The organism is Micromonospora sp. WMMD736, assembly GCF_049179015.1.
Taxonomy (GTDB): Bacteria; Actinomycetota; Actinomycetes; order Mycobacteriales; family Micromonosporaceae; genus Micromonospora.
Genome location: NZ_JBMHMI010000001.1, coordinates 5,863,240 through 5,920,910, shown reverse-complemented (window position 1 = coordinate 5,920,910; position 57,671 = coordinate 5,863,240). Strand labels below are relative to the sequence as shown.

45 protein-coding genes and 1 pseudogene (2 of these 46 only partly in view) are annotated in these 57,671 nt (G+C 71.5%); 16 read left to right on the top strand and 30 right to left on the bottom strand.

Annotation, left to right across the window (positions count from 1 at the left end):
• Positions 1-2,623: the 5' portion of an ATP-binding cassette domain-containing protein gene (locus ACN269_RS26720; RefSeq protein ID WP_421475004.1), read on the bottom strand. It extends 986 nt beyond the left edge of the window; only the first 2,623 of its 3,609 coding nucleotides appear in the window; the start codon lies at positions 2,621-2,623; the stop codon falls past the left edge of the window.
• An 818-nt stretch (positions 2,624-3,441) separates the two neighbouring features.
• Between ACN269_RS26720 and ACN269_RS26715 the strand changes: the two genes are divergently transcribed.
• Positions 3,442-4,005 (top strand): hypothetical protein, encoded by a 564-nt coding sequence (locus ACN269_RS26715; protein WP_421475003.1) that lies wholly within the window; start codon positions 3,442-3,444, stop codon positions 4,003-4,005.
• 61 nt (positions 4,006-4,066) lie between these two features.
• Here ACN269_RS26715 and ACN269_RS26710 read toward each other — a convergent pair whose 3' ends face one another.
• Positions 4,067-4,906 carry a GNAT family N-acetyltransferase gene (locus ACN269_RS26710; RefSeq protein ID WP_421475002.1) on the bottom strand — a complete coding sequence of 280 codons (840 nt, stop codon included), beginning with the start codon at positions 4,904-4,906 and terminating at the stop codon, positions 4,067-4,069.
• Between the two features lie 57 nt (positions 4,907-4,963).
• Positions 4,964-6,187, bottom strand: a complete 1,224-nt coding sequence (locus ACN269_RS26705; protein ID WP_421475001.1) for an MFS transporter — start codon at positions 6,185-6,187, stop codon at positions 4,964-4,966.
• A gap of 111 nt (positions 6,188-6,298) precedes the next feature.
• Between ACN269_RS26705 and ACN269_RS26700 the strand changes: the two genes are divergently transcribed.
• Complete coding sequence (locus tag ACN269_RS26700; protein WP_421475000.1) at positions 6,299-6,886, top strand: PadR family transcriptional regulator; 588 nt, start codon at positions 6,299-6,301, stop codon at positions 6,884-6,886.
• A 224-nt stretch (positions 6,887-7,110) separates the two neighbouring features.
• On the opposite strand, the gene ispG is transcribed toward ACN269_RS26700, so the two are convergent.
• From ispG to ACN269_RS26670, 6 genes and pseudogenes are all read right to left on the bottom strand, one after another.
• Positions 7,111-8,283 (bottom strand): flavodoxin-dependent (E)-4-hydroxy-3-methylbut-2-enyl-diphosphate synthase, encoded by a 1,173-nt coding sequence (ispG, locus tag ACN269_RS26695; RefSeq protein ID WP_357122317.1) that lies wholly within the window; start codon positions 8,281-8,283, stop codon positions 7,111-7,113.
• 9 nt (positions 8,284-8,292) lie between these two features.
• Positions 8,293-9,543, bottom strand: coding sequence for a M50 family metallopeptidase (locus ACN269_RS26690; protein ID WP_421474997.1), 1,251 nt, complete (start codon positions 9,541-9,543; stop codon positions 8,293-8,295).
• On the bottom strand, positions 9,543-10,754 hold the full coding sequence (dxr, locus tag ACN269_RS26685; protein ID WP_421474996.1) for a 1-deoxy-D-xylulose-5-phosphate reductoisomerase: 1,212 nt from the start codon (positions 10,752-10,754) through the stop codon (positions 9,543-9,545). The genes ACN269_RS26690 and dxr overlap by 1 nt, the downstream gene beginning before the upstream one ends.
• A 135-nt stretch (positions 10,755-10,889) precedes the next feature.
• Complete coding sequence (locus tag ACN269_RS26680) at positions 10,890-11,531, bottom strand: Uma2 family endonuclease (RefSeq protein WP_421474994.1); 642 nt, start codon at positions 11,529-11,531, stop codon at positions 10,890-10,892.
• Positions 11,532-11,712: 181 nt separating this feature from the next.
• Positions 11,713-11,883 (bottom strand): annotated as a pseudogene (locus ACN269_RS26675) (DUF397 domain-containing protein); the annotation flags it as partial.
• Positions 11,874-12,680 (bottom strand): helix-turn-helix domain-containing protein, encoded by an 807-nt coding sequence (locus tag ACN269_RS26670; RefSeq protein ID WP_421474992.1) that lies wholly within the window; start codon positions 12,678-12,680, stop codon positions 11,874-11,876. The pseudogene ACN269_RS26675 and the gene ACN269_RS26670, both read right to left, overlap by 10 nt.
• Before the next feature lie 302 nt (positions 12,681-12,982).
• On the opposite strand from ACN269_RS26670, the gene ACN269_RS26665 reads away from it, so the two are divergent.
• Complete coding sequence (locus ACN269_RS26665) at positions 12,983-13,240, top strand: hypothetical protein (RefSeq protein ID WP_421474991.1); 258 nt, start codon at positions 12,983-12,985, stop codon at positions 13,238-13,240.
• 112 nt (positions 13,241-13,352) lie between these two features.
• The gene (locus ACN269_RS26660; protein WP_421474989.1) at positions 13,353-13,796 is read left to right on the top strand and encodes a hypothetical protein; all 444 of its coding nucleotides are present in this window, start codon (positions 13,353-13,355) and stop codon (positions 13,794-13,796) included.
• A gap of 88 nt (positions 13,797-13,884) precedes the next feature.
• Here ACN269_RS26660 and ACN269_RS26655 read toward each other — a convergent pair whose 3' ends face one another.
• Positions 13,885-17,538, bottom strand: coding sequence for a CARDB domain-containing protein (locus tag ACN269_RS26655; RefSeq protein WP_421474988.1), 3,654 nt, complete (start codon positions 17,536-17,538; stop codon positions 13,885-13,887).
• A 411-nt stretch (positions 17,539-17,949) separates the two neighbouring features.
• The gene (locus ACN269_RS26650; RefSeq protein WP_421474987.1) at positions 17,950-18,501 is read right to left on the bottom strand and encodes a GNAT family N-acetyltransferase; all 552 of its coding nucleotides are present in this window, start codon (positions 18,499-18,501) and stop codon (positions 17,950-17,952) included.
• Between the two features lie 51 nt (positions 18,502-18,552).
• Between ACN269_RS26650 and ACN269_RS26645 the strand changes: the two genes are divergently transcribed.
• The gene (locus ACN269_RS26645) at positions 18,553-19,383 is read left to right on the top strand and encodes a YhjD/YihY/BrkB family envelope integrity protein (RefSeq protein ID WP_421474986.1); all 831 of its coding nucleotides are present in this window, start codon (positions 18,553-18,555) and stop codon (positions 19,381-19,383) included.
• On the opposite strand, the gene ACN269_RS26640 is transcribed toward ACN269_RS26645, so the two are convergent.
• The 4 genes from ACN269_RS26640 to ACN269_RS26625 all read right to left on the bottom strand — a co-directional run bounded on the left by ACN269_RS26640 (position 19,384) and on the right by ACN269_RS26625 (position 23,027).
• Positions 19,384-20,601 carry an ABC transporter permease gene (locus tag ACN269_RS26640; RefSeq protein WP_421474985.1) on the bottom strand — a complete coding sequence of 406 codons (1,218 nt, stop codon included), beginning with the start codon at positions 20,599-20,601 and terminating at the stop codon, positions 19,384-19,386.
• Complete coding sequence (locus ACN269_RS26635; protein WP_421476581.1) at positions 20,598-21,275, bottom strand: ABC transporter ATP-binding protein; 678 nt, start codon at positions 21,273-21,275, stop codon at positions 20,598-20,600. Before ACN269_RS26635 ends, ACN269_RS26640 begins: the two co-directional genes overlap by 4 nt.
• Positions 21,276-21,340: 65 nt before the next feature.
• Complete coding sequence (locus tag ACN269_RS26630; RefSeq protein WP_421474984.1) at positions 21,341-22,444, bottom strand: efflux RND transporter periplasmic adaptor subunit; 1,104 nt, start codon at positions 22,442-22,444, stop codon at positions 21,341-21,343.
• The gene (locus ACN269_RS26625) at positions 22,434-23,027 is read right to left on the bottom strand and encodes a hypothetical protein (protein WP_421474983.1); all 594 of its coding nucleotides are present in this window, start codon (positions 23,025-23,027) and stop codon (positions 22,434-22,436) included. Before ACN269_RS26625 ends, ACN269_RS26630 begins: the two co-directional genes overlap by 11 nt.
• A gap of 112 nt (positions 23,028-23,139) precedes the next feature.
• Here ACN269_RS26625 and ACN269_RS26620 point away from each other — a divergent pair, with 112 nt between their 5' ends.
• The 3 genes from ACN269_RS26620 to ACN269_RS26610 all read left to right on the top strand — a co-directional run bounded on the left by ACN269_RS26620 (position 23,140) and on the right by ACN269_RS26610 (position 27,353).
• The gene (locus ACN269_RS26620) at positions 23,140-23,841 is read left to right on the top strand and encodes a response regulator transcription factor (protein ID WP_421474981.1); all 702 of its coding nucleotides are present in this window, start codon (positions 23,140-23,142) and stop codon (positions 23,839-23,841) included.
• Positions 23,831-25,663, top strand: coding sequence for a HAMP domain-containing sensor histidine kinase (locus ACN269_RS26615; protein WP_421474980.1), 1,833 nt, complete (start codon positions 23,831-23,833; stop codon positions 25,661-25,663). Before ACN269_RS26620 ends, ACN269_RS26615 begins: the two co-directional genes overlap by 11 nt.
• Positions 25,664-25,757: 94 nt before the next feature.
• Positions 25,758-27,353 carry a phytoene desaturase family protein gene (locus tag ACN269_RS26610; RefSeq protein WP_421474979.1) on the top strand — a complete coding sequence of 532 codons (1,596 nt, stop codon included), beginning with the start codon at positions 25,758-25,760 and terminating at the stop codon, positions 27,351-27,353.
• A gap of 123 nt (positions 27,354-27,476) precedes the next feature.
• On the opposite strand, the gene ACN269_RS26605 is transcribed toward ACN269_RS26610, so the two are convergent.
• Entirely contained in the window at positions 27,477-29,066 is a 1,590-nt protein-coding gene (locus ACN269_RS26605; RefSeq protein WP_421474978.1) for a Rieske 2Fe-2S domain-containing protein, read from the bottom strand.
• Between the two features lie 197 nt (positions 29,067-29,263).
• On the opposite strand from ACN269_RS26605, the gene ACN269_RS26600 reads away from it, so the two are divergent.
• Positions 29,264-29,488, top strand: coding sequence for a DUF2631 domain-containing protein (locus ACN269_RS26600; RefSeq protein ID WP_234584241.1), 225 nt, complete (start codon positions 29,264-29,266; stop codon positions 29,486-29,488).
• An 88-nt stretch (positions 29,489-29,576) separates the two neighbouring features.
• Here the strand turns inward: ACN269_RS26600 and ACN269_RS26595 are convergent, their stop codons facing one another.
• The 3 genes from ACN269_RS26595 to ACN269_RS26585 all read right to left on the bottom strand — a co-directional run bounded on the left by ACN269_RS26595 (position 29,577) and on the right by ACN269_RS26585 (position 33,584).
• Positions 29,577-30,866: a DivIVA domain-containing protein gene (locus ACN269_RS26595; protein ID WP_421474977.1), complete on the bottom strand. Its 1,290-nt coding sequence runs from the start codon at positions 30,864-30,866 to the stop codon at positions 29,577-29,579.
• 31 nt (positions 30,867-30,897) lie between these two features.
• Entirely contained in the window at positions 30,898-32,055 is a 1,158-nt protein-coding gene (gene rlmN / locus ACN269_RS26590; RefSeq protein WP_421474975.1) for a 23S rRNA (adenine(2503)-C(2))-methyltransferase RlmN, read from the bottom strand.
• 104 nt (positions 32,056-32,159) lie between these two features.
• Positions 32,160-33,584 (bottom strand): phosphatidate cytidylyltransferase, encoded by a 1,425-nt coding sequence (locus tag ACN269_RS26585; protein WP_421474974.1) that lies wholly within the window; start codon positions 33,582-33,584, stop codon positions 32,160-32,162.
• Between the two features lie 416 nt (positions 33,585-34,000).
• Here ACN269_RS26585 and ACN269_RS26580 point away from each other — a divergent pair, with 416 nt between their 5' ends.
• Positions 34,001-34,444 carry a hypothetical protein gene (locus ACN269_RS26580; protein ID WP_421474973.1) on the top strand — a complete coding sequence of 148 codons (444 nt, stop codon included), beginning with the start codon at positions 34,001-34,003 and terminating at the stop codon, positions 34,442-34,444.
• 82 nt (positions 34,445-34,526) lie between these two features.
• On the opposite strand, the gene frr is transcribed toward ACN269_RS26580, so the two are convergent.
• The 5 genes from frr to ACN269_RS26555 form a co-directional block, all read right to left on the bottom strand.
• A complete protein-coding gene (frr, locus tag ACN269_RS26575; RefSeq protein ID WP_121655235.1) occupies positions 34,527-35,084 on the bottom strand; it encodes a ribosome recycling factor in 558 nt (185 codons plus the stop codon).
• Positions 35,085-35,139: 55 nt separating this feature from the next.
• A complete protein-coding gene (pyrH, locus tag ACN269_RS26570) occupies positions 35,140-35,907 on the bottom strand; it encodes a UMP kinase (protein ID WP_421474972.1) in 768 nt (255 codons plus the stop codon).
• 161 nt (positions 35,908-36,068) lie between these two features.
• On the bottom strand, positions 36,069-36,896 hold the full coding sequence (gene tsf / locus ACN269_RS26565) for a translation elongation factor Ts (RefSeq protein WP_421474971.1): 828 nt from the start codon (positions 36,894-36,896) through the stop codon (positions 36,069-36,071).
• 134 nt (positions 36,897-37,030) lie between these two features.
• Complete coding sequence (gene rpsB, locus ACN269_RS26560; RefSeq protein ID WP_421474969.1) at positions 37,031-37,888, bottom strand: 30S ribosomal protein S2; 858 nt, start codon at positions 37,886-37,888, stop codon at positions 37,031-37,033.
• Between the two features lie 330 nt (positions 37,889-38,218).
• The gene (locus ACN269_RS26555) at positions 38,219-39,454 is read right to left on the bottom strand and encodes a hypothetical protein (RefSeq protein WP_421474967.1); all 1,236 of its coding nucleotides are present in this window, start codon (positions 39,452-39,454) and stop codon (positions 38,219-38,221) included.
• A gap of 163 nt (positions 39,455-39,617) precedes the next feature.
• Here ACN269_RS26555 and ACN269_RS26550 point away from each other — a divergent pair, with 163 nt between their 5' ends.
• From ACN269_RS26550 to ACN269_RS26530, 5 genes are all read left to right on the top strand, one after another.
• Positions 39,618-39,977 (top strand): YraN family protein, encoded by a 360-nt coding sequence (locus tag ACN269_RS26550; RefSeq protein ID WP_421474966.1) that lies wholly within the window; start codon positions 39,618-39,620, stop codon positions 39,975-39,977.
• Positions 39,978-40,004: 27 nt separating this feature from the next.
• Positions 40,005-41,525, top strand: a complete 1,521-nt coding sequence (locus ACN269_RS26545; protein ID WP_421474965.1) for a YifB family Mg chelatase-like AAA ATPase — start codon at positions 40,005-40,007, stop codon at positions 41,523-41,525.
• Complete coding sequence (dprA, locus tag ACN269_RS26540) at positions 41,522-42,718, top strand: DNA-processing protein DprA (protein WP_421474964.1); 1,197 nt, start codon at positions 41,522-41,524, stop codon at positions 42,716-42,718. Before ACN269_RS26545 ends, dprA begins: the two co-directional genes overlap by 4 nt.
• Before the next feature lie 129 nt (positions 42,719-42,847).
• Positions 42,848-43,876: a tyrosine recombinase XerC gene (locus ACN269_RS26535; RefSeq protein ID WP_421474963.1), complete on the top strand. Its 1,029-nt coding sequence runs from the start codon at positions 42,848-42,850 to the stop codon at positions 43,874-43,876.
• 44 nt (positions 43,877-43,920) lie between these two features.
• On the top strand, positions 43,921-45,102 hold the full coding sequence (locus ACN269_RS26530; protein WP_421474962.1) for an aminotransferase class V-fold PLP-dependent enzyme: 1,182 nt from the start codon (positions 43,921-43,923) through the stop codon (positions 45,100-45,102).
• On the opposite strand, the gene ACN269_RS26525 is transcribed toward ACN269_RS26530, so the two are convergent.
• From ACN269_RS26525 to ACN269_RS26515, 3 genes are all read right to left on the bottom strand, one after another.
• A complete protein-coding gene (locus ACN269_RS26525) occupies positions 45,023-45,712 on the bottom strand; it encodes a M23 family metallopeptidase (protein WP_421474961.1) in 690 nt (229 codons plus the stop codon). The two genes, ACN269_RS26530 and ACN269_RS26525, sit on opposite strands and share 80 nt — an antisense overlap.
• Positions 45,713-45,915: 203 nt before the next feature.
• Positions 45,916-46,362, bottom strand: a complete 447-nt coding sequence (locus ACN269_RS26520) for a DUF4240 domain-containing protein (protein ID WP_421474960.1) — start codon at positions 46,360-46,362, stop codon at positions 45,916-45,918.
• A gap of 32 nt (positions 46,363-46,394) precedes the next feature.
• Entirely contained in the window at positions 46,395-54,461 is an 8,067-nt protein-coding gene (locus tag ACN269_RS26515) for a LamG-like jellyroll fold domain-containing protein (protein WP_421476579.1), read from the bottom strand.
• Between the two features lie 410 nt (positions 54,462-54,871).
• On the opposite strand from ACN269_RS26515, the gene ACN269_RS26510 reads away from it, so the two are divergent.
• Positions 54,872-56,032: a sulfite oxidase gene (locus ACN269_RS26510; RefSeq protein ID WP_421474959.1), complete on the top strand. Its 1,161-nt coding sequence runs from the start codon at positions 54,872-54,874 to the stop codon at positions 56,030-56,032.
• Positions 56,033-56,078: 46 nt separating this feature from the next.
• On the opposite strand, the gene ACN269_RS26505 is transcribed toward ACN269_RS26510, so the two are convergent.
• The 3 genes in view from ACN269_RS26505 to ACN269_RS26495 are tightly spaced (each overlapping or abutting the next) and all read right to left on the bottom strand, a layout consistent with a single transcriptional unit that may run on beyond the window.
• Positions 56,079-56,402: a DUF2469 domain-containing protein gene (locus tag ACN269_RS26505; protein WP_018218957.1), complete on the bottom strand. Its 324-nt coding sequence runs from the start codon at positions 56,400-56,402 to the stop codon at positions 56,079-56,081.
• Positions 56,399-57,211, bottom strand: coding sequence for a ribonuclease HII (locus tag ACN269_RS26500; RefSeq protein WP_421474958.1), 813 nt, complete (start codon positions 57,209-57,211; stop codon positions 56,399-56,401). The genes ACN269_RS26505 and ACN269_RS26500 overlap by 4 nt, the downstream gene beginning before the upstream one ends.
• On the bottom strand, positions 57,205-57,671 hold the 3' portion of the coding sequence (locus ACN269_RS26495; protein ID WP_421474957.1) for an NUDIX hydrolase. Its footprint extends 91 nt past the window's final position; only the last 467 of its 558 coding nucleotides appear in the window; the start codon falls outside the window, past its right edge; its stop codon occupies positions 57,205-57,207. The genes ACN269_RS26500 and ACN269_RS26495 overlap by 7 nt, the downstream gene beginning before the upstream one ends.

Here is a 57,671-nt window from a genome sequence, read left to right as displayed (position 1 = left end):
CGGCGATCTCCCGGCGCTGCCGGTCGCTGCGCAGCACGTCCAGGTCGGCCAGGTGCCGCAGCACCGCCGACGTGGCGCCGGCGAGCTTGACCGTCCGCGCCGCGGAGAGCGCGGAGACCAGCGCGGTGGCGAAGGCGGCGCGCGCCGCGACGGTCGCCCGCGCCGCCCGCTCCAGCTTCGGGCCGAACAGCGTCGCGGCCAGCCCGGAGACCACCATCGTGCCGAGGAAGAACAGCCCCGGTACGACGCTGCCGGTGACCGCCGTCATCGCCACCACCAGCACCACCGCCACGGTCTGGTCCAGCACGTTGTCGGCGAGCTGCACCACCCGCTCGGTGTCGCCACCCTGGGCCACCACCTCCGCCGGGCTGTGCGAGCTGACCCGGCGCGGGCCGGTCTGGCCGTGCACCAACCGCAGGCCGATCCGCAGCATCTGCCGCACCCACCAGTGCGGGAACCACACGTGCGTGTAGAACGGCAGCGGCAGGGTGACCAGCAGCCCGGCCACGATGCCCAACGCCGGCAGGTACGGACTGCCGGTCCCGTCGACCAGGTCGGCCCACAGCCACGGCAGCACCGGACCGTCCAGCCCGAGCAGGCTGAGCCCGAGGAACAGCACGATCGCGGCAACTCCGTACCGGGGATCGTTGGTGCAGAGTCGAATGATCTCCCGGAAGGTCCGCGCCGGCGGCGTCGGCGGCAACGGCGGCGGGTCGGTACGCGACGCCGGTACCGACCCGGCCTCGGCCGCCGCAACGACCGAACCGGCGGTGCCCCGACCGACGCTGTCGTGACCGGCGGTGTCGTGACCGGCGCTGTTCGGGCCGGCCAGCAGGTCGCTGCCGGCGGTGTTCGGGCCGGCCAGCAGGTCGCTGCCGGCGGTGTTCGGGCCGGTCAGCAGGTCGGTGCCGCCGCCCGTGCCGGACGCCGACGCCCCGCCGGCGTAGACGGCCGCGTGACTGGTCGCCAGCAACTCGGCGAACCGGGTCGACGTCTCCAATGGACCGGCCTCGACCACCGCGCCGTCGGCGAGTACCACCACCTCGTCGCAGCGGCGCACCGAGGAGAGTCGGTGCGCGATGACGATGCCGATCCGGTCGCGCAGCAGTCGCTCGGTGGCCCGCTGTACCCGCGCCTCGGTCACCGGGTCCAACCGGGCGGTGGCCTCGTCGAGGATCACCACGTGCGGGTCGCGGACCAGGATCCGGGCGAACGCCACCAGCTGCTCCTGGCCGGCGGAGAGCACGTGGCCGCCCTCCCCCAGCCGGGTCGCCAACCCGTCGGGCAGCTCGGCGATCCAGCCGGCCAGGCCCAGTTCGTCGAGCGCCCGGGCGGCGGCGTCCAGCAGCTCCGGGTCGTAGAGCGCGACGTTCTCGGCGAGCGTGCCGGCCACGATCTCGGTGCGCTGCGGCACCAGCGCCACCCAGCGGCGCAGCTCCTCCACGTCCAGGTCGCACAGGTCGGTGCCGCCGAGGAAGACGGTGCCCGGCGGCACGTCCACGGCCCGGGTGAGCACCTTCGCCAGGGTCGACTTGCCCGACCCGGTACGCCCGATCAGCGCGTACGAGCGCCCTCGCGCGAAGGTGAGGCTGAGCCCCCGCAGGGCCGGACCCCGCCCACTCTCCGGGCCGCTCACCTCGTACCCGAATGTCAGCTCCCGGATGCGCAGGTCACCCTCGACCGGGGTGGCCCCGCCGACCGGTTCCTGCCGAACCTTCTGGAGCAACTGCACACGGGCCCACGCGCCGAGGGCCTCCTGTAGTTCGGGCACCATCCGGCCGACGTGTTCCGCGGTGGCCCCGAAGGCCAGGGCGAGCAGCCAGATGGCGGTGAGCCGGGCGGCGTCGACCCGGCCGGTGGCCAGGGCCCAGGCCCCGCCGAGCACCACCACGCCGACGCCCACCCGGATCGTGGCGGTGGCGATCGTCGCCACCTTGGCGGAGAGCACCCAGACCCGGTGGCCGCGGGACAGCACGGCGGCGGCCCGCCGGGCATAGAGCCGCAGCACGTACGGCTGGGCCAGGCTGGTCCGCACGTCGTCCTGGCCGTGCACCGCCTCCTCCATCACGGCGGCCAGGTCGGACCAGGCCTCCTCCTCGATCATGCGGGCCGGCCCGATCCGTGCCGTCGGCCGGCGCAGCCCCACTCCCAGCACCACCGTCAGCAGCAGCATCGCGATGCCGGCCGGCCACCACACGACGAGCGCGACGACCATCGACAGCAGACCGACGCAGAGCCCTTGGGCGAGGCGCGAACCCTGGTTACGAACCGCCGACGCCACCTGGTAGACATCCCCGTCGATGCGGTCCAGCAGCTCGCCCACCGGGGTCGTCTCGAGACTGGGCAGATCCTGCCCGAGCGCGACCCGGCATAGCCGCCGACGGATGTCGGCGGACCAGTCGGCGGTCAGCCCGGCCATCACCAGGCTCACCACCAGGTCGCTGAGCACGACGGCGGCCAGCGCGGCGGCAAGGACCGTGAAGGAGACGGCCGACCGGTGTACGAGCACCGCGCCGGCCAGCGCGGACGCCCCCGCCTGACCGGCGGCGCCCAACACGATCAGGACGGCCACGAGCGTCAGACGGCGTGGCGAGGTGCCCCACAGATCACGGAGCAGGCGCATGGAAAGTTCCTCCGGACGTGGGTGGCGGAACACCCAGCGTGCCGGCAGCGACCCGGTCCCCTCAACCGATTTACCCGCCCTGACCAGGTCATCCCTCGGTGCCCGATGCGCCGACATCGGCGGCGTCGGGCCTGCCCACCCCGGATCGACGTGATCGACACGAGGTCGCCGATATGGGGGCATCGACCGGTCCCGGACCAGCATGATCGACTCGACTTCACCGATCTGGGGGTATCAATCGGCCCCGGATACCCCAAGTTCGACGATCTCGTGTGGATCACCCCACCGGCCCCACCTCGCCTGGGCGATACGTCCAGTCTCGGGGCGTCTGTGGTGACCGGCTACACCCGTGCACCGGAATTGTGCCGGGTCGGGGATCGTTGCGTGCCCGGACGATCGCAGGAGCACAGGTCACCCCCGGGCCGTCCGGCCCCGCCCCGTCACCTCGCAGAGCAAGGGCGGGTTGCCGGCCCCCTGCCCCCAGGAATGACCCCGAACTGGCGGTCGTCACACCCGGACCCGGCGCGACGATCACCCCGATCACGGGGCCGCCTCCCCCGGGAATGACCCCGGCCCCCGGGTCGTTACACCCGGTCCGGCCGCCGCGAGCCCCCCGGCTTGCAAGCCGCCACGCCCCCGGGAATGACCCCGGCCCGCCGGTCGTTACACACCGACCGGCCGCCACGAGCCCCCCGGCTGGCAGGCCGCCCCCTCAAGACTTCGCATGAGCGCCCGGACGAGGTGCTGACACCCCCGGCGTCACCGATCCCCCCGAACGGGTGGCGTGGGTGTTTCCTACCCCCGAAGGAGCAACCCTGATGAACACGATCTTCCGCAAGAGCATGCTGTCCATTGCGGGTCTCGCGTTCGCCGGTGGCGTCTTCGCCGGCCCGATCGCCGCCCACGCCAACCCGGCCGTGGACACCAAGCCCGTCGCCGTGGCGGTGCAGAGCGCCGCGCCGAAGCCGCAGGGCGACCAGTCGCACATCGACCTCAACGACGAGCAGACCGCCAACGCCAAGGCCATCATCGCGGCCACGAAGAAGGCGGGTCTGCCCGAGCGGGCCGCGGTCATCTCGATCGCGACCAGCCTGCAGGAGTCCAAGCTGGAGAACCTGGGTCACCTCGGCGACGCCAACGACCACGACTCCCTGGGCCTGTTCCAGCAGCGCCCGTCCTCCGGTTGGGGCACGCCGGAGCAGATCACCAACCCGGAGTACTCGACGACCGCGTTCCTCAAGGGCCTGCGCCAGGTCGACGGCTGGCAGGACATGCCCCTGACCGACGCCGCGCAGACCGTACAGGTCTCGGCCTACCCGGACGCGTACGCCCAGTGGGAGCAGCAGGCCACCGACCTCGTCGCCCACTACTGGAACAGCTGACAACACACCGATGGCCGGCACCCTGAACGGGGCGCCGGCCATCGCCGTACCTGCGGAAAGATCAGAAGAGGACGGTGGCGAGCGTGCCGACCGGTTGGAAGCCGCAGCGTTCGTAGACTCGGCGGGCCGGCAGGTTGAAGTCGTTGACGTACAGGCTGACCGTGGGAGCGACCCGGGCCAGCGCGTCGCGTACCACGGCGGCCATCGCGGCGGCGGCGATGCCACGGCCCCGCCACTCCGGCGCGACCCAGACGCCCTGGACCTGGGCGGTCCGCTTGGTCACGACGGCCAACTCGGCCTTGAACACGACCTTGCCGTCCACGAACCGGGCGTACGCGCGGCCGGCGCGGACCAGGTCGTTGACCCGGCGTCGGTAGCTGCGGCCAGCGTCCTCGGCGAGCGGGGAGACGCCCACCTCTTCGGTGTACATCGCGACCGCCGCCGGAAAGAGTCGATCGACCTCGCCGGAGCGCACGCGGCGTACCTCTGGGTCGGCCGGAACGAGCGGCGTCGTGTCGGTGGCCAGCAGCGGCTGGTTGGGGCGGACGTCGCGGGCCGGGCCCCACGTGTGGGAGAGCCGGTCCCAGAGGGCGAGGACGGCGTCCGCGCGGCCGACGATCGAGGAGCAGAGCCGATCCTCTCCGGCGAGCAGGTCGGCGAAGGCGGACACGGCGGCGTCGCTGGCGAGCACCGGCGTCAGGTTGCCGCCGAGCCAGCACAGTGATTCGAGGTTGCGCCGGGCGCCGTACCCCAGGATCCGCCCTTCGGCCCGCCACCAGGAGAGCCCGCGCGCGGCGATGCGCTCGGCGACCTGCGCGCCCGCGAACGGGTCACGGTCGAGCAGGCGCTCGACCGCGCGGCGCTCCGATTCCCCCAGTTGCCGTACCGGCACCGTCAGCACGACTACCAGCCTGCCAGATCGACCCCCTGCCCCGCCGGCCGAGTGGCGAGCCCGACCTCAGATGGTCACCGGCTCGGTGACCCGGCCGGCCGGGCGGGCCTGGCCCGCCCACCGGACGACCGGGGGCACCAGGGCACCGAGCAGGAGGAACAGCCCGGCCAGCACGAGCCATCCCGGTCCGCCCCAACCCAGGGCGAGGCTGGTCACGACGACGGGCGCGAGCATCTTGCCCAGTTCGTAACCCATGCCGTACGTCCCCTGGTACTGCCCGTGGGCGTCGGCCGGCGCCAGCCCGAAGGAGATTCCCCATCCGGCGGCGGAGTGCCACAGCTCCCCGGTCACGTGCGCCAGCGATCCGACGCAGAGCAGGCCGATGGCGCCCGGTGTGGGCAGTGCGCCGCTGGCGGCGAACAGTACGCAGGCCACGGCGATGGCCGCCCCCGCCCGGCGGGACGCGCGTGCGGCTCCCGGCAGGGTGACGGCAGCGCGTGCCGCCGGCACCTGTAGGAGCACCACCAGCACGGTGTTGACCAGCGTCAACACCGAGATCATCCAGATCGGGGCGGTGGTGTGCCCGGCGATCCACAGCGGCAGGGCGAGGGTGAGCAGGCTGAAGTGCATGGACATCAGCCCGTCGAGCAGGGTGAAGGCGAGGAACGGCCGGTCCCGTAGGGCGACCAGCCGGGGGCCGCGCGTCGGGGCCGCAACGGGCGCGACGGTGGGCAGCCGGAGGGAAATGGCCGCCGCGGTCACCGACGCCGCCGCCGTCGCCAGGATCAACCCGAGGTAGCCGGCACGGGTGTCGGCGGCGATGGCGAACCCGCCGAGGACGGCCCCGACGGAGATTCCGACGTTGGTGGTGGCTCGCAGGTAGGCGCGGGTGTGTACGCGCTGGTCGGCCGGGACCGCGCCGGCGATGAGGGCTCCCCGGGCACCACGCTCCACGGCGTCGGCGAGCGCGGTGGCGGATCCGATCAGCACGAACGCGGGGAACGATCGGACGGTGATCAGACCGGCGGTCAGGACGCCGGCCGCGATCAGCCCGCCCACCTGCACCCCACGCGGGCCCACCCGGTCGGCGAGGTATCCGCTCGGCGTGCTCGCGAGCACACCGACGAGCGCCGAGATGGTCAGTCCGACACCAACCTGGGTCGCCGACAGGCCGACCGAGCGGGTGAGAAAGAGCGCGCTGGCGACCAGCCACAGACCTCGCCCGATGGTCCTGACCAGGGTGCTCAGCGTGAGGATCCGGGCCGGGCCCGGTGGTGGCAGCAGGCGCATACGAGGACCTTAGCAAGACGTACGTACGGTTTGCAGTCCGCCCCTTGTCGTCGATGCATTGCCGATATATCGTTGATGCATCAGCGACAGTACGTAGAGAGGAAGAACCCGATGCGGTTCCATCGACAGCACCACCCGATGCACGAGGCCCGGATGCGGGGCTTCGGCTTCCCGCCGGTCCCGCCCGGCCCCCACGAGCACGGCCACGAGCACGGCGGGCGCGGCCGCGGTCGCGGGCACGGCCGCGGCAGGGGGCGACGCCCCAACGTCCGTGGCGCGGTGTTGGCCCTGCTCACCGAGCGGCCGATGCACGGCTACGAGATGATCCAGGAGATCGACTCCCGCACCGGCGGGGCCTGGCGGCCCAGCCCGGGTTCGATCTACCCCACGCTCCAACTCCTGGAGGACGAGGGTGTGATCGCCGCCAGCACCGAGGAGGCCAGCGGCGGACGGAAGCGGTTCACCGTCACCGAGGCCGGCCAGGCCGAGGCCACCGCCGCCGCGCAGACCCCGCCCTGGGCCGACGTCGCCCAGGACACCGTGAGCAGTTGGCATGACATCCGCGACTCCGGCGCGCAGGCGATGAACGCCCTGCGGCAGGTGATGGTGAACGGCACCGACGACCAGCGCGAGCGGGCCGCCCGGGTCCTCGACGAGACCCGACGCAAGCTGTACGCGATCCTCGCCGAATCCGACTGAACGGCCTCGGCCGCCACGCCCCGGCGTCTCGCGCACACCGGACAGGCCGCCGTGATCATGAAGTTATTGCCAAGTTCTGTGCCATTTGTCGGCAATAACTTCATGATCGACGCGCGTGGGCGCGTGGGCGGGTGGGCGGGTGAGGGGACAGTGCGGGTCGGCGCGAACGGAGAGCGGCCGCCTCCCTTGCGGGAAGCGGCCGCTCTGCGGTGTAGCAGCGGGGCTCAGTGCACGGTGACCGTCGGGCCGGTGACCAGCCCGCGCAGTTCCTCGGGCAGCTCGGCGCCCATCTCGTCGGCGATGCGCAGCGCCTCCTCGATCAGCGTCTCCACGATCTGCCCCTCGGGCACGGTCTTGACGACCTGCCCCTTGACGAAGATCTGGCCCTTGCCGTTGCCGGAGGCGACGCCGAGATCGGCCTCGCGGGCCTCGCCCGGACCGTTGACGACGCAGCCCATGACGGCGACCCGCAGTGGCACCGGCAGCCCTTCCAGGCCGGCGGTGACCTCCTCGGCGAGCTTGTAGACGTCCACCTGGGCGCGACCGCAGGACGGGCAGGAGACGATCTCCAGGCCGCGCTCGCGCAGACCGAGGGACTCCAGGATCTGGTTGCCGACCTTGATCTCCTCGACCGGCGGGGCGGAGAGCGAGACCCGGATGGTGTCGCCGATGCCCTCGGCCAGCAGCGCGCCGAAGGCGACCGCCGACTTGATGGTGCCCTGGAACGCCGGCCCGGCCTCGGTGACGCCGAGGTGCAGCGGGTAGTCGCACTGCTCGGCGAGCTGCCGGTACGCCCGGATCATCACGACCGGGTCGTTGTGCTTCACCGAGATCTTGATGTCGCGGAAGCCGTGCTCCTCGAACAGCGAGCACTCCCACAGGGCCGACTCGACGAGCGCCTCGGCGGTGGCCTTGCCGTACTTGGTCAGCAGCCGCTTGTCCAGCGAGCCCGCGTTGACGCCGATCCGGATCGGCACCCCGGCGTCCCCGGCGGCACGTGCGATCTCCTTGACCTTGTCGTCGAACTGCCGGATGTTGCCCGGGTTGACCCGGACGGCCGCGCAGCCGGCGTCGATGGCGGCGAAGACGTACTTGGGCTGGAAGTGGATGTCGGCGATCACCGGGATCTGCGACTTCTTGGCGATCGCGGGCAGCGCCTCGACATCGTCCTGGGACGGCACCGCCACCCGGACGATCTGGCAGCCGGACGCGGTCAGCTCGGCGATCTGCTGGAGGGTCGCGTTGACGTCGGAGGTGAGGGTCGTGGTCATCGACTGCACGGACACCGGCGCACCGCCACCGACCGGCACCGAGCCGACCATGATCTGGCGGCTGGCCCGGCGGGGTGCGAGCGGCGGGGGCGGCACGGCGGGCATACCGAGACTGATAGCGGTCACTTCAGGCACTCACCTTGAGAAGAGCGTGATCGGGTTGACGACGTCCGCGGCGATGGTGAGCAGCGTGAAAGCGCCACCGATCAGGATCACCGCGTACGTGAAGGGCATCAGTTTGAGGTAGTCGACCCGGCCGGGGTCCCGCCGGCCGATCCGCGCGTAGATCCAGGAGCGGGCCCGCTCGAACCAGGCGATGGCGATGTGGCCGCCGTCGACGGGCAGCAGCGGCAGCAGGTTGAACACGCCGATGAAGAAGTTCAGCGACACGAACAGCATGAAGAAGACAAGCCAGGCGTCGTTCTCGACCGCCTCGCCGCCGAGCCGGCTGGCGCCGACCACGCTGATCGGGGTGTCCACGTCCCGCTCGCCGCCGGTCAGGGCGGTCCACAGGGCGGGGACCTTCTGCGGGATGCGCTGCAACGCCTGGGCCGTGCCGACAGCGAGGTCGCCGGTGAAGTCGGCGGTGGCGCCGAAGGCGGCCCCCGGCCCGTACGTCACGCGGGGGGGCGTGGTGGGAACGACACCGATGCCGAGAGCGGCCACCGGTCCGACGGTGCCGCCGGGGTTGTCCAGGGGCGGACGCTGGGTCTGCGCCAGCACCGTGCTGACGCTGCCCGGCTGCCCGTCGCGAACGTACTCGATCCGCGTGGTGTCGCCCGGCTTGAGCCCGCGCAGCGCCGTCAGCAATTCGCCGTAGGTGCCGATCGTGGTGCCGTTGATCGAGGTGATCCGGTCGCCGTCGCGCAGCTGGGCCTGGGCGGCCGGGCTCGCGGGGTCGGCCGGCGTGCACTCCCGCACGACGTTCTCCGGCACCACGCACGGCCTGAGTTCGATGACGGCAGGTTCCTGGCGGGCCTGCGCCTCCGTGGTCGGGAAGGCCGGGTTGGGCAGGCCGGCGGAGACGGCGAGGATCCAGATGGTGACCAGCGCGAGCGCGAAGTGCGTGATCGAGCCGGCGGCCATCACGATCGTCCGCTTCCAGACCGGGTAGCGCCACATCACCCGCGGCTCGTCGCCGGGCTCGACGTCGTCGTCCTGCGGCGTCATCCCGACGATCTTGCAGAAACCGCCGAGGGGGATGCCCTTCAGGCCGTACTCGGTCTCACCCCGCTTGAACGACCAGATGGTGGGGCCGAAGCCGACGAAGTACTTCGTCACCTTCATCCCGAACATCTTGGCGGTGAGCAGGTGCCCCGCCTCGTGCAGACTGACCGAGACGAGGATGGCCAGGGCGAAGAGGACCACCCCGAGCAGGTACGACATCAAGCTCCTTCCACCGAACCCGCGATGATCTCCTGCGCATGCGCGCGTGCCCACGACTCGGCCGCGAGCACGTCCTCGACGGTACCTGGTTCGGCGAAGTCCGGAGCGTCCTCCAACACCCGCTCAAGGGTGTCGACGATGCCGAGGAACGGCAGCCGTCCGGCCACGAACGCCGCCACGCACTCCTCGTTCGCCGCGTTGTAGATAGCCGGGCGGCAGCGCCCGGCCTCCCCGGCGGCCTTGGCGAGGGCGACGGCCGGGAACGCGTCGTCGTCGAGCGGCGTGAACTCCCAGGTGTGTGCGGTTGTCCAGTCGACGGCGGTGGCGGCCTCGGGCACCCGGTCCGGCCAGCCGATGCCGAGCGCGATCGGCAGTCGCATGTCCGGTGGGCTGGCCTGGGCGATCGTCGACCCGTCCACGAACTCGACCATCGAGTGGATCACCGACTGCGGGTGGACCATGACGGTGATGTCGGCGTACGGCACGTCGAACAGCTCGTGCGCCTCGATCACCTCCAGTGCCTTGTTGACCATGGTCGCCGAGTTGATCGTGACGACCGGCCCCATGTTCCAGGTCGGGTGCGCGAGCGCCTGCTCCGGCGTGACCTGCGTCAACTCGTCGCGCTGCCGCCCCCGGAACGGGCCGCCGCTGGCCGTGACGATCAGCCGCCGCACCTCACCGCGCGAACCGGACCGCAGACACTGCGCGAGCGCCGAATGCTCCGAGTCGACCGGCACGATCTGCCCCGGCCGCGTCACCGCGGCCTTGACCAGCGGGCCGCCGGCCACGAGCGACTCCTTGTTGGCGAGCGCGAGAGTACGACCACCGCGCAGCGCGGCCAACGTAGGAGCGAGGCCCAGCGAGCCGACCACCCCGTTCAGAACGATGTCGCACGGCCACTGCGCCAACTCGGTCATGGCGTCCGGCCCGGCCACGATCTTGGGAAGCTTGAAGTCGCCGGTGGCCCAGCCGCGCCGGCTCGCCTCGGCGTAGAAGGCGAGTTGCAGGTCCTGGGCGGCGGACGCCTTGGCCACCCCGACCGCCTCGACGCCCAGTTCGAGAGCCTGCGCGGCGAGCAGCTCGACGTTGCCCCCACCCGCCCCGATCGCCACCACCCGGAACCGGTCCGGATTGCGCCGGACGATGTCGATGGCCTGCGTGCCGATCGAACCGGTGGACCCGAGCAGAACAAGATCGCGGGGGGAAGTCACGGGGCCATTCTCCCCCACCGCCGCTGTACGCCCGCTGGGAGCCTCAGCCCTCGCGCACCCTTGATCCACACGAGTTCGCCGATCTCGGGGTATCCGCAGCTCTCGGACACCCCCACAGCGCCGAAACCGTGTCGATCAGGAGGAGCCCGACTCGTCCGGTGCCGCCTCCTCGTCCAGCAGTTCGGCCGGATCGATGGAGAACCCGAAGGGCTCGCGCATCGCGAAGGTGGTACCCGCTGCTGCGGCAGCCATCGGCCGGTACTCCCCGTCGACCAGCTCGAACAGAGCCAGTGTCGGTACCCGGTTGCGCAGGTCCACCCGGAGAAAGAACGGAACTCCCGCAGCCGCGTACTCCCGGGGCCGGTCGATCACGTCCTTGCGGCGGTTGCCCGGCGAAACGATTTCTCCGAGTAGCACCGCGTCGGTGATGGGAACCGTTGTGCGGCCGCCCCCGGAGCTGCGCAGCACAACGATGTCCGGAATGAAGAGATCATGCCCGGAGAGGACGTTGATCTCCGGATAGACCCAGAAGCCGGCCTTTCGCGCAGCACGGTGGAGCACGTAGGGCAGTTCCCGCTCGACCGACTGATGGTCGATCCCCGCATGTGGTGTCACGATCACACTTCCGCTCAGGACCTCAACCTTGGGGCCGTTGGTCTCCGGCAACAGGTCGAGGGCGAGCTGAGCGGTCCACGGCTCGTCGTGCCACCGCAGCACGTCGAACGACGGCTCGATGTGCTGCGGCGCCGGCTCCGGCGCGAACGCTGCCTGGGCCATCCGGGCTCACCCCCCTCAGCGGACCATCATGCTCAGGTCAGCCTAGCCACCGCCGCCCCCGCAGCACGTCATCGCACACCGAGTCCGCCACCGATCGCGCACCAGATTCGCGCGGCACGCGCAGATCTTGGACACTTCCCGTTCCGTCGGAACGGGAAGTGTCCAAGATCTGCGGTACGGAAGCGGTGAAGGCGGCCCAGGCCGAGGGGGTGAAGGTCAGCACCGGCCCCTGCCGGTCCTTGCTGTCGCGTACGCCGACCAGGTGCGACAGATTGGTGGCCACCTCTACGCAGGTCGAGCCGCCGTTGTCGCTGCGGGTGGACGTGCGCCACACCGCACCGGTCAGGTCCATGACTTCGCCAACTCCCGTACGAGATCCCGTGAGGCCCGCCGGGGCAACGCCTCGCCCCGCAGGCTCTCCCATCTGCGCCGAAGGTTATCAACGTCCTCCGGGCGGTCGGTGACGTGCGCGCGGACGGCGGTGTCGAGGTGCGCGACCTCACCGCTGTCGGGTGTCCGGGCCAGGATGAACGGGCCCGCCAACCCGGCGTGCATGCCCGCCTCGGCCGGCACCACGTAGAGGTCCACATGCGGCTGCTCGGTGATCTGGAGCAGGTGCTCGAACTGCGCCACCATCACGGCCGGTGCGCCGATCGCCCGCCGCAGCACCGCCTCGTCGACCACCGCCACGAACTCCGGCGGGTGCTCCCGGCTCAACACCGACTGCCGGTCCATGCGTGAGCCCACCCGCTGCTCGATTTCCGGCTCCCGCAGCATGCCCCCGCCGCGCAGCACCGCCCGGGCGTACGCCTCGGTCTGGAGGAGGCCGGGAATCAACGACGGCTCGAACCAGCGGATCATGGTCGCCTCCCGTTCGACGGTGATCCACTCACGCAACCAGGGTGGGGCCGCGTCGGCCCGGACCAGGCCGAGCAACCGCTCGAACAGCCCGCCGGCCTCCAATACCCCGTCGACCCGGGCGACGAAGTCCTGCGAGGGCGTGCGGTGACCGATCTCCACCATCCCCACCAGCGACGACGAGTAGCTGATGCGCTGGGCCAACTCCTCCTGGCTCAGCCCGCGCTGCCGGCGAGCCCGTCGCAGCTCCGCTCCGAGGAACTCCAGCGTCGACACCGGGCCGCTGTCCATCACACCTCCACCACATCTCGCCCACCGATCACCACCGGCCATCACCGCGAATCGGCGGATCGGCACAGCCGGCGCTGAGGGCGCTCACCACCTTCCGGCGGTAGTCGCGTCCACACCAGAGTGTGAACAGGCGCGAGGAAGGTGGGTGCGATGGGCAGGCAGGTCAGGCCGGTGCCGCTGACACCGCAGCATCGCCGCAACTGGGCGCGGTGGGGCCGGTACTGCACCTGTGGACTGCGCTGGCCCTGTCCGGACCGCCGGCGTGGTGCGGCCCGGCTGGTATGGCCGGGCCGGTGGACCCGATGACCGCGCCACGGTGGATCATCCACCTGCCGACCACGCTGACCAGCCTCGACGAGGTCACCGCGCTGGCCGTGGCGCTGCGCGACTCGCTCGGTCACCTCGCCGTCGTCGACTTCGGCGAGACGACGCTCAGCGAGGAGGACGCGCAGTTCCTGCGTACCCGAGTGTTCTGTGACGCCCGGCTCGGCGAAGCCGGCCGGTGCCGGCGGCCCGACGCCCACGACGGCCCCTGCGGGTTGGCCCGGCACCGCAGGTGACCCGGCCGACCATGACCGACCGTCATGATCGTGCGTCTGATCGACGGATGGCCCAGGGTGCCCCGCTCCGCGAGCATCAGCGGCGGTCATGGTCAAACACGGAGGGGACCACATGAACCAGAAACTTCAGACCCGCGCGTTCGAGCGGGTGGCGTCGATCCTGCAACCCGGGGAACAGCCGATCACCGCTACCCGGGCGATGATCGGGAGTTACTCGGCCGGTCGACTCGGGACGGTCGTCTCGCAGGGACTGATCACGGCCGGTGCCGGGATGGTGGGCCACGCGCTGTCCCGGACCAAGAAGCAGTTCGTCGTCCTCACCGACCGGCGGCTGATCTTCCTGCCGCAGACCTTCCTCGGCGGGCCCGGAAATGGTGTGCTCGGCGAGGTGCCCCGGGAACAGGTCGCACTCGCCGAGGCGAAGATGGGCATCGTGAGCCTGCTGCGCATCGCCTTCGGCGCTGCCGGGGACGGCATCAGCCTGACCTTCCCCCGGGTGGACAAGAAGAACGCCGAGGCCCTCGCGGCGGCCCTGGCACCGGTGCCGACCGCCTGACCGGTCCGCGGGAGGACCTGATCGACCCGGGTTCATGGAAATCGGGGTGTCCGCAGCACGCGGACACCCCGATTTCACGTAAACCGGGTCAGCCGCCGTTGATGACGAACTGCGAGCCCGGCTGGACGACGATGTTGCCGTCGGCCGAGTTGGTGATCGTCACGTTCGTGAGGTTGGCGTTACCGCGCGCCCCGCTCATCGCGAGGATGCCGGCACCGTTGTTGGACTTGTCGATCCGTACGTTGGTGATGGCGACGTTCGGCATGTTGCCGCCGCCGTTCTTGAACTGGATTCCGTCGTACGTCGAATCGACGATGTCGGTGTCTCGTATGGTGACCCCGGTGATGTCCCGGGTGGACGGGAAGAGCGTGATGGCGCCGAACTCCTGGTCCTCGTTCCAGAACGCGCCACCGGTGCGGTAGAGCCCATTGTTGGCGATCAACGTCGTGCCGGAGAACGGCAGCGGGTCGTGATCGGTCGCCAGCATGATGCCCGGGTAGTTGGCGGTGTCGTAGACCAGGTTGTTCTCGATCGAGTTGTCGTAGCCGCCGTAGATGGCGATGCCGTTGGCCCGCCAGGGCAGCTGGACGGTGTTGTTGACGAAGTGGTTGTCGTGCGCGATGTCGACGCTGCGGTCCTTGACGTACGGGTTGGCCCAGACCGCGAGCGCGTCGTCGCCCGTGGTACGGAACGACGAGTTGAACACCCGCGAGTTGCGCGTGCCGTTGCTGAAGTTGATGCCGTCGGCGTACGTGTTGCGGATCCGCATCCCGCTGAACTCCAGCCCGTCGGCCGGTCCCCACAGGTCGGGGATGTTGTCGTAGTCGCGGCCCACCCAGACACCCACGTTGGCGTGCTCGATCCAGACGTTGCTGATCTTCGTGCCGGTGCCGAACCGACCGTTCAGACCGACGCCGCCCTCGGCGTTGCCGTCACCGCCGCGGATCCGGCCGGAGCCGAAGATGGCGATGTCGGAGATCTGGGTGTTCTTGTCGATGTCGAAGCCGAAGTTGCCCTCGTGCGGGTGGTTGATGCCGCCCACCACGTTCTGCGGCTCGGTCAGCGTGTAGAGCTGCGAGTGCCACATGCCGGCACCCCGGATGGTGACGTTGCTGATGCCGACCTGGTTGTACATGCCCCGGTTCAGCGGGTCGTCGGTCAGGATCTTCTGCTCCTGCCGCCACTGGCCGGCCGGGATCCAGACGCAGCTGATGACGCCGTTCTGGTCATCGGTCACGGCCCGCTGGATGGCGGCCGTGTCGTCGAGCCCGTCGTTCGGGACCGCGCCGTACTGGGTGATCGAGGTGCAGCCGGCGGGCTGACTCAGCGGCGGGGCGACCTGCTCCAGGTCGATCATGTCGATGACGTAGAACGAGGCGGTGTCGCCCGAGTCGCGCTGCAACTTGAAGCGGGTGCCCGCCGGGTACGACTGGGACAGCAGGGCGTTCGACTCGTCGAACAGCCGTCGGGCGTCGGCCTGCGGGGTGTTGGTGAGCGCCTCCGGCCCGTCGGTGTTGCCGTAGAGCCAGCTGTGCTTCGACGACAGGGTCAACTTCCGGGAGAAGACGTCGTTGACGTAGAGGCTGATGGTCGCCTCGATGCCACCGCCACCGGGCGCGTCCGGGATGGAGTTGCGCACCACGATGGCGTTGGCCTGGTTGGCCGAGGTGAACTCGACGAACTGGCCGGTGCTGGTGAGGCGTACCGACTTGCGGCCCGAGGACTCGCTGGCGAAGTTGGTGTGCCCGAAGGTACGCAGCGGGTCGGCCTCCAGCAGCGTGCCCGAGTAGCGACCGGCCTCCGCCTCGTAGGAGACGTACGGCACCGCCGCGCCGCGACCCACCACGATGGACTGGCTGAGGGTGTTGTTGCTCTCGTTGGTCTCGGCGACCACGTTCGTGGCGTCGGCGGTGGCGGTGAGGGTCGCGCCGCCGCTGGTGGCGGTCCAGCTACCGCTGACGGCCACGGTGACCGTCGCGCCGGCCGCGATCGAGGCGGTGTTCGTGTTGAGCGTGGTGCCGCCCGCCACCAGCCGGGTGACGGTGGTCGCGCCGGTCGCGGTGGTGCCCCGGTTGCGGACCGCCACGGTGAAGGTGACGGACGCCCCGACGGCCGGGTTGGCCGGGTTCGAGGCGATGTTCAGCACCTGGAGGTCGGGCCCCGGTGCCTGTGCCACCACCAGCGGCGCTGCCGCCGTGAGGCTGTTGTTGCCGTTGTTCTGCTCGACGACCGTGTTGGCCGGGTCGGCCGTCGCCGCGACGGCGTAGCTGCCCATCGGCCGTGTGCCGGCGTTGAACGACACGGTGGTCGAGGCTCCGGCGGCGAGCGCGCCCACCGTGGCGCTGCCGACGACCGTGCCGGCCAGGCTGAAGTTCACCGTCGTGGCCGCTGCGGCGGCGGTGCCGACGTTCTGCACGACAGCCGAGAGGGTGATCGCGGAGACCTCGCTGGGCGACGTGGGCGACCAGGTCACCGAGCTGACCACCAGGTCCGGGTTGGGGGCCGGCGTGCCGCAGACCTCCAGCTCGGCGACCTGGCCGGAGGGGGCGCCGGTGTTGCCGGTGAACCGCAACTGCACGTCCGCGGTGGTCGCGCTGACCCCAATGGTCACCGTGTTGACGCCCTGGACGAACTGGTAGGCCGCCGCCGACACCAGGCTGGTGTACGACGACGACGCCTGGTCGCGGCCGAGGACCTGGATCGTCTGGGTACGGGTGCCCCAGGACGGGTCGGGGTTGAGCTTGACGGTGACGCCGGAGATCGAGTGGTTCGCGCCCAGCGCCACGGTGAGGTTCTGCGGGTAGCTGGCCGCGCCCTCCCAGTAGGTGCCGAGTTGCCCGTCGTTCGCCTTGTCCGGAGTGAAGGTGAAGGTGGAGCCGCTGGCCGTCATGGTCTTGCCCTGCGCCACGTTGGTGCAGGCCGGCGGGTTGCTGCCGGTCCGGGTGACGGTGTTGCTGTTGCCGGACAGGTTGCCGGCCCCGTCGCGGGCGCGGACGTAGTACGACACCGTCGCGGTCGCCGGCTGGCTGTCCTGGTACGTGAGGACGGTGCCCAGCGTCGCGATCAGGCTGCCGCCCCGGTAGACGTTGTAGCCGGCGAGGCCGCTGCCGCCGGAGTCGGTGGAGGCAGCCCAGGTGAGCGTGATCGTGCTGCCCGACGTGCTCTGCGACAGCGTCCCCGGGACACTCGGCGCGGTGGTGTCACCGGTGCCGCCGCTGCCGTACACCTCCAGCTCGGAGAGCTGCCCGGCCGGCCAGCCGCTGTTGGCGGTGATGGTGATCCGGACGTAGCGGGCGGCGGTGGCGCTGAAGTTGATGGTGGCGGTGCTGCCGCTCGCCGGGTCGAAGGTGTACGTCCGCGACCCGACCAGGTCGGTGAAGGACGAACCGTCGACGCTGCCCCGCACGCTCAACGTCTGCGTCCGGGTGCCCCAACCGTTCGTCGGGAGCTTCAGCACGACCTGGTTGACCGACTGTGCCGAGCCGAGGTCGACCTGCACCCACTGGGGGAACGAGTTGTTGACGCTCTCCCAGTAGCTGCCCGCGTTGCCGTCGACGACCTTCGACGAGTCGTAGACGTCGGCGTGGCCGCTCTCCTGGGTGGGACGGCCCTGGGCGAGGTTGGTGGCCGCCGCGGCGACGGCGCTGCTGGCGGCGGCCGGTTGGCCGGCGGGGCGGGCGGCGGGGGCCGGGGTGGCGAGGGCGGTCGCGATCAGCGTGGTCGCGACTGTCGCCGCCACCATCCTGAACAGTGTCGCTCGTCGTCTCATGACTGTCCTGTCGTCGGGGGACGGTTGCCGCGGGCAGGGGTGACCACGGTGGGGGTGGGGTGGCGGTGCGTCGCCGACCGGTGAGGCGGGCCGGCGTGCGAGGGGTACGACCATCAACGGGCCTCCCCAGGAGACCCGTTGAATCTTCCGCGAGCATGCGCAGATCCGTGCATGTGTTTGTCTAGTTCTTGCGTAACTTTGACCAAAGGTTACTGACGTGCTACGGGAGCGTCAATACTTCGACCATCGTGACTATTGACGGAGTTGCCCACTCTTGGCGCACCTCTGACGGCGCACAGTGCGGGGAAGGTGCCACCTCCGACGACTGGAGGCGCAACCTTCCCCGATGCTGTACGGATCTTGCGTCAGGTGATGCCGGAGCGATCAGTCCCCTGGAGCCGTCAGGACGAAGGTCTCCAGCAACTCGCCGCCGTACCAGTCGGTGCGCTGGCAGACGTGCGCCATGCCGAGTCGCCGGCACACCGCCATCGACGGCTCGTTGCCGGGCGACACGACCGCGTAGATCTCCGGGGTGCCGGTGGCGAACTCCCGGGCGATCAGCGCCCGGGCCGCCTCGGTGGCGTAGCCGTGACCCCACGAGTCGGGGTGCAGGTGCCAGCCCACCTCGATGTCACCGGTGAGCTCACCCTCGTCGCGTCCCGGCAGCGGCTTGAGCAGCGCCGTGCCCGCGACCACACCGGTCCCGCGCACCTCGATCGCCCAGGTGCCGTACCGGCCGGCGTCCATGGCGTGCCGGTCCCGCCACATCCGCAGCCGTTCGGCGGCCTGACCCGGCTCGGTCATCGGCAGACCCGGTGACACGCCCAACCAGCGGGTGATCTCCGGACGCTTGTAGATGTCGTAGATCCGGGCCAGGTCCGCCGGTTCGTCGGTCCAATCGCGCAGGATGAGGCGTTCGGTGGTGACAACAGTCATGACCGGCGATCTTAAGGAGTGAGCTCCCCGACGACAGGGAAGGAGAAGCCGATGGGCAGCGGATGGCAGCGCGCGAAACGGATCACCAGTGCCGCGTTCCGTCCGGTGCGCGGACGCGACCTGTCGCTGCACGCCGCCGCGATCACCTTCTACGGCGCGATCGCCGTGGTCCCGGTGGCGTTGCTGGCCCTCTGGCTCACCTCGCTGATCGCGGGCGACGACCGGGTACGCCGACTCACGTCGTACGCCGTGGAGGCCCTGCCGACGGCGATCGGCGCGCCCCAGGCGGTGGCCGCCCTGGTCGACGCCGGGGTGCGGTTGACCCCGCTGCTGGCGCTCGCCTCCCTGCTGCCCGCGTCGCTGTACGGCGAGGGGCTGCGCCGGGCGTTCGTGTCGGTGGCCGCGCCGCGCACCGACGAGCACCTGGTGGGATGGCGGGGTCGGCTGCTGTTGTTGCCGCTGCTCGCGCCCGCCCCCGCGCTGCTGCTGTCGATCCTGCTGGCGCTGCCGCTCACCACCCGACTGGTCCGCCAGGGCGGCTGGGTCGGCGCGCTGGGCGTGGTGCTCTCCTTCCTAGCGGTCTGGCTGGTGCTCACCCCGGTGCTGGTGTGGGTGTTCCGGGTGGTCGGTCCGGCGTCACCGGACTGGCTCTCCACCCTCGCGATCGGTTCGTTCACGGCGGCCAACCTCTCCGGGTTCCTGCACGGTTTCGTGCTGTTCGCGTCGCTCCCGCTGGATTTGGGCGTGCCGTTCGGCGGCTTCGATCCGATCGGCGCGGGCGTGGCCGTGCTCCTGTGGCTGTACGTGTTCCACGTGATCGTCCTGGCCGGCTACTCGGCGACCCTGGCCCTGTCCCGTTGGCGTGCCCAGCGGCAGAGCTGATCACCCGGCGGCGAGCGCCTCGGTGGGGGTGAGGCGGGCGGCGCGGATCGACGGGTAGACGCCCGCCACCATCCCGACCAGCATCGCACCGGCGACGCCGCCGGCCACCGAGGTCACCGGGATCGTCGGCGGCCACCCCTGGTAGCTGGCGTACCCGACCGTCGCGAGCACGCCGAGCACCGCTCCGGCGGCACCGCCGAGCACCGACAGCAGCACCGACTCGGTGAGGAACTGCACCCGGATCTGGCCACGGTTCGCGCCGAGCGCCCGGCGCAGACCGATCTCCCGGCGGCGTTCCAGCACCGAGATGACCATCGTGTTGGCCACCCCGATCCCGCCGACCAGCAACGCCACGGCGGCCAGCCCGAGGAACAGCGCGGAGAACGTGTTCTCGGTGGCCCGCTTGGCGGCGAGCGCATCCGAGGGGCGGCTGACCTGGATCAGTCCGGGCAACTGCGGGTCGAGGGTGGCCGGCAGCACGGCGCGCACGTCCTCCAGCGCGGCCTCGCGGGCGCGCACGTACACGACGGTGGGATGCCCGTCGAAGCCGAGCATGTTCCGGGCCGCGTCCCAGCCGACCAGCACCGAACGGTCCAGGTCGGGGGCGATGGGCAGCGGATCGAGTACGCCGATCACGGTGAACCACCGCTCGCCGACGAGCACCTGGGGCGGCCGGCCCGGGTCGACGGTGGCGAACCCGAGCCGGCTCGCGGCCACGTAGCCAAGCACGGCGGTCGGCAGCCGCGCCGTGCCGTCGTCCAGGAACCGGCCGACGCGGACCCGTCCGTTGACGGTGTCCAGCAGATCCGGGCGCGCGGCGAGGGTGGTGAGCCCCGACGTGTCGTAGCGGTCCACCAGGTCGTTGCGGCGGACCGCGACGTGGGTGTTCGCGACCGCGCTCACCGTCTCGACGGGCCCGATCCGCTGCACCATCGGCACCGACTCCTCCGGCAGCAGCACGGGCGGGTCCTGGTCCGGCACGGGTTCGGCACGCAGCAGGTTGGTGCCGAGAGCGGAGAGTTGGTCCATCAGGTCGCGTTGGCTCGACGCCGGGATGCCGACCACGACGATCATCGTGGCGATGCCGATGGAGATGCCCAGGGCGGACAGCACCGCCCGCATCCGCCGGCTGGTCAGCCCGAGCAGACCGAGCCGGAGTACGTCGCTCGGGGCGAGCCGGGGCGGTCGGCCGCCGGGTGCCGCGGTCGGTGTGGTCATCGGTGGGTCCTGTCGAGGGTGTCGGAGACGATCCGCCCGTCGCGGATGTCCACCTGCCGAGGGGTCCGGGCGGCGAGATCCCGATCGTGGGTGATCATGGCGATGGTGGTGCCCTCGGCGTGCAGGCTCAGCAGCAGCGCCAGGACCGCCTCGCCGTTGGCGGTGTCCAGGGCGCCGGTCGGCTCGTCGGCCAGGACCAACGCCGGGTCGTTGACCAGCGCCCGCGCGATGGCGACCCGCTGGCGTTCCCCGCCGGAGAGCTGGTGCGGCAGGTGGTCGATGCGGTGCGCCAGGCCGACCCGGGCCAGCGCGTCGACGGCCGTACGGCGACGGCGACGACGGGGTACGCCGGCGTAGAGCAGCCCGGTGGCGACGTTCTCGGCGGCGTCGAGCCCAGCGACGAGGTGGAACTGCTGGAAGACGAAGCCGAGCCACCGGCCCCGCAGCGCGGAGAGCCGCCGGTCGGACAGGTCCGTCACCTCCTGCCCGGCGACGCGTACCCGCCCGCTGCTGGGCGCATCGAGCGTGCCCATGATGTTCAGCAGGGTCGACTTCCCGGACCCGGACGGTCCGACGATGGCGAGGAGCTCTCCCGCGCGCACGGTCAGCGAGACGTCGTCCAGGGCGGAGACGCCGCCCGGGTACGTCCGGCTCACCCCGTCGAGTTGCAGCACCGGCTCCCGGTACGCCGGGGTCACCTGGGTCGGCGCGTCCCGGACCGGAAAGGGGATGACGGTACTCACGCGGCGGTCACCACCGTGAGTCCCGCGGTGACGCCGTCGCCGCTGACCTCGACGAGCCCTCGGGAGAACATCCCGGTCTGCACGGCCAGCAGCCCGCCGTCGGGCAGTTGGAGGGCGTGCCCGCCCTCGCGGAGCGCCACCAGTGCGCCGACCGGTACGGCCAACACGTTCCTGCGGGCGCTCGTGGTGAACGTGACCTGCACCGACGCCGCGTCCAGCTTCGCCACGTCGGCCGCCTTCGCCGGCGTGACGAGGACGTCCACCTTCGGTGGGCCGGTCTGACCGGTCCCCGTGTCGGGGCCGCCGCCCTGCACCGTGTGGGAGATCGAGGCGACCCGACCGGGGACCTCGGTCGTGTCGGGCAGGGTGATCGCGACCGTCGCACCCACCCGGATACTGCCGACCTCGGTCGCCTCCACCGGGACGGTCACCAGCTTGACCTTCTCGGTGACGGCCACCAACTCGCCGCCGACGGGGTCACCGGGCAGGGCCTTCACCGCGCTCACCCGGACCGGCCCCGGCAGCACGACGGCCTGCCCGACCTCGATCCGCCCGGAGGGTTCCAGGTCGAGTGCCTGCTGCCACTTCTTGATCGCGGCCACCAGCGTGTCGGTGAGCAGGGCCCGACCCGGGCCGATCTTCGTGCCGTCCTTGGCGCGGGTCGGCTGCGTGCCGGTCGCGTACCCGAGCGCCTTCAGGTTGTCCCGCACGATCAGCACGTCGCTGCCCACCAGGCCGGGCTTGTCGAGGGTACGAAAGAGCGGGGTGCCGCCGAACAGCACCGGCACCGGCCGGTCGTCGACCCAGTAGAGGGGCTTGCCCCGGGCCACCGTGTCACCGACCTTCGGCAGGCGGGTGACGACGCCCTCGCCGGTGCCCTTGACCACCCGCTCCGGGCCGAAGCCGAGCGTTCCGTCGAGGGAGCGGCTGTCCGACAGGTCGGTGCTGATCACCGTGGCCGTCGTCACCGGCGGCGGGCCGCTCGTCGTACCGTCGTCGTGCCGCCGCAGGGTCAGCGCCGTGACGCTCGCGCCGAGGGCGACCACGACGGTCACCACGGCCACGGCGAGCGCGGTCCGCCGCTTCGGCCTAGCGCCCACCGAAGGTCTCCATCGTGCACTCGCGCTCCACCTTCGAGAGCGTCGGTCCGTCGTAGCCGCCGGACGGGTCGGCGACCCCGTCGTCGTACGTCCAGCCGGAGCCGTCCGGCAGCGAGTGGATCTTCATACCGCGACCCCGTAGGCACTGCACGTAGTCGTTCCACTGGGCCTGGTAGTTCGGGTTCTTCGCCTGGTCCAGCTCCGGCGGTTGCAGGGGAAGCTTGTTGGCGCACGCCACGTACGCCGCCTTCGGCTCGCCACTCTGGTCGAGGGAGAGCCCCGGGCCGTCCCCCGTGGCCCCGGCCGAGCGGCCCTTGTTCTCCTGCACCCCGTTGTCCCGCAGGCAGAGGTGGTACGCGTACCAGAGCCGGTTCTCCTCCTCGTCGGTCGTGTCCAGGCGCAACTGCGGCCGACCGATCGTGGCCGCGCCGGAGGCGGAGGCGCTCGGCGTGACGGAGGCCGTGGCGAGGGAGGCGACGTCGGCGGCGCCACCAGCGTCGGACTTCTCACCGCCGCAGCCGGCGAGGACCGTGGCGAACAGGGTGAGCGCGGCGAAGCCGACTCGTCGTGATGCGTACGTCATGGCAGCAGCCTCACGAACAGTTGTCAGAGACCTGTCAGGAAACGGTCCTCATCCAGTAGCCCCAGCTCACAGGCCTCGTTGACGGCGATCCAGGACACGTACGCTCGCTGCCGTGACTGCACGCGTGCTGATAGCCGAGGACGACGAGAAGCAGGCCGAGTTGGTCCGCCGCTACCTGGAGCGGGAGGGGCACACGGTCGTCGTCGTCGGCGACGGGCGGGCCGCCCTGGAGCACATTCGCCGGGATGCGCCGGACCTGCTGATCCTCGACGTGATGATGCCGAAGGTCGACGGCCTGGACGTCTGCCGCATCCTGCGCCGTGAATCCGACCTGCCCGTGCTCATGCTGACCGCCCGCGCCACCGAGGACGACCTGCTGCTCGGCCTCGACCTGGGCGCCGACGACTACGTGACCAAGCCGTACAGCCCACGCGAGTTGGTGGCCCGGGTACGGACGCTGCTGCGCCGGGGCCAGCGGACGGCACGCGCGGCCGACCCGGTGCTACGGGTCGGCGACCTGCACGTCGACCCGATCCGCCACGAGGTACGCGTCGACGGACGACGCGTCGACTGCACACCGGGCGAGTTCCAACTGCTCCAGGCGATGGCCGCCCAGCCGGGTCGGGCCTTTACCCGGGACCAGCTCCTCGGCCACCTGCACGGCTTCGACAAGTACATCACCGGCCGGACCGTCGACGTCCACGTCATGCACCTGCGCCGGAAGATCGAGCCGAACCCGCGCAGACCGGTCCGCCTGCTGACCGTCTACGGCGTCGGCTACAAGCTGGCGGAGGCGCACCACCATGCGGCGTGAGGTGCCGCTGCACCGCAGCCTGCTCCTCCGGCTGCTCGCGCTGGCCGTCCTCATCGCCGTGGGTTCGATCGCCGCCACGGCGTGGCTGGCCGTCCGCACCACGACCGGGGCGATCCGGCAGGAACAGGGGCAGGCGCTCGCCGACGACGCCCGCATCTACGACACCCTGATCGGCTACGCGGCAACCCACCCGAGCTGGGACGGCGTCGAGGCCACCCTGCGACCGCTCGCCGACCAGGTGGGCCGGCGGATCACCCTGACCACCGAGTCGGGCACGCCACTCGCCGACTCGGCGCCGCAGGCCGGCCCGCTGCCCACCACGCCCTCCGCGACCATCGACGCGCTCGCCGTCGACACCGCCCTTGCCCCGGGCTCCCCCGCGCTCGCCGACGCCGCGCGGATCGACCCCCGCGCCGCCGGCCCGTACCTGCTCCCGCCCGAGGAGCGCCGCATGCTGCTCGACCGGGCGGACCAGGCCGTGCTGTGCCTGCGGATGCGGCCCAGGATCGCGGCGGTCGTGGCGCAGGGGCCGACCGGCCGACCCCGGATCCAGACCACCGGCACCGAGCTGAACGACGACGCCGTCTGCGCCGAACCGCGGGGGAAGCTGGCTAACCCGACCGCCACCGAGCGCAAGGGTCTGGCGCAGCTCAACGCGTTGGTGAACACCTGCCTGGCCCGTCGCAACCTGGCGCCCGTGATCGTCGACCTGAACTGGACGTGGAAGATGCAGCCCGCTCCCACGGGAAGCGCTCGCGCGGACCTCACCGAGGCCGACCAGGACCACAGCCGGGCGGCCAACGCCTGTCTGGGCACCAGCCGCAGGGAACAACTCCTCCCGTACGTCGCCCCGGCGGCGACCCTGTTCGTCTCCGATCCGGCCGGTCGCCCCACCACGACCTTCGACCTGTCCCGCGCCAACCAGGCGCGCATCGTGGCGGTCGCCGGTCTCGTGCTGCTGGTGACCGTCGGAGTCACGGTGCTGGCCGGGGTCCGGCTGACCCGTCCGCTGCACGCGCTGACCGGCGCTGCCCAGCGGATGCGCGACGGCGACGGCGCGGCCCGTGTCCGCGTCACCGGCCGGGATGAGATCGCCCGGCTGGCCGAGGCGTTCAACGACATGTCCGAGCGCCGCGAACGCCTCGAACAGCTGCGTCGCGCCATGGTCAGCGACATCGCCCACGAGCTACGCACACCGGTCACCACGATCCGGGGCTGGTTGGAGGCCGCCGAGGACGGCGTCGCACCGATGGACCGGCGGTTGGTGTCGTCGCTGCTGGAGGAGGCGACGTTGCTGCAACACGTGATCGCCGACCTCCAGGATCTCGCCGAGGCGGAGGCGGGCGCGCTGCGGCTGCACCCCGAGACGGTCTACCTCGCCGACCTGCTGGGCCAGGTGGCCGAGGCGTACCGGGTGCCGGCCGACCGGGCCGGCGTAGCGCTGTCGGTGCTCGTCGACGCCGACCCGCAGGTGTACGCCGACCCGGTGCGACTGCGTCAGGTCGTCGGCAACCTGGTCGGCAACGCGGTCCGCCACACCCCGGCCGGCGGCAGCGTCACGATCAGCGCCGGGGTGGCCGACGGGCAGGTGACCATCGCCGTCGCCGACACGGGCAGCGGCATCAGCATCGAGGACCTGCCCCGGGTGTTCGACCGCTTCTGGCGGGCGGAGAAGTCCCGCAGCCGGCAGACCGGCGGCAGCGGCTTGGGCCTGGCCATCGTCCGCAAGCTGGTAGAAGCCCACCACGGCACGGTCCAGGCGTGCAGCGCGCCGGGCCAAGGCTCGACGTTCACGGTCCACCTCCCCACCCACCCCCGTTGATCAAGAGGTTCGCGTCATCCGGACGGCGTTTCCGGACGCGAACCTCTTGATCAACGGGTTACAGGGGGCGGCGGTGGGACTAGGCTCCGGCGGCATGAGTGGTGAGATTCCCGCCCGAGCCGACGTCGTCGTCGTCGGGAGCGGACACAACGGTCTGGTCTCCGCGGTTCTGCTGGCGCGCGCGGGTCTGGACGTCCTCGTGGTCGAGGCCGCCGACGTGATCGGCGGCGCGACCCGCACCGAGAACCCGTTCCCCAAGGTGCCGGGGCTGCGCCACTCCACCGGCTCGTACCTGCTCGGGCTGATGCCACCGGAGCTGCTGGCCACCCTCGACGTGCGCATCCCGGTGCTGCGCCGCGACCCGCACTACTTCCTGCCCACACCGGGTGGCCTCGGCTCGCCGTACCTGCTCTTCGGCAGCGACACCGCCGCCACCCGGGCGCAGCTCGCCGCGTTCTTCTCCCCCGCGGACGTCGCCGCCGACGACGCCATGCAGGCCGAACTGGCCGCGCTGCGCGAGGACCTCGCCCCGGCCTGGCTCGCCGAGCCGATGAGCGTCGAGGAGACCGCCGAGCGGCACGTCCGCCCAGCGCTGCGGCAGGTCTTCGTCGATCTGGTCCGCGGGTCGGTCGCCGACTACCTGGCCCGCTTCGAGTTCCGCTCCGAACTGCTGGTCAGCATGTACGCCGTCACCGACGGCCTCTCCGGCCTCAACGCCGGCCCGGACGACCCCGGGACGGGCCACAACTTCCTCGTGCACAACATGTGCCGGCTACCCGGCTCGGGCGGCACCTGGATGATCGCCGAAGGCGGCATGGGCACCGTCTCACGGACGTTCGCCGACGCCGCGCGCGCCGCCGGGGCCACCATCGTCACGGGTACGCCGGTGCGCGCGGTGACCCTCGACGGCGGCGCGGCCAGCGGCGTCGTACTCGCCGACGGTCGGCAGGTCGCAGCGCGGGTGGTGCTCGGCGCGTGTGACCCGTACACCCTGATGGAGCTGTTGCCCGACGGCGCGCTCCCGGCGCGACTCGGCGATCGGATGGCGGCGGTCCGCCGGCCCGGCACCACCCTCAAGCTCAACCTGGCGCTGCGCGGCCTGCCCCGCTTCTCCTGCCTGCCCGCCGACGCGCCGAGCCCGTTCGGGTCGACCATCCACCTGCTGCCCGGCTCCGCCTCGCTGGTCGGCGGCGACGCCACCTCACCGATGAGCGCGCTGCGGGCGATGTGGGCGGACGTGCAGGCCGGGCGGCTGCCGGCCGAACCGACCATCGAGTGGTACCTGCACACCACCGTCGACCCGTCGCTCTCCGACACCGCCGGGCACCACTCGTCGGCGCTGTTCGTCCAGTCGGTCCCCTACGCGCTGGCCGGCACCACCTGGGACGCCGAGCTGCCCGGCTACGTCGACCGGCTCGTCGAGATCGTCGAGCGGTACGCCCCCGGCACCGCCGACCTGATCGCCGACGCGGTGCCGCTGCCGCCGCCCGGCATCGAGGCGCACTTCGGCATCAGCGGCGGGCACATCCACCACGTCGACAACACCGTCTCCTTCACCGACCGGATGCCGTACGCCACCGGCATCGACGGCGTGTACGCGGGCAGCGCCGGCTGCCATCCCGCCGGCAGCGTGATCGGCGCCGCCGGCCACAACGCCGCCCGCCGGATCCTCACCGACCTAGCCGTCTGACCCCACCCGCCCGGCCGCCTGCCCGCGTCGATCATGGGGTTGTGATGGTGGACGAAAGTGACCAAACCCTGCACAACGGGCACCACAACTTCATGATCGACGAGGCTGGGGGGCGGGAAGGGGTTAGGAGAGGGCTTCGCCAGCCGGGGCGGGGGTTTCCGCGTCGACGCGGTGGGCGCGGACCTTGTGGCCGACGCTCGTCAGGCAACGGCCGCTGGGCAGGTCGAAGCGCCAGCCGTGCAGCTGGCAGGTGAGCTGGTCACCCTCGACGATGCCGAACCGGGTCAGATCCGCCTTCAGGTGCGGGCAGCGGCGCTGCACCACCCAGTCGCCGAGCGTGATGTCCTCGGCGTCGGTGCTGCGCTCGTGCTCGTCGTACCAGCCCTCGGCGTACTGGAGACGCTCCTCGGAGAGGCACTTGAAGAACGCGTAGACGAACTCGTTGTACTGACCGATCCGCGCCGCCGAGAACCGGCAGGACAGGAAGAGCGAGTTGACCCAGTCCACCTCGTCGATGAAGAGCAGGTGCTCGACCAGCGACCGCTCGGTCCGGAACCGGTACCGCACCTTCTCGTCCGCGTACGGCCGGACCTCCTTGCCCGGGAAGTCCACCACGATCGATTCAATCGACTCACCGCCTGAGTCGTCGGTGCCGACCAGGTCGAAGCGGACCGGGCCGCCGACCCCCTTGGCCAGGTAGATCGACTCGTCGAGCAGCGGCTCGATCCGGCGCTTCATCTCGCCGAGCACGTCCACCTCGGGGTGCCGCCAGGACGCCTTCTCCGCCTCGATGATCGGGCGCTTACGCTCCCGCATCTCCTCCAGATGGGCGACCTTGTTGGCGAAGAACTCCTCGATCGGCACCGGGTGGGTGGTGCTGGCACCCTCGGTGGTGACCTCCGCGACGCTGCCCGGCAGCAGCACGATGCCGTTGGTGCCGCCGACCTTGGCGTACTCCGACAGGAACACCGACTGGTCGGGGAAGATGTTGCCCTCGTCGCCGAAGATGTCGTTGAACTGCCACAGCTCGTCGTCGAGGAAGCACGGCGGGCCGGCGATCGGGAAGACGTGGTCGGCCTTCAGGTCGTCGATGTACCGCCACGTCCGGTCGAACTGCCGGTCGCGCTTCTGCTTGCCGAACGCGGTCTTCGCCGCCTGCGGCAGCTCGTAGACCATCGGGTACCAGATGGCCCCGGAGAACTGGAGCAGGTGCGCGTGCACGTGACCCAACTCGGCGAAGACGCTGAGGTCGGTGGGGCGGGCGTCGTTCTGGTTCAGCAGCCGCACCCCGTCGTACTCGACCCAGAGCGAGGAGTCGCCGATCGGGCCGTCGGTGGGGCTGGTCAACGCCTGGATCATGATCTTCAGGCCGCCGGGCAGGTCCACGACCTGCTCGTTGGGCGCCTTCAGGAACTTGGTGAAGCCCAACGCCCGGAACTCGTCCTCCATCTCGGAGGTGGGGAACTCGGGGAGCAGGACCGTCGCGTCCTTCGAGACGTAGTCCCGCAGGTGCTTCGCGTCGAAGTGGTCCCGGTGCAGGTGAGAGACGTACAGGTAGTCGACCTGGCCCAGCGTCTCCCAGTCGAGCAGCGAGTTGTCGGGGAAGGGAAACCACGAGGCGAAGTAGGCCGGATTGACCCATGGGTCGCACAGGATGCTGCCCGCGGCCGTGTCGATCCGCATGCTGGCGTGCCCGGTTCCGGTCACTCGCACCGCACAGTCCCCCTCAAACAGACAATCAGGTGTACGCCAAACGCTACCGGAGTGAGTCTGACCGCCACCCCTCGACGCCCGTAGAGCCGTCCGGCCTGGGCGGTAGGGCCACATGGCCGGGAAACCCCCACCGCACCGCCCCGGGCGGCAGGCGTGCCAGACTAACCAAAGATCCGATCGCGAGGGAAGGACCGACAGTGGCAGGAAGCGAGCCGGTAACGTCGCCGGACCAGCACAAGCCCGGGCACCGCAAGTCGGGGCGCATCGGCGCCGTGCTGTCCGCGCTGGCGCTGGTCGTCATGGCGTTCTGCGGCAACCACGAAGGCAGGGTCGAGGACATCTGGCTGATCGGCCTCGCCGCGCTGCTGCTGGTCATCGTGATCGGCGATGCCGTGCTACGGCGCAACGGTCTGCGCTCCTGACCCGACCGTCCGCCCGGCCCACCAGCCGAGGAACGCCGAGGGCCCGCCCCCAACCGGGGACGGGCCCTCGTTCGTGTACGCGTCCGGGTCAGCGCCCGAACAGGATGTCCTGCACGTCCTTGAGCGCCGCGTCGACCTCGGCCTCGAAGTAGCCGCCGGGCACCAGGCCGAACCGGAGCGTGTCCAGGTCCTTCGGGTCGACCGGCATCGGGTTGCGACGCTGCATGCCGCCGAGCAGGGACTCGAAGAACTGGTCCACCTGGTCGGGGTCGTACCCGCTGCCGAATCGACGGACCTGGAACCTGCGGCGGATCTGGTCGACCCGGTACAGGTCACTGCCGGGCGGGCCGGCCATCGGCGGACCGCCCATCGGCGGACCGGCGACGGCCGGCGGACCGGCCATCGGCGGACCACCGATGCCCTGCTGCGGCATCGGTGGCGGACCGGCCGGGCCGCGCCGCAGGTCACGTAGGTCACGCTCGGGCATCCGGATCTCGGCCGTCATGTCGGCGCGGGCACGCCGACCGGCCTCGAAGCCGTCGAAGCGGGGCTCGTCCGGCGGCGGCGGGTAGCCACCGGGCGCTCGCGAACCGTCGGGCGGACCGTAACCGCCGGGCATGCGCTGGTCGTCCGGCGGACCGTAACCACCCGGCATGCGCTGGTCGTCCGGCGGACCGTAACCACCCGGCATCCGCTGGTCGTCCGGCGGACCGTAACCACCCGGCATCCGCTGGTCGTCCGGCGGACCGTAACCACCCGGCATCCGCTGGTCGTCCGGCGGGCCGTAACCACCCGGACCGGCCGGCAGGCCACGCGGCGGCAGGCCGTGCCCACCCATCGGGCCGCCAGGGCCCATCGGGCCGGGACCGCCCGGGCCGGGGCCGGGGCCACCAGGGCCCGGCCCACGCTGCGCGTCGTAGCCGCCCCGGGGAGCGTCGTACCCGCCGGCGAAGGCACCGGTGGGCTCGTCGTACCGGCCGTAGCGGTCGGCCGGCGGACCGGCCTGGGCGGGCATCGGGCGGGGAGGCATCGGCTGCGGCATGCCGCCACGGTCGTCGCGCATCGGCGGACCCATCCGGTCCGGAGGGCCCAGCCGGTCACCCATCCGAGGATCGCCGCCGCGCCCGGCGCTGTTGCGCTCCTCCAGCTCGGCCAGCTGTCGCTCGACCCGGTCCAGGTGCAGGTCGACCTGCCACTCGTCGTAGCCGTTGAACCGCACCCGGAAGACGACGTCGTGGACCTCCTGCGAGGCGACGGGCGCACCGACCTGTCGGCCGTCGAGCGTCGCCTCGACCCGGTCGAGGAAGGCGTCCACCTCGTCGACCTTGTATCCCCGGCGAACCGCCTTGCGCCGGAAACGCTGACCCTGACTCGCCACTATGTCTCCTGGTGTCGTTCGCCACGCCCGGTCACGCCGGTGCCTCTTCGGCGCGGTCGGTGAAGGTGTCGGTGTCCTCGGCGGCGGCGAGCTGGCCACACGCGCCGTCGATCTCGCGACCCCGGGTGTCCCGTACGGTGGTGGAGACTCCCGCGTCGCGCAAGCGCCGGACGAACTCCCGCTCGACCGGCTTCGGGCTCGCGTCCCAGCGGCTGCCCGGCGTCGGATTGAGCGGGATGAGGTTCACATGCGCCAACTTGCCGGCCAACAGCCGCCCGAGCAGGTCAGCTCGCCACGGCTGGTCGTTCACGTCCTTGATCATTGCGTACTCGATGGACACGCGACGACCCGTCCGGGCGGCATAGTCCCACGCTGCGTCCAGCACCTCGGCTACCTTCCAGCGCTGGTTTACCGGCACGAGTTCGTCGCGCAGATCATCATCGGGCGCGTGCAACGACAGCGCAAGGGTCACAGAGAGGTCTTCGCTGGCCAGTCGGCGGATGGCCGGAACCAGGCCGACCGTGGAAACGGTGATGTGCCGCTGCGACAGGCCGAGCCCCTCCGGAGCGGGGCTGACCAGCCGACGGATCGCCGCGATGACCCGGTTGTAGTTGGCCAGCGGCTCACCCATGCCCATGAACACGACGTGCGACAGCCGCGGCGGTGAGCCGGCGACCGCGCCGGAGGCCGCCACCCCGGCCAGATAGACCGCCTGATCGACGATCTCGGCGGTGGACAGGTTGCGGGTCAGCCCGGCCTGGCCGGTGGCGCAGAACGGGCAGGCCATGCCGCAGCCCGCCTGGCTGGAGATGCAGACCGTGACCCGGTCCGGGTAGCCCATCAGCACGCTCTCCACCAACGCGCCGTCGTGCAGCTTCCACAGCGCCTTGCGGGTCGCGCCGTCGTCGCAGGCCAACTCGCGCACCGGGCTGAGCAGCTTCGGAAGCAGTTGGTCGGCGAGCCGCTCGCGCGTCGCGGCGGGCAGGTCGGTCATCGCCTGCGGGTCGCGTACCAACCGCCCGAAGTAGTGGTTGGAGATCTGCTTGGCACGGAAGGCGGGCTCGCCCAGCCCGGTGACCAGCGACTGGCGGCCGGCCAGGTCCAGGTCAGCAAGGTGCTGCGGTGGCATGGAGGCCCGGCGTGCGGTGGGGGCGTCCGAGATGGCGGGGATCAGCGGCAGACTCGTCATGGCCGGTCCAGTGTGTCACGCCTGAAGCGTTCGACACCCGTCCGGAGGCGTCGAACCGGTGCTCGACGTCGGTCGGCAGCGCTCCGGCCATGGTGACGCATACCTCACCCCGCCACCGGCACGAAGATCACCAGCAACAGGTAGGCGGTCGGCACCGCGAACAGGATCGAGTCCAGCCGGTCCATCAGGCCACCGTGCCCCGGCAGCAGGTTGCTCATGTCCTTGATACCGAGATCCCGCTTGATCATCGACTCGGCGAGATCGCCCAGGACCGCCGCGACGGAGACGGCCACCCCGAACAGGGCACCCCACCACGGGGCCAGGTCGAACATCAGCCAGAGCAGCAGGGCACTGCCCAGCGCCGCCGCGGTGACCGAGCCGGCGAACCCCTCCCAGGACTTCTTCGGGCTGATGGACGGCGCCATCGGATGCCGGCCGAAGGAGACCCCGGCCGCGTACCCGCCGGTGTCGGAGAGGACCACCGCGATCAGCGTGGCCAGGATGCGCAGCCGACCGTCGCCGGGGGCCGCCGCCAGCAACGCCGCGAAACCGGCGAGGAACGGCACGTAGACGGCGATCAGGGTGGCGGCGGTCAGATCCCGCTGGAAGCCGGCCGGGCCGTCACCCAACCGCCAGATCATCGTGCCTAGCACCGTCACCAACAGCCCGAGGCTGAGCGCGTCCGGGCCGGCGAACCAGGCCAGACCCACGGTCAGGACACCACCGGCGAGCAGCGGCACCAGCGGCGGGTGAGCGCCGCTGCGCCGCACCGCGCGGGCCATCTCCCAGATACCGATCGCGACGGCGGCGGCGATCACCGGCAGGAACGCCGGCGGGTAGACGGCCAACGGCACCACGATCAGCGCGCCCAGGGCGAGGCCCACACCGATCGCCGCCGGCAGGTTACGGCCGGCCCGCCCGGTACCCGCCTGCTGGGTCGCCGGTCGGTCGATGCTGGCCCGTCGGCGTCCCTTCGGCCGCCGGCCCACCGGCGGCTCCGGGTCGGTCACCGGGTCGTCGTCCGGCAGGATCTCGGCGCCGATGGGCGCGAGCTGCGCTGTCGGGAAACCGGCATCGTCGTCGAAGCGGGGCGGAACGTCACGGTCGTCGACGTAGGGCGGGGCGTCACGGCCGTCGAAACGCGGTGGCGCGGCACGGTCGTCGTGACGCTGACCGGCACCGGCGTCGGCATAACGTGGCACCGCGTCACCCATTGGCGGGCGGTCACCGTAGCGGCCGGGGTGACCCCGGTCGTCGTAGCGGTCCCGGTCGTCGTCGTAGCGGTCCCGGTCGTCGAAGCGGTCCCGGTCGTCCGGGCGGACCGTCCGGCCGCGCTCGTCGTACGGGCCCGCCGGGTGCGGACCGGCGTACGGCCGGGTGCGGGACTCGGTGTACAACTCGGGCCCGGCGGCCGGCCGGCGGCTCCACTGGCCCGCCTCGAGCTCCTGCTCGGGCCAGGGCAGAGCCACCGGGCGCTCGGGCCGGTCCCAGCCGCGCGGCTCGTTGGTGTAGGGGTCGGGGTGGGACATCACGCACCGCGACGCGGCACGAGTACCACCACATGACGCAAGGCCACAAGCATCCCCTACACGCGCGACTGTGTTCCTCCGGCTCGACCGCCCCGATGGTCGGTCGATTCCCAGGCGCACCGCCCGGTGGCCGGGAATCCTGACGAGCCTACTGCACCCGCCGCCGGGGTGAGGCGGACGATGGCACCCGTGACCGCGGGGCCCCTCCCGGGTCACGGTGCGCAAGCTCCGGCGAGTCACCGTGCTGGCACGACAGCGGCGGGCTGCGTGACCCCGCCCACCGCGGACGCATCGACGCCTATCCGACCGAACATCCGGGCGAACAGGGGATGACCCGCGCCACCCGTCGGTGGTCGGCTGTCGGTGTGCCGGCGTCCGCCGGCGGTCCCAAACACAGCAGCGGGGAAGGAACGTTCGTGCGCAGAATCAGCCTGGCGGTGCTGACGACGGCCGCCCTCGTCCTGACGGCGGCCTCACCGGCCACCGCGGCGACACGAAACGCCACCATCCGGATCGACCACCGCACCAGCGAGATCTACCTGTACGACGGGAGTCCCGACGGCACCGGGCCGGCGTTCCCGGCCGCCACCGCCCGGGGGGAGGTGCGCAACTGCCCGACCGGCGTGTACTTCCTGTCGGCGTCGCTGACCCAGGACGGCCTGCCGACCTACTGGGCCACCGGTGCCCTCGGCGCCGGCGAGATCGTCTGCGACGGCGGCACCGCCAGCATCTCGATGGGCTTCTACCGGGCCTACCCGGTGCTGCATCCGGGTCGGGCCACCGTGCGCTTCGAGCTGCACGACGCGTACGTCGGAACGACGCTGACCGAGACGACCCGTACCGTGCGGATCCCCTGCTGACGCCCAGACGGCGCGAGGCCCGTCCCCGGATCGGGGGCGGGCCTCGCATCGGCCGTTCACCCGGCGGACGCCGGGTGGCGCGTCAGACCTCCAGCAGCTCGGTCTCCTTGTGCTTGACCAGGTCGTCGATGCTGGCGACGTAGCGCTGCGTCAGGTCGTCGAGTTCCTTCTCGGCGCGGCGGCCGTCGTCCTCGCCGGCCTCGCCGTCCTTGACGATCCGGTCCAGCTCCTCCTTGCCGCGGCGGCGGACGTTACGGATGGCCACCTTGGCCTCCTCGCCCTTGTGCCGGGCCACCTTGATCATGTCGCGGCGGCGCTCCTCGGTCATCTGCGGGAGCAGGATGCGCAGCTGGTTGCCCTCGTTGTTCGGGTTGACCCCGAGGTCCGAGTCGCGGATCGCCTTCTCCATCGCGTTGATCTGCGAGTTGTCGTACGGCTTGATGATGGCCATGCGCGGCTCGGGGATCGCGACGGACGCCATCTGGGTCAGCGGCGTCGGGGTGCCGTAGTAGTCAATGATGATCTTGGAGAACATGGCGGGGTTGGCGCGACCGGTGCGGATGGCGCCGAACTCCTCCTTGGCGTGCTCAACCGCACGCTCCATCTTCTCCTCGGCCTCGAGGAGGGTGTCGTCGATCACCGGTCTCCTCGCCTCCTTCTGTGCTCGTCGTGGGCTCTGCTGAAAGTCGTCAGGCTCAAGCGGTGATCAGGGTGCCGATCTTGTCGCCACCCACCGCGCGGATGATGGTGTCGTCACCCTGCGCGCCGAAGACCAGCATCGGCAGGCCGTTCTCCATGCAGAGGCTGAACGCGGCCGCGTCGGCCACCCGCAGGTTGCGGCGCAGCACCTCGGAGAAGGTGATCGAATCGAGCTTGCTGGCGGTCGGGTCGACCCGCGGGTCGGCCGTGTAGACGCCGTCCACGCCGTTCTTGCTCATCAGCACCACGTCGGCGCGGATCTCCAGCGCCCGCTGGGCGGCCACCGTGTCGGTCGAGAAGTACGGCATGCCGGCGCCGGCGCCGAAGATGACCACGCGGCCCTTCTCCAGGTGCCGGATCGCCCGCAACGGGATGTACGGCTCGGCGACCTGGGCCATCGTGATGGCGCTCTGCACCCGCGTCTCGATGCCCTCCTTCTCCAGGAAGTCCTGCAACGCGAGGCAGTTCATCACGGTGCCGAGCATGCCCATGTAGTCGGCGCGAGCGCGGTCCATCCCGCGCTTCTGCAGCTCCGCGCCGCGGAAGAAGTTGCCCCCTCCGACCACCACCGAGACCTGCACACCGCGCCGAACGACGGTGGCGATCTGGCGGGCGATGGCCTGCACGACGTCCGGGTCGACGCCGATCGCGCCCCCGCCGAACACCTCACCGGAGAGCTTCAGCACCACCCGGCGGGCCCGCCCGGGCGGCGGCGCCGTCGGATCGTCCATCGCCAGCGTCCGGTCACTCACAACCTGCGTCATCCGCCCCGCCTTCCCCACGCGCACGCCCCGGGCGACGCGTTACCGCGAACCTGCCGCTGCCGACCCTATGTGACGAGGAGGCCGCGGTGCCTGTCACGTACACCGGCGGCCTCCTCGTCGACGTCTCCTGCCCACGGGCGCGCGCGGCGCCCGGTGGCGGCTCAGGCCTGGCCGACCTCGAACCGCACGAAGCGGGTGACCTCGATGCCGGCCTCGGCCAGCACCTGCTTCACCGACTTCTTGTTGTCGGCCACCGACGCCTGCTCGACGAGGACGTAGTCCTTGAAGAAGGCGTTCACCCGACCCTCGACGATCTTCGGCAGGGCCGCCTCGGGCTTGTTCTCCTCGCGGGCGGTCTGCTCGGCGATGCGCCGCTCGGACTCGACGACCTCGGCCGGAACCTCGTCACGGCTGAGGTACTTCGGCCGCATGGCCGCGATCTGCATCGCGACGCCACGGGCGTCAGCGTCGCCCGCCTCGTCGCTCTTGCCGGTGTACGACACCAGCACGCCGACGGCCGGCGGCAGGTCCTGCGCCTTGCGGTGCAGGTAGACCGCAGTGGTGCCCTCGACCTTGGCGAACCGGTTGAGCACCAGCTTCTCGCCGATCTTGGCGGACTGCTCCTGGATCAGGTCGGCGACGACCTTGCCGTCCAGCTCGGAGGCGAGCAGCTCCTCGGCGTTGCTCACGCCGGCACGCTCGCCGTGCTCGACCAGCTGCTGGGCCAGCGCGATGAACGACTCGGTCTTGGCGACGAAGTCGGTCTCGCAGTTGAGCTCGAGCAGCGCCTTGCCGGAGTGGGCGACCAGACCGTTGGCGGCCGTACGGCCAGCCCGCTTGCCGACGTCCTTCGCGCCCTTGACGCGCAGGATCTCGACGGCCTTGTCGAAGTCGCCCTCGGCCTCGGTCAGCGCCTTCTTGCTGTCCATCATGCCGGCGCCGGTGAGGTCGCGGAGCTTCTTGACGTCCGCGGCGGTGATTTGGGACATGGCTCTCTCTTCGATGTTGAGTCGGCGTGTGGATGGTCAGAGGTGCCGGTTACCCGGATTCGGGCGGAACGTGCCCGGCGTACCGTCGCCGCCCGCCGTTCGTGAAAACGGACGGCGGGGCGGCGACGGTGCGGTCACTCCGCGGCGGCGGCCGCCGGCTGCTCGGTGGCGGCGGGCTGCTCGGCCGGGGCCGACTCGTCGGCCTTCTTCGGCTCCTCCAGCAGCTCGCGCTCCCACTCGGCCAGCGGCTCGTCGGTGGCGACACCGGCCTCCGGCTTCTCGTCGGTGCCCCGACGACGGCCCGAGCGGGCGATCAGACCGTCCGCGACGGCGGCGGCGACGACCTTGGTCAGCAGCTCGGCCGAGCGGATGGCGTCGTCGTTACCCGGGATCGGGAAGTCGACCTCGTCCGGGTCGCAGTTGGTGTCGAGGACGGCGATGACCGGGATGCCCAGCTTGCGGGCCTCGTCGACGGCGATGTGCTCCTTCTTGGTGTCGACGATCCAGACGGCCGCCGGCAGCTTCTGCATGTCCCGCAGACCACCCAGCGTGCGGGTGAGCTTGATCTTCTCGCGGGAGAGCTGCAGGGTCTCCTTCTTGGTGTAACCGGCGGCGGTGCCGCTCAGGTCGCCAAGGGCCTCCAGCTCCTTCATCCGCTGGAGCCGCTTGTACACCGTCTGGAAGTTGGTCAGCATGCCACCGAGCCAGCGGTGGTTGACGTACGGCTGACCGACCCGGGTCGCCTGCTCGGCGATGGCCTCCTGGGCCTGCTTCTTGGTACCGACGAAGAGGATGCTGCCACCCTCCGCGACGGTCCCACGCACGAACTCGTACGCCTTCTCGATGTAGTCGAGGGTCTGGCGCAGGTCGATGATGTAGATGCCGTTGCGCTCGGTCATGATGAAGCGCTTCATCTTCGGGTTCCAGCGCCGGGTCTGGTGCCCGAAGTGGACACCGCTCTCCAGCAGCTGACGCATGGTCACGACGGCCATGGTGTGGGTACTCCTCAAGATCCCTGGTTGTCACGCCTGGCCGGTGGCCGGGCGTCCTGGCGCCTGGTCGCCGGCCCATGGTGGACCCGATCAAGATCGGGACCAGGGAGGCCGCCGCTACACGACGATTCGTGAAGAGGGCGCGCGAGGTCGACCGCGCGAGGCGGTCGCCAGTTGGCCAGTGTACGCCCCTTCCCCGCCCGACGACCCCCGGGTGCGCGGGGGCCGGTGGTCGGGCGGGGATCAGGCGGCCCCGGGCCGGGCGGAGCCTCGTGGTCGGGCGGGGATCAGGCGGCCCCGGCCGGGCGGAGCCTCATGGTCGGGCGGGGATCAGCCGACGGCGAGCGCCGCGGCGGCGAAGAGCACGAGGCCGACGGTCAGGTAGGCCGTCGGAGGGCGCAACCAGCCGCGACCGCCGTCGGAGAGCGCCAGTCCGCCCGTTCTGAGGCCGTACAGCCCCACTGCGAAGATCGGCAGCCCGGCGACCAGGCAGATACCCGCGACGACGTTCCCGGCGTTCACCGGATCGCCGGTCACGCCCGCCAGCAGAACCCGCAGCGCGGGGATCTCGAAGATCAACGCCAGCAGGGCGAAGAGGGCCGCCAACGCCGGGCGGCGGGTCCGGTAGACACCGTCCGGCGCGGCGGAGTACGCCGGTGGCTCGGCTGCGGGCAGGTCGGGGCGGGGACCGATACCCGGCATCGGGCCGGTCGGCATGTCCAGCGGATGCGGCTGGTCGACGCCGCCACCACGGTTCGGATCGATGATCGGGTAGCCGGCGAGCGGCACGGACCGGCTCTGCTCGGCGAGCGGCACGGGCTGGCCCGGCTCGGTGAAGGGAGCGGGCTGGCCCGGCTCGACGGGTCTGGTCTGCCCGGCGAGCAGGGCGACCGCGGGTCCGGCGTCCGCGCTGGCCGCCGGGGGGATCTCCCGGGCAGGGGTCGGCAGGGTGTCCCGGGCGCTGTCCGGCGTGGCCGTGGTCAGTGGGTCTCGGGCGGCCCGGCGGCCGGGCAGCTCCCCGGAGATCTCCGAGGGATCCCGATCCGCCCGGCGCGAGCGAGTCGTCCGGTAACCGTCCGCGTCCGTACGGACCTCACCGAGCGGGTCGACCGCGCCGAACCGCCCCGAATCGGCCTCAGCGACACCGAACCGTCCCGGCTGGGCCTCGACGACACCGAAGCGCCCCGAGTCCCCTTCCGGGGCCGCACCGAAGCGGGTCCCGTCGAGCGCGCCCAGACGGGCGGAGTCCGGCTCCGACGCACCGCCGAAGCGGCCCGCGTCCAGCACACTCAGGCGGACCGCGTCCGGCTCGGACGCGCCACCGAAGCGGACGGGGTCCGGCTCGGACGCGCCGCCGAAGCGGCCCAGGTCGGGCTCGCGGCGTCGGCCGACGCCGGTGTCCTCGACGGAACGGGCGTCCTCGATGCCGCGCTGCTCGGGGATCTCGCCGTCGCGGTACCGGGGTTCACCCGTGCCGCGCCACTCGGGTTCGCCGTACCCGCGCCCCCGCTCGTCGGGGTACCAGCGCGACTCCTGATCTTCCGGAAAGTTCCGTCGTCCGTCCACGTCAGGCACCGTATGCGACGGACCATGCCCGCGCCATTTCGGCCCGTCCTCGCCATAGCACGCCAGGGGCTTGATCGTCCGGCTGTCCACAGAGCGACCGTCATCCACAGGCGGACAGTCTCGGGGTCGCGGCCCTCGTGCTCCGACGGGCACCGTCGCGGCCATGACGAAGCGGAACCAGGCGGTCGGCGCGTACGGCGAGCGGTGCGCCGCCCGGCACCTGAGCGAGGCGGGACTACGCCCGATCGTCCGGAACTGGCGCTGCCCGGAAGGCGAGATCGACATCATCGCCTGGGACGGGCCGGTGCTCGCGTTCTGCGAGGTGAAGACGCGGCGGGGCGACGCGTTCGGCCCACCGGCCGAGGCTGTCGTACCGGCCAAGGCCCGCCGCCTGCGCGGGCTCGCCGCGCGGTGGCTCGCCGAGACCGGCACGAGCGCGGACGAGGTGCGGTTCGACGTCGTGTCGGTACGTCTGTCCGACGCCGGTCCCGCGCGGGTCGACCACCTCAAGGGCGCGTTCTGAGATGCGCCGACGAACGGGTGACGCGTCATGAGTTACGCGAAGGTGCTCTGCGTGGGGTTGGTCGGCGTCACCGGCCATCTGGTCGAGGTCGAGGCGGACCTCGCCGCCGGTCTGCCGGCGGTGGTGATCTCCGGCCTGCCGGACACCGCCCTACACGAGGCCCGCGACCGGGTCCGGGCCGCCGTCGTCAACTCCGGTCAACGGTGGCCCAACCGACGCATCACGCTGAACCTGCTGCCGGCGACGCTGCCGAAGTTCGGGTCGGCGTTCGACCTGGCCATCGCCGCCGCGCTGCTGGGCGGCTCCGGCGAGCTGCCGCTGTTGCCCCTGGAGAAGGTGGTGGTCCTCGGCGAGCTGGGCCTGGACGGGACGGTCCGGCCGGTGCGCGGCGTACTGCCGATGGTCGCCGCGGCGGCCAGGGCGGGCATCGAGCGCGTGATCGTGCCGACCGGCAACGCCGCCGAGGCCGCGGTCATCCCCGGGGTACGGGTACGGGCGGTGGACACGCTGCACCGACTGGTCACCTTCGTCCGCGACGGCAGCCCGCTGATCGAGCCACCACCGGACACCCCGACGCCGATCACCGGCGGTCCCGACCTCGCCGAGGTCGCCGGACAGCAGGTGGGCCGGCGCGCGCTGGAGATCGCCGCGGCGGGCGGGCACCACCTCGCGCTGCTCGGTCCGCCCGGGGCGGGCAAGACGATGCTGGCCGAGCGGCTGCCGTCGCTCCTGCCGGAGCTGGACGACGACGCGGCGCTGGAGGTGACCGCCCTGCACTCGGTCGCCGGGCTGCTGCCACCGGGTGGTCGGCTCCTGCGTCGTCCGCCGTTCCAGGCACCGCACCACACAGCGACCATACCTTCCCTCGTCGGCGGCGGCTCCGGGCTGGCCCGCCCCGGCGCGGTGTCGCTGGCCCACCGCGGGGTGCTCTTCCTCGACGAGGCCCCCGAGTTCAGCAAGGGCGCACTGGAGGCGCTGCGCCTCCCGCTGGAGCACGGCCGCATCCGGCTCAGCCGCAGCGGTGGCGGTACCGAGTACCCGGCCCGGACGCAGCTGGTGCTGGCCGCCAATCCGTGCCCGTGCGCGAAACCGTCCGGCGACGCGTACTGCGAGTGCTCGCCGTTGGCCCGCCGCCGCTACCTGGGCCGGCTCTCGGGTCCGCTGCTCGACCGGATCGACGTGCAGGTGCGGCTGATGCCCGTCCGGGCGGCGGAGCTAATGGCGTCCGGAGGTGACGTCGAATCCTCGGCCACCGTCGCCGCCCGGGTCGCGGCGGCGCGCGGCGCGGCGGCCAGCCGCTGGGCCAGCCTCGGACGGCGACTCAACGCCGAGGTGGACGGCCCGTTCCTGCGCCGCCCGCCCTGGCGGCTACCGGCGCTGGTCACCGCCGAGCTGCGCGCCCGGCTCGACTCCGGCTCACTCTCGGCGCGCGGCTTCGACCGGGTGATCCGGATGGCCTGGACCATCGCGGACCTGGACGGTCGGGATCGGCCCGACCGCGAGGACGTACGAGAGGCGACCCAGCTACGGACAGGAGAGACGGCATGAGCGTCGACGAGCGGAGCAGGCTGGCCCGGGTGGCGCTGACCTGGCTGGCCGAGCCCGGTACCCGTGTGGTGCACGCGTTGGTCGAACGGCTGGGGCCGGTGGCGACGCTGGATCTGCTGCTCGACGGCGGCAGCCCCGACCGGCGGCTGGCCTCCGCCGTGGTGGCCCGGATGTCGACCGGCGACGCCCGCGCGGTGGCGGCCGAGGCCCTGGACCGGGCGGATCGGCTCGGCGCGCGACTGGTCACCCCGGAGGACGACGAGTGGCCGGCCCGGGTCGCTGATCTCGACACGCTGCGGCTGCCCGACCTGACCCGCCGCGTGGACGCGGAGACCGCGCCACCGTTGTGCTTCTGGGTACGCGGCGCGTGGCCGCTCGGCGAGGCGCTGGAGCGCTCGGTGGCCGTGGTCGGGGCGCGGGCGGCCACGGCCTACGGCCAGCACGTGGCCACCGACCTCGGGTACGGGCTCGCCGAGCGGGACTGGACGGTCGTCTCCGGAGGCGCGTTCGGGATCGACGCCGCCGCCCACCGAGGCGCCCTCAACGCCGAAGGGCTCACCGTGGCGGTGCTGGCCTGCGGGGTGGACCGGCCCTACCCGGTGGGCAACACCGCCCTGTTCGACCGGATCGCCGACACCGGGCTGCTGGTCAGCGAGTGGCCGCCGGGCGCCGAGCCGCTGCGGCCCCGGTTCCTGATCCGCAACCGGGTCATCGCCGGCGGCACGCTGGGCACCGTCGTGGTGGAGGCGTCGGCGCGCAGCGGAGCGACGCAGACCGCCCGGCGGGCCATCCACACCGGTCGGGTGGCCATGGTGGTGCCGGGGCCGGTGACCTCGGCGATGTCCGTCGGCGCGCACGAGTTGCTGCGCGAGAACCCGAAGGCCCGACTCGTCACCGGCGTCGCACACGTTCTCGAGGAGGTGGGCCGGATCGGCGTCGACCTGGCCCCGCTGGCCCGTGGCCCGCAACGGCCGGGCGACGATCTGGACGACGACGCCCGGTCGGTGCTGGAGGCGTTGCCCCGCCGGGGCGTACGCGGTGTGGATGCGCTCGCCGCCCGTGCCGGCGTGAACGTGCGTACCGCGCTGCGCAAGTTGTCGTTGCTGGAGGAGCTGTCCATGGTGGTGCGCCGCGACGACGGCTACGCCCTCGCCCCGGTCGACAAACCCAAGGGTCCCGCCGACAGCAGGTAGACGCGCGACGTCGACGTTGCCGGCAGCGCCCCACCCTCGGCCGTACGCTGGTGCCGTGCCTGCTGCCAGCCAAGGTGCGCACGCCGCCCGGTCGACCGCATCCGTGACGCCGCGAGCGGCGTGCCAGCCGTGAGTCGGTCCACCCGGGGCACCCGGGCCACCCACCAGGAGCTGCCGCCAGCACTGCGGGACGCGGTCGACGACTTCGCCGAGCACCTCGCCCAGGTCCGCAACCGGTCGGAGCACACCGTCCGCGCGTACGTCACCGACGTGGTCGCGCTGCTCGACCACGCGGTGCGGATGGGTTGCCGGGACCTGGGCGAGGTCGACCTGTCGGTCCTGCGGAGCTGGTTGGCCCGGCAGCGGACCAGTGGGGCCGCCCGTACGTCGCTGGCGCGCAGGGCCGCCTCGGCGCGGGCGTTCAGCGCGTGGGCACACCGCGCCGGGCTGCTCACCGCCGACGTCGGGGCCGCGCTGGCCAGCCCGCGCGCGCACCGGGAGCTGCCCGGCGTCCTGCGCGCCGACCAGGCCGCCGCGCTGTTGGAGGCCCCGGGCGCCAAGGGCGCACAGGACGCACAGGACGCAGACGGCACACAGGCGACAGGATCGTCCGCGCCCAGCGGAGACCCCACGACCGCCGGGGCCGCCGACGCGGCGGTGGCGCTGCGCGACCGGGCGCTGCTCGAACTGCTCTACGCCACGGGCGTACGGGTCAGCGAGGCGTGCGGCCTGGACGTCGCGGACGTCGACCACGGCCGGCGTGTGATCCGGGTGTTCGGCAAGGGCCGCCGCGAGCGCTCGGTGCCGTACGGCGTGCCGGCGCAGCGGGCGCTCGACGAGTGGCTGCGGCAGGGCCGACCCGCGTTGGTCGCCGCGCACTCGGGTGACGCGCTGCTGCTCGGGGCGCGCGGCGGTCGGCTCAACCCGACCACGGCGCGGCAGATCGTCGGCGGGTACGCCGACGCCGCCGGTCTGCCCCGGACGAGCCCGCACGGGCTGCGCCACTCCGCCGCCACCCACCTGCTGGAGGGCGGCGCCGACCTGCGCGCCGTGCAGGAGCTACTCGGGCACTCGTCGCTGGCCAGCACGCAGATCTACACACACGTGTCGGTGGAACGGTTACGGGCCGCCTACCGGCAGGCGCACCCCCGCGCCTGATCAGGGGCCGGAGGGCCGGACCGCCCGGCGGTTACGATCGTCTGGTGAGCGTCCCGCAGCCTCCCGAGCCGATTCCGGGCGCCCGCCTGCTGTTCTCCCTTGACCCGGCGGTCAGCCACCTCAACCACGGCTCGTTCGGCGCGGTGCCGATCGGCGTGCAACGCGCCCAGCAGCGGCTGCGCGACGAGATGGAGGCCAACCCGCTGCGCTTCTTCACCCAGGGGCTCGTCGACCGGATCGCGCACACCCGGCGGCACCTCGCCGGGTTTCTCGGCGCGGACCCGGAGGGCAGTGCGCTGATCGGCAACACCACCACCGGCGTCGCCGTGGTGCTCCAGTCGGTGGGCCTGCGCCCCGGCGACGAGGTGCTCAGCACCGACCACGGGTACGGGGCGGTGAGTCTGGCCATCGCGCGGGAGTGCCGTCGGACCGGCGCGGTCAGCCGGGTGCTGCCGATCCCGCTGGACGCCGATGACGAGCAGATCGTGCAGACCATCCGGGCCGGCCTGCGCCCGGGACGGACCCGGCTGCTCGTCGTCGACCAGCTCACCTCCGCCACCGCCAAGCTCTTCCCGACCGCCGCCATCGTGGCGGCGGCCCACGAGAACAATGTGCCGGTCCTGGTGGACGCCGCGCACGCCCCTGGAATGCTCGCCACCACGGTCGCCAGCATCGGCGCCGACTTCTGGGCGGGCAACCTGCACAAGTGGGGGTACGCGCCGCGCGGCACCGCCCTGCTGGCGGTCGCCCCGCAGTGGCGCGAGCGGATCGAACCGCTGGTCGTGTCGTGGGAGCAGGAGTCCGGCTTCCCGGCCCGGGTCGAATGGCAGGCCACCCTCGACTACACCTCGTGGTTGGCCGCCCCCGCCGGGCTGTTCACGCTGCGCACCCTCGGTGTCGACCGGGTACGGGACCACAACTCCGCGCTCGCCGCGTACGGCCAACGGGTGGTGGGGGACGCGCTCGCGGTGCCCCCCGCCCAGCTGCCCGACCCCGGCGGACCGGGGGTTGCCCTGCGTCTCATCCCGCTGCCGGCCGGGACGGGCACCACGATCGACGCCGCGCGGGCGTTGCAGACGCGGATCGGCGAGCGGCTCGCCGCCGAGGTGGCGGTGATGAGCTGGAACGGCCGCGGGTGGCTGCGGCTCACGGGTCAGGTCTACAACACGGCCGACGAGTACGAGCGGCTGGCCACACGGTTGCCGGCGCTGCTCGCCCAGCGCTGACCCCGCGCACCGGGTCGAGCGGGAGGAGCCGCACCGGGCCGAGACCGAGCAGTGCGAGCGGGTCCAGGTACTCGTCGCCCCGGCGCAGGCCCCAGTGCAGGCACGCGGCTGCCGGGCAACCCGGGTGGCCGGTCAGCAGCTCGCCCAGCGACGCGCCGACGGCGACCGCCTGACCGGGGCGTACCGCCGGTTGGACCGGTTCGTAGGTGGTCCGCAGGCCGTCGGCGTGACCCACGGTGACCACCGGTCGGCCGGCCACCGGGCCCGCAAAGAGCACCGTGCCGCGCCCGGCGCTGCGGATCGCCGTGGCAGGCGCTGCCGCCAGGTCGACGCCCCGGTGGCCGGAGAGCCACGGCTCAGGTGGCGGGTCGAAGCGGCGCACCAATCGCGGTGGCCCGTCGAGCGGCCAGCGGAAGCGCTCGGTGGAAGCGGGCGCGGGAGCGGAAGCCGGGAACGCGATCGGCACGGTCGGCGTGGGTGGCTGGCCGGGCACCGACGCCACGAGCACCGCCGGACCGCAGAGCTGCACGGCCAGGGCGAGGGGAAACGCCGCGCAGAGCAGCACGGTACGACGAATCGAGGCGAGACGGGGCGTGGATGGCGATCGCATGCCGACAGCCTCGATCCGGGGCCGGGTCGTCCGCCAGCCCGGCCGCCGAAGCTGTGGACAACGTACGTCCCTGTGGACGACCACCCGGAGGAGTCGATGATCTGCTATGCCGCGCTGCGGAGATGCTGTCCGCTCCGGGCTCGCCGAGGCGTCAGGTAGGCCCTTGCACCTACCCGACGTCCCTCGGACGAGCCCGGGTCAGATCACCACCACTCTTCGTTGGAGCCGGTCTCGTAGTCGTACTCCTCGACGTGGTCCCACTCCGCCCCGGTCAGCTTCTGATAGGCGTTCGAGGGGACGTCGAGGATCGATTCCGCGTGCGCGGCCTCGACGGTGGTGAAGCGTGCGAAAGCCGCCGGATCGGCTAGTACCGCGTCGAACGCCGTCGGCCCGGCCACCACCACCGCGCAGCGCGCGTAGAGGAAATCGTCGTCGGACAGCTCGTCCGCCCCCGGTGCGGTGGCCTGGGCGAGCACCCGGCGGTCCAACTGGTACAGCTTGAACGCGAGCGTCTCGGCGAAGTCGATGATGCGTTCCACCGACTCCTGGGCCAGCACCGCGGTCAGCCGCTCGTACGGACCGTCGTCCTGGGCCTCCGGCTGACCGCCGAGCACGGCGACGAGCCGCCAGAATTCCTCATCTGCAAGCATCAGATCCTCAACACATCGTCGATACGGCCGGACTAATGCCAATTCTTGTTTCCGGAAGGGCGCGCTCCGAAGATCCTGAAGAACCCTCTGATCAGTCTGGCCTCGATCGCCTTCGCTCGACGCTTGCCCGGAATGCCACCCCGAAGGATCTTGGCGGTGTACTTGTCATTTGGATTCTTGCGCTTGAGCTTCCGCAGCTGCTTCGGGAGCCGGTCTCCCTTTCCTTCGCCGTACTTGTAAACTTTTCCGTTCTTGTCGATCCGGTACACGTAGTGGGTGCAGGAACAGTCGAGTGAATTGCCGTGCTTGCCGCACGCGCTGACGTTGTGCGCCAACACGTTGGCACCGTCGACCCGGACAGCGTACGTGTGCAGGTCCCCGACGTTGAGGTTGTACACGATCTGTGCCGGCACCCAGCCCCGGTCCACGACAGAGGCCACCTGCACCGTCGTTCCGTCGGCGGTGCGGAGCCGATCGCCGGCCCGCACCTTCTCGGCGAACGTCCAGCCCACGCCCTCCACCCACAGCGGATGCTCAGCCGTAGCCTCCAGCGCCCCGCCCTGACCCTCGTCGAGGTCGATGTCGATCAGGTGCTTGGCGCCTACGCCGTCGATCACGGCGAGGACGGGCTTGGCCTCAGCCACACCGGTCGTGGGATCGACCGCCATGACCCAGTCGCCCACCTGAACGTCCGAGATGGGCAGTGATGACCCGTCCGCCATCAGCACCTGGGTCTGCGGCGTGAAGGAGTTGCAGCGACTCCGGTGCCTGCCCTTGTACAACCGTCGTGCCCGGCTGGCCTTGCGGGCCTTCTGCGCGGCCCGCGCGGCACCGACGGCGAAGCGGGCTCCGCGGACCGCCGCGCCCGCCCCCACGGTCGCGGCCAGCGCGCCGCCGATCGCCCAGGCCGCCTCCCGCCAGTTGCCGGTGGCAGCGTACGAGACCGCGGAGACCACCCCGGCGATGGTGCCGACCGGCCCCGGGATCATCGACGCGTAGGACGCGACCTTGGCGACCTTGGACAGGCCCTTCTTGATGCTGCCCCAGCCGAACTTGCCGTCCAGGTCGGTGCAGTTGACCGGGTCCCCGGCGCAGTAGTCGTAGGCGGTGGCGTTGCCGCCGTCGACCGGGTCGACCTGGAGGAAACGCCCGATCCCCGGCGAGTAGAGACGGACACCCATGAGGATGACGTCGCCCACCGCGTCGCCGGAGCGCTGCTTGCCGCCGAGCCAGCCGTACCGCTGGTCGGCCTGCCCCGCTACCGGCACACCGAACTCGTCGTAGTCGAGGAACTCGGGCTCCAGCAACGCCGTGTCGATGGTCGCGGCCACGTCGCCGTGCAGGTTCAACAGCTGTAGCCGGACGTCACCCGCGTCGGAGGTGGTGGCTGCCAGGTCGCCGTCGGGGCCGGACACGTTGCGGGTGTAGCTGCCCAACGTGGTGTCCTCGATGATCCAGCGGGGCTCGTCGGAGTCGTCGCCGTAGTGGTTCAGCTTGGAGGTGGCGTTGACCCAGTTGCCGTCGACCATGGTCTCGGTGGTGAACGCCCGGAACCGGTGCGCGGGGTCCAACGTCCAGCTCTGGCGGGAGTCCCCGAGTTGCTGCCGTTGCACCAGATCGTTCGCGAAGTACGCGTTCGTCAGGCCGTCCGGCATGGTGATGGTCCGCCCGAAGGCGTCGTAGACGTAGCCGGCGTCGGTGAGCCGGTCGGCGGTGTCGTAGCTGTGCGTGTCGGACACCGGGGTGCCGGTCTCGTCACACGAGCCGTCGGCTGCCGGCGCGTAGCGCGAGTTCCCGGTCCGGTTGGTCCGGTCGTCGTAGGTGTAGGTGCGGGTGACGCAGCCGTCGGTGATGGCGCTGTCGTGCTGGGCACGCGTCAGTCGGCCCAGCCGGTCGTAGCGGTAGGCCTTACTGCCACCGGTGTAGGTGTGGTTCACCCACTGGCCGGCGGTGTTCTCCTGGATCGACTCGGAGTAGATGACCTCGTTGTCGGAGTCGCGGGTGTAGGTCCGCTCCACCGGCTGGAGGTTCGCGTCGAGCCGGTCGGTCCGGGTCAGCCCGCCCGGGTACTTCAGCTCGGTGAGTTGGCCGTCCGGGGAGTACTTCGCCGAGAACGTGCCGGCGACGCTGTCGGTGACGCTGGTCAGCAGGCCGCGGGGCTCCGCCGCGCGGTCATAGGCGAAGGTCGAGTACCCGGTGGGGTCAGAGACCTTCACCGACTTGCCGAACCTGTCGAACTCGTTGGTCGTCGTGCCGCCGTCGGCGTCGGTGTAGGACGCCAGCCGGCCGAGCAGGTCGTACTCGCGGGTGACCGTCGAGGTGCCCATCGTGGTGACGGTGACGTCGCCGGACGTCGGGCTGTAGGCGGTGGTCACTGCCGGCACCGGTGCGCCCTCGTCGGAGCTGACCTGCGTGCTGGTCACGCGCGTGGCCGCGTCGTACTGGGTGGTGGTCGTGCGGGTCTTGCCGTTCGACGTCTCGGACACCACGGCCTCGTCGCCGTACCGGGTGTAGGAGTTGATCCGCCGTTCCGGCAGATTGGTGGTCATCCGTGCCGGATCGTGCCCGGTGACGGCTCCGACCGCCCGGGTGACGCAGGGCTCGCCGGCCCACTCGGGCCGGTTGCCGCACGCGCCGTCCTGGGCGTTGGCTCCGGACGAGTAGTAGATGACCTCGGTCGCCATCGCGTCCGAGCCGGTGGAGCCGATGCCCCAGGACTTGAGCACCTGACCGCTGGCGTTGCGGACCACGTACGCGGTCAGGTTCTGCCCGCCCGATCCGGCGTCCGCGATCACCTTTGTCGGGGACTTCAACGTCCAGCCGGACACGCCCCCGTACTCCGCGTCGTAAGCGTTCTTCGACACCCGCACGTCGGCGTCCGGATAGCCGACGATCTGCGCGCCCTCACTCTCGGTGGTCACCAGGTGGTAGGTCGCCCCGTCGGGCTTGCCCTCGTCGTACTTGTTGACGGCGTGCGAGCGTCCGATCACCGTCGCGCCGGCCGGGATCGCCTCCAGCGGCCCGGTGCCGTCCGGATCGGCGAGGGAGTTCTCCAGCACCACGGTCGAGGTGGGCCCGACGGATTCGAGGAGGTCGACACCGTCGGTGCTGTACGTGTTGATAGTGGAGAGCGCCAGCGCTCTGCTGGCGGTGTCCGAGCCGGCCAAGCCCAGCTCGTCGAGGTAGCGATCGGAGCCCTCGAACGTGCCGAGGGCCAGTTCCCGGTCGGTGGCCTCCAGGCTGCGGACCACGTTGCCGAACCTGTCGTACTCGACGGTGTCGAGGTGTCCACCCGGACTGGCCGTGTTGACCTCCTGTCCCCCGGCGTTGAGGTAGTGCACGGTGGCGTACGGGTAGCCGTTGCTGCCCGGGCTGGCCGGGGTGGCGGCGTTGCGGCCGGGGTTGTCCTCGGGGCCGAATACGGCGGTCGCGTCGGTGGGCAGGTCGACCTGACCCCACGTGGAGATGGCCGCCGAGTTCAGGTCGTACGGACCGCCGAGGGACCTGGCCAACGGCACGTTGTAGACGACGTTCGTCGCGATCTCACCGTCGGTGGCGGTCTTGGAGCCCTGCTGGAGCGCCGCCCGGCGGACCTTCAGCAGCCGTCCGGTGTTCTCGTCGCCGGAGAGTCGGGCGACCTGCTGGTCGGTGAGCGCCTTCCCGTAGACGCGGACGTCGTCGATCTCGCCGTCCCAGATGTTCGAGGCGGCACCGGCCCACTTGGCCCGGCCGATCACGTAGGCGCCGCTGGCGTTCCAGCCGCCGGTGGCCGCGGTGGTGCTCTGCAACACGCCGTTGACGTAGAGCTTCATCTTGGCGCTGGCGGTGTCGTAGACGCCGGTCAGGTGGGTCCACTTGCCCGCCACGGCGGTGCTGTTCGCGATGGCCCGAACCGGGGTCGCGCTGTCGCTGTCCGAGGTCACCCGCGAGAACGCGAACTTGTCCTCGGCGGCGACGTAGTTCAGGAATAGGCCGCTGGTCCGGGAGCCGTCCTTGGACACCGCGGTGCGGTTGACCGACTTGTCCTCGATCCGTACCCAGGCGGAGACGGTGTAGGAGGCGGTGTTGGACAGGGCGGTGCCGGCGACGCTGATCTGCTGGCCGGTGCCGCCGGTGAACACCGATGCCCGGTCGGCCGGGTCGTCCGGGTCGTTGCCCTGCCCCCAGGAGACCCCGCTGGCCATGGTGCCGTTGCGGCCGCTGCCGGAGGAGTCGGCGACGGCGGTGCCCGAGCCGGCGTCGAGGTCCCAGCGCAGTGCCGCGGAGTCGACGTCCGGGTTGCCGTAGTCGAAGTTCCACGGCAGCTCGCCGGACGGGGTGACCTTGGTGACCCGGCCGCCACCGTACTCGTAGGTGGTCTTCAGCGCCGGGGTGGCCCGGGGGTCCCACACCTCACGGAGCTGGCCGAGGTTGTCGTACGAGTATCGGGTGACCTGGGTGGCGGTCGTCGCCGAGGTGTCCGGGTCCCAGGCCCAGAGCTTCACACCGGAGACCCGGTCGGTGTAGTCGCCGAACACCGTCTGGCTCAGCCCGGACGAGGTGGTGGTGGCGTACTCGTACTCCAGGACCTCGCAGCCCCGGGCCGGTACGGCGGTGGTGCAGTGGTTGGTGTCGTCGACGCCCGGCTCGGCCGGGTTGATCACCTTCTTGAGCAGCAATCGGCTGCCGGTCGTGTCGTAGATGTAGCGGGAGGTGGTGTCCGACTCCGGCGTCCAGGAGGACGTGGCCGCCCAGACCCCGCCCTGCGAGGTGAATTCGGTGACGGTGCCGTCCAACTCCGACAACCGGTAGGCGGTGGTACCGACCTTGGTCAGCACCATCCCCTCGGCGCCCGGCTCCGGGGTGAAGGTCACACCGTCGGTGTTCCTGGCGAAGGTGATCCAGCCACCACCGATGCCGTTGACCCTGGCCAATGACGGCTCGGGCAACGTCACGGTGCTGTACTCGATGTCCGCTGCGCCGCCGGTCGCGCCGCCGGTCCACGCCGGGCCGAACGGGGCGACGATCTCGGTGAACGACAGGTTGTCCCAGTAGACCTTGCGGCCGGAGCCGCCCTGCATGCCGTTGTAGAGCCGGAAGAACGCCTCGGACGCGCCGGCCGGGACGGTCATGTCGACCGACAACTCCTGCCACCCGTCGGTGTAGGCGGCCATTGCCGAGGAGGTTTCGGTGTAAGTACTGCCGGTCTTGGTGAAGCCGACGATCCGCAGGCCACGCTGGGCGAAGGCCGGCACCAGCCCGGTCCCGCCCGGCACGTAGATCCAGCCGGTCATCCGGTACGTCCGGCCGGCGGCCATGTTCAGCCGCATCGCCCCACCGTCGCCGCCGACCGCTACGTAGGTGTCGTTGCTCGTGGTGGTGACCGGGGTGATCTCCAACGAGTCGGCCGGGCTGGTCTCGCCCTGGCCACGTGCGGTGGAACGCGCCGCCGACGAGGTGGACGGCACGGTGAAGCCGGTCAGGTCGGTGGAAATCTGCTGCTGGTTGGCGGTCAACCGCTGCGCCATCGGCTGGTAGCCGGCGGCCCCGTCCCGAGACGACGTGGACCGGGCGACCGAGAGGCCCAGTTCGTCAGCGTCCGTCGAGGAGATGGAGTAGTCGCCGGTGAGGAGGTTGACTGAACCGGCGCCGATCTCGTCGTCGGCGGCGCCGTCGCCGCTCGAGTCGACGGAGACCCGCACCCAGGGGATGGTGTAGGCCGGCGTCGTGCCGGTTGCGGTGTAGAGGTGGGCTCGCACCTCGACGACACCACCGGTCAGGCCGAGGGTGTCGGTGGCGTTCCAGATCGCGTACCCACCGAGCGCCGACAGGCCGACCGGGCTGGCGGAGGTCGCGGTGATCGGCGCCCCGGTGGCGGAGGTCAAGTTCGCCGAGGGCACCGGCAGGGTCGCACCGCCCGGACCCCGGCGATATTCGAAGTACGTCCGGGTGTAGCCGGAGACCGGGGTGGTAATCCGCAACTTGGTTCGTTTGACGATCGTCGCGCCCGGCAGCGGTTCGGCCAGCGCGGCGTTACCCGCGTCGAAGACGTAGAGGTTGAGGTCGGAGAGGTTGCCGGCCGAGTCCTTGGCCTGCACGGTCAGGATGCGGTGCCCGTCGCGTGGGCTGAGTGTGACCGACTTCGCCCCGGTCGCGGCTACCGTGGTCGCGGCGGTGTCGTAGTCGAACTTGTAGACGAAGGCGGCGAGGTCGGTGCTGCCCGAGGCCGGCGTGAAGGTGAACGTGTCCGACTGGCCCGCACCGCCGTGCGGCTGGGCGTCGTTCAGGTAGATCGTCGCCGCCACGAAGGGAACACCCGGCTTCGTGGTGTCCACGGTCAGCGGGGTCCACGCCGTCGCGGTGCCGTAGGCGTACGGATCCTTGGCCCGGACCTGCCACTCGTACTGGACGCCGTTGACCAGGTCGACCGGCACCTGCCAGGAAGCGGTGGAGCCGTTGGTCCAGGCGGGACTGCCCGATCGCAGGCCGGACGACGAGACGACGGCCTGGGTGGTCTTGTTCCGCACCACGAACTCGGCCTGCAGGGTCTGCCCGGCGTTGGCGTCGGCCAGCTTCGCCGACAGAGTGGGCCGCAGCGAGGCAGTCCGGGCGCCGGATCCGCAGGCGGTGTAGCAGGGCGCGACGGCCAAAGCCGACGGCACCGACGGTGCGCTGTTGTAGGTGATGGAGACCAGCGGCGGGTGGGTGCCCTCGGCCGAGTCGAAACGCTTCCAGCCGGAGGTCGAGGTCTCGGACGTCGCCCGCAGCATCACGCTCGCGCTGGACGCGCTGGTGTCCGCCGCGTACTGCAGTGCCCCGCCGACCTCGACGTAGACGTAGCCGTCGCCGCAGGACGAGCTGTAACCCCGGGTCTCGGTGGAGGTGCCCACCTTCGCCCGCGCGGTCGGCTGGTTCGTCCACCGCACCGACGAGTCGACCAGGTCGGTGCGCCAGGCCTCCCAGGACGCCGCCGTGCACGACCAGGAGTGGTAGTTCCACAGCCGCAGCTTCGCCGAGATCACCCGGCTGCCGGCGAAACCGCTGGTGTTGAAACGGAGGTAGGAGCGGGCGGTGAACGAGCCACCGTCGTTCGAGTAGCCCAGCTTCAGGTCCGCCGAGCCGGACTGGTCGCTGGAGTAGGTGTTCTGCACGAAGGCGTCGAACGACGGCGAGAGCGAGGTCGGCGGGTCGATCGTCACCGGGAAGGTCAGGTCCGGCCGTGCCAGGAACGTCGCGTCCGGCGTCAGCTCCATGACGGTACGACCCTTGCCGCCCGCGACGGTGCGCAACGCGACCCGGGCGTGGTTCAGGCGCTCGCCGGACTGCGGGGCCACCTCGGCGTCCCACATCAACGGCGTCTGGGCCCGGCCCACCTGCCGACCGCGGCGGTCCTTCAGCAGCAGTCCCCCCATGCCGTCGGTGGCGGCGGTGAGCTGGCCGGTACGCAGCGGCACCGACAGCTTGCGCACCTGCGCCAGCGCTGCCCGGTCCTTGACCACGAAGTGCTGCTCGTAGCCCGTGGCGTGCGCGTGGAACACCAGGTCGACACCCGGCCGTACGTCGGGGTAGGTGATGGTGCGTCCGTCGAGCACCGGCTCGGGCAGCGCGCCGGACCAGGCCAGACCTGACTGGTCCGCGCCCTCGCCGAGCTTCACCACCTCGTGCTCCCCGGCGCCCGGGGTCGCGCCCGCGAACGTCAACGCGAGGGGATGCGCTATCGGCGCCACCGAGCCGTCCGACCGGCGCTGCAGGGTGAGGTCGACCGGCACCCACTGGTCACCCCGGTGCACCCGCACCGGGGCGAGTGCCTGCTCCTCGGTGAGGGTGCCGTCCGGGTTGGCGAAGACCTGAGTCGTCTCGGTCCGGCGGTTCTTCACCTCGACCCGGGACGCGCAGAGCTTGGCCGCGATCGCCGCCGACACCTCGTCGGCACGGTCTTCGGGACACTTCGGCTTGGGTGCGGGCGTCGGTGCCGCCGCCGCGGCCGGCGGCACCGGACGGGCGGGCACGTCCGCCATCGTGGCCACCAGGGCCAGGATCAAGAAGATCGACAGGCGACGAACCCACGCCGCGCAGCCCTCTCCGGCCAAGGTGATGAACACACGTGACTGTCGGTGCATCTGCACGACACCCTCCCCGCTCATGGCTCTCTGCGAGCGAGCGGAGCGTACGAAGGCGGGTAACGGCATTCAATGTCTTGACGTCCGGTCGGATCATGGATATCCGCTCGCCGATAACCCTCCTAAAGGGACGTTAAGCCTCAGTCTGGGAATGCCAGGCAACGCAATACGCAAGAGGGGTGTTGCGCAGGTCGACGGCGGCGGGGCAGACCGAGCCCGATGCTCGACATCGGCGCATGCACGGCGGCCGCCAAACGGCAAGCTCCACCTTCGATGATGTTTGTCACTGGCCCGGCCAATCCACCGCCGGGCTACGCGCTCCCCGAGGGCGATCCGTTCTCCGGCCCTGGCGGAGGGCCTAGGCTGGGCCGCGTACGGCGGGTGCCGCCGTCTGCACCGGGGAGGCCCGCATGACCACTCTTGACGATCGGACGACGTCCCGCGCGGACGGCGTCGAGGGTTCCGGCCCGACCCTGGCCGACGTGAGCGGTCCGTCCCGGCTGGCCGAGCCGGACGAGGCGATCAGCGCCGACGAGTTGCAGCTGGCGGCCCGCAACCACGGCCTTCCGCTGGAGGCGCTGCGCTACGACGTCACCCCCGCCGGGCTGCACTACCTGCTGATCCACTACGACATCCCGGAGGTCGACCCGACGACCCACGCGCTCACCGTCGGCGGGGCGGTCGAGCGGCCGTTGACCGTCGGTCTGGCCGAGCTGCGCGAGCGGCCCCGGGTCACGCACCGGGTCACCCTGGAGTGCGCCGGCAACGGCCGCGCCCTGCTGCACCCCCGGCCGGTGAGTCAGCCGTGGCTGGTCGAGGCGGTCGGTAACGCCGAGTGGACGGGTACGCCGCTGGCGCCGCTGCTGCGCGAGGCGGGCCTTCGCCCGGACGCCGTGGACGTGGTCTTCACCGGCGCCGATCACGGCGTCGAGCGGGGGGTCGAGCAGGACTACCAGCGGGCGCTGCCGGTGGCCGACGCGCTACGCGAGGAGGTGCTGCTGGCGTACGAGATGAACGGCGCTCCCCTGCTGCCGCAGCACGGCGCACCGCTCCGGCTGATCGTGCCGGGCTGGTACGGCATGGCCCACGTCAAGTGGCTGCGTTCCATCGAGGTGCGGACCACGCCGTTCGACGGCTACCAGAACGCGGTGGCCTACCGGCTACGCCGCGACGCGGACGATCCGGGCGAGCCGGTCACCCGGATCGAGCCGCGTGCGCTGGTGCGCCCACCGGGCTTTCCCGATTTCATGACGCGCCGCCGGGTGCTGCCGGCGGGGACGTGCACGGTGGACGGTCGGGCCTGGTCCGGGCACGCGCCGGTGGTCGCGGTGGAGGTGAGCGTCGACGGCGGGGCGAACTGGGCGCAGGCCGAGCTGGACCCGGCGACGGGTGGCGAGTTCGCCTGGCGGCGGTGGCGGTACGAGTGGACGGCGACGCCGGGCCGGTACGTGCTCAGCGCGCGGGCGACCGACGCGTCCGGGCGGACCCAGCCGGTCGAGCAGCCGTGGAATCGTGGCGGCTTCGCCAACAATCTGGTGCAGCGCGTCGAGGTCGTCGTACCGGCCGAGTGACCGGTCGGTCAGCCTCGGGTGGGGGGCCCGGGGCGCGACGGGTCGGTCAGTTGCCGAAGCCGGAGTCGGCGGGCAGGGAGATGTCGGGCTTCTCCAGCTCTTCGACGTTGACGTCCTTGAAGGTCATCACTCGGACGTTCTTCACGAAGCGGGCGGGGCGGTACATGTCCCACACCCAGGCGTCGTGCATCTCGACCTCGAAGTAGACCTCACCGTCGGAGTTACGCACGTGCAGGTCGACCTGGTTGGCCAGGTAGAACCGACGCTCGGTCTCCACCACGTAGGAGAACTGGCGGACAATGTCGCGGTACTCCCGGTAGAGCTGCAGCTCCATCTCGGTCTCGTACTTTTCGAGATCTTCCGCGCTCATCGCACTCCGCCTTCCATGACCACATCTTCCCCCACGGGCGTCGAAGGCCGAGGCTGCTCGCCCAACGCCACGCCGACGGTACCCCCTGACGCCCCGGAGTGCCCCATCGGCTCGTCCGAGGCCGGGTCGACGGGTCGCCGGGCGCGCGGTGGCCGACCGTCGCGGCCGGAGACCGCGGCGACATTGACGTACGAGAAACGGTGCTCCCGGCACGGCCCGTGCTCCCGCAGCGCCGCGCTGTGCTCCGGGGTGATGTAGCCCTTGTGCTCGGCGAAGCCGTACGCCGGGTACGCACCGTCCAGCTCCACCATGATCCGGTCCCGGGTGACCTTGGCGAGCACGCTGGCCGCCGCCACGCAGGCGGCCACCCGATCGCCCTTCCACACCGCCAGCCCTGGCACACCCAGACCGTCCACGCCGAAGCCGTCGGTCAGCACGTACTCCGGTCGGGTGGTCAGCGAGGCGAGCGCCCGGCGCATCGCGGCCAGGTTGCACACGTGCAGCCCTCGGGCGTCGACCTCGTCGGCGGGGATGACCACCACGGCGTACGCCAGGGCACGGTCGACGACCTCGGCGTACACCCGCTCCCGGCTGGCCGGGGTGAGCAGCTTGGAGTCGGCGAGCCCGTCGATCTCGCCGCGCCGCCCCTCGGGAAGCACGGCCGCGGCGGCGACCAGCGGCCCGGCGCACGCGCCCCGACCGGCCTCGTCGGCGCCGGCCACGTGGCGGAAACCGCGCCGCTGCAACGCCCGTTCCAGCGCGTAAAGCCCGGCCTCCCGACGAACGACGGTACGCGGCGGGGTCAGCACGACGCCTCGTCGGCCGGCGGCAGCAGCCTGGCCAGCAGGTCGGGCAGCTCGGGTGGGTAGTACCGCTCGCCGCTGGCGGCCAACTCGGCGGGCCGCCACCAGCGGTGATCGGCGATGCTGCGCTGCTCCACGTCGGTGAAGCCGACGGTGTCGACCTGCCACGACGGCACGCGGAGCAGGAAGAAGTCCTGCTCCTGGCGGTACCAGTCGCCGTCGAAGGGGAACTCGGTGGCGTCCGACCAGACCGGCTCGCCCAGCTCGGCCGGATCGACCCGCAGCCCGGTCTCCTCGGCCAGCTCCCGCACCGCGCCGGACGCCGGAGACTCACCCCCGTCGAGCCCGCCGCCGGGAGTGAACCAGTAGTGGTGTTCCGGGCGGGCCGGGTCGAAGCCGTGGAACAGCAGGATCCGACCGGCCGCGTCGACCAGCAGCACCCGCGCCGCGCGTCGAGGGGTGTAGA

What these genes read in the sequence shown, in the direction of transcription:
- ACN269_RS26715 (WP_421475003.1), top strand. Translation starts at nt 3,442, where the DNA reads ATGAACACGATCTTCCGCAAGAGCATGCTGTCCATTGCGGGTCTCGCG.
- ACN269_RS26705 (WP_421475001.1), bottom strand. Translation starts at nt 6,187, where the DNA reads ATGCGCCTGCTGCCACCACCGGGCCCGGCCCGGATCCTCACGCTGAGC.
- ACN269_RS26700 (WP_421475000.1), top strand. Translation starts at nt 6,299, where the DNA reads ATGCGGTTCCATCGACAGCACCACCCGATGCACGAGGCCCGGATGCGG.
- ACN269_RS26690 (WP_421474997.1), bottom strand. Translation starts at nt 9,543, where the DNA reads ATGTCGTACCTGCTCGGGGTGGTCCTCTTCGCCCTGGCCATCCTCGTC.
- ACN269_RS26680 (WP_421474994.1), bottom strand. Translation starts at nt 11,531, where the DNA reads ATGGCCCAGGCAGCGTTCGCGCCGGAGCCGGCGCCGCAGCACATCGAG.
- ACN269_RS26670 (WP_421474992.1), bottom strand. Translation starts at nt 12,680, where the DNA reads ATGGACAGCGGCCCGGTGTCGACGCTGGAGTTCCTCGGAGCGGAGCTG.
- ACN269_RS26665 (WP_421474991.1), top strand. Translation starts at nt 12,983, where the DNA reads ATGACCGCGCCACGGTGGATCATCCACCTGCCGACCACGCTGACCAGC.
- ACN269_RS26660 (WP_421474989.1), top strand. Translation starts at nt 13,353, where the DNA reads ATGAACCAGAAACTTCAGACCCGCGCGTTCGAGCGGGTGGCGTCGATC.
- ACN269_RS26655 (WP_421474988.1), bottom strand. Translation starts at nt 17,538, where the DNA reads ATGGTGGCGGCGACAGTCGCGACCACGCTGATCGCGACCGCCCTCGCC.
- ACN269_RS26650 (WP_421474987.1), bottom strand. Translation starts at nt 18,501, where the DNA reads ATGACTGTTGTCACCACCGAACGCCTCATCCTGCGCGATTGGACCGAC.
- ACN269_RS26645 (WP_421474986.1), top strand. Translation starts at nt 18,553, where the DNA reads ATGGGCAGCGGATGGCAGCGCGCGAAACGGATCACCAGTGCCGCGTTC.
- ACN269_RS26640 (WP_421474985.1), bottom strand. Translation starts at nt 20,601, where the DNA reads ATGACCACACCGACCGCGGCACCCGGCGGCCGACCGCCCCGGCTCGCC.
- ACN269_RS26625 (WP_421474983.1), bottom strand. Translation starts at nt 23,027, where the DNA reads ATGACGTACGCATCACGACGAGTCGGCTTCGCCGCGCTCACCCTGTTC.
- ACN269_RS26615 (WP_421474980.1), top strand. Translation starts at nt 23,831, where the DNA reads ATGCGGCGTGAGGTGCCGCTGCACCGCAGCCTGCTCCTCCGGCTGCTC.
- ACN269_RS26610 (WP_421474979.1), top strand. Translation starts at nt 25,758, where the DNA reads ATGAGTGGTGAGATTCCCGCCCGAGCCGACGTCGTCGTCGTCGGGAGC.
- rlmN (WP_421474975.1), bottom strand. Translation starts at nt 32,055, where the DNA reads ATGACGAGTCTGCCGCTGATCCCCGCCATCTCGGACGCCCCCACCGCA.
- ACN269_RS26585 (WP_421474974.1), bottom strand. Translation starts at nt 33,584, where the DNA reads ATGTCCCACCCCGACCCCTACACCAACGAGCCGCGCGGCTGGGACCGG.
- pyrH (WP_421474972.1), bottom strand. Translation starts at nt 35,907, where the DNA reads ATGACGCAGGTTGTGAGTGACCGGACGCTGGCGATGGACGATCCGACG.
- tsf (WP_421474971.1), bottom strand. Translation starts at nt 36,896, where the DNA reads ATGTCCCAAATCACCGCCGCGGACGTCAAGAAGCTCCGCGACCTCACC.
- rpsB (WP_421474969.1), bottom strand. Translation starts at nt 37,888, where the DNA reads ATGGCCGTCGTGACCATGCGTCAGCTGCTGGAGAGCGGTGTCCACTTC.
- ACN269_RS26550 (WP_421474966.1), top strand. Translation starts at nt 39,618, where the DNA reads ATGACGAAGCGGAACCAGGCGGTCGGCGCGTACGGCGAGCGGTGCGCC.
- ACN269_RS26545 (WP_421474965.1), top strand. Translation starts at nt 40,005, where the DNA reads ATGAGTTACGCGAAGGTGCTCTGCGTGGGGTTGGTCGGCGTCACCGGC.
- dprA (WP_421474964.1), top strand. Translation starts at nt 41,522, where the DNA reads ATGAGCGTCGACGAGCGGAGCAGGCTGGCCCGGGTGGCGCTGACCTGG.
- ACN269_RS26525 (WP_421474961.1), bottom strand. Translation starts at nt 45,712, where the DNA reads ATGCGATCGCCATCCACGCCCCGTCTCGCCTCGATTCGTCGTACCGTG.
- ACN269_RS26520 (WP_421474960.1), bottom strand. Translation starts at nt 46,362, where the DNA reads ATGCTTGCAGATGAGGAATTCTGGCGGCTCGTCGCCGTGCTCGGCGGT.
- ACN269_RS26515 (WP_421476579.1), bottom strand. Translation starts at nt 54,461, where the DNA reads ATGCACCGACAGTCACGTGTGTTCATCACCTTGGCCGGAGAGGGCTGC.
- ACN269_RS26510 (WP_421474959.1), top strand. Translation starts at nt 54,872, where the DNA reads ATGACCACTCTTGACGATCGGACGACGTCCCGCGCGGACGGCGTCGAG.
- ACN269_RS26505 (WP_018218957.1), bottom strand. Translation starts at nt 56,402, where the DNA reads ATGAGCGCGGAAGATCTCGAAAAGTACGAGACCGAGATGGAGCTGCAG.